The following is a 46,116-nucleotide window of genomic DNA, read 5'->3' on the forward strand; positions in this document are numbered from 1 at the left end:
TTTCGCCGACGCCGCCGAATGGCTGCCGCTCCTGCACCAGATGCATCATGCAGTCATTGACCGTCACGCCGCCGGCCACAGTTTCCCGCATCACCCTTCGGCGATTGGCGCTGTCCTTGCCGAACCAGTAGAGCGCGAGCGGGCGCTCGCCGCGGTTCACGTGTTCGATGGCGTCATCGACCGTGCCGTATTCGAGGATCGGCAGCACCGGCCCGAAGATCTCTTCGCGCATCAGGCGCAAGGTCTCGCTGGCGTTCCTGACGAGGACGGGCGCCATCTTGCGGTCGCTCACACCAAGCTTTTCATTTGCAGGGTTGACTTCGGTGACATCGGCGCCGCTTTCGCGTGCCTCGGCGATCATTTCGCTCAGGCGCTGGTGGTGCCGCTCGCTGATGATCGCCGTGTAGTCCGGGTTGTCGCGCAGGCGGGGATAGAGCCGCGCCATCGCGGCGGCGAGCTTCGCGGCGATCGCTTCACCTTGTCCTTGCGGGACCATCAGATAGTCCGGCGCGATGCAGGTCTGGCCCGCATTCAAAAGCTTGCCATAGGCGACGCTTGCGGCGGCCGCGTCGAGGTCGCAGGACGCATCGAAGATCACCGGCGACTTGCCGCCAAGCTCGAGCGTCACCGGCGTCAGGTTGGCGGCCGCGGCCAGCGCCACCTGGCGGCCGATGGCGGTCGAGCTGGTGAACAGGAGATGGTCGAAAGGCATCGACACGAATGTCTTGCCGACCTCGGCATCCCCGACCACCACGCTCATCTCCTCGGGAGCGAACTGCTCCTCGACCAGTCGGGCAAGCAGTTCCGAAAATTTCGGCGTCAGCTCCGACGGCTTGAGCAGCACGCGATTGCCGGCGGCTAAAGCGGCGGTCGCCGGCGCGATGGCCAGCTGGAACGGATAGTTCCAGGGCGAGACGATGCCGACGACGCCGAGCGGCTGCGGCAAAAGGCGGTTGCGCCCGGGCAGGAACGGCAGGCTGGTGGCGACGCCGCGCTCGCGCATCCAGCCCCGCAGATGCCGCATGGCGTGCCTGATGCCGGCGCGAACGACGAACAGTTCCGCAAGCCGCGTTTCCTGTGCCGCCCGGCCGGAAAAATCGCTATCGATCGCCGCGCAGATCTCGGCCTCGTGCTTTTCGGTCAGCGCCAGCAGGCGTCTCAGCCGGTCCTTGCGCACTTCGAGGCTCGGGAACGGCTCCTTCTCGAAGGCCCGGCATTGCGCTTCAAACCTGACCCCGAGGGAGTTCTGTCTGGTCTGCAGCATCACCACCTCCCGTTTACGTCGAGGTAAGCTACTCGCCCTGCATGGGTGAATCCAGCGCATCGCCGGTTCCGCGAGGTAAGTTTCAGCGCCAACTAAAACGTGCGCGCGGAGTTTGGAGCGGCTTAGGCCCGGCGGCGTGTTGCCTCCGTCCTCATGTGGGCGGCGAGGAACTCCTTGACCCGCCGGCCCGGCGCCGGGCCGCGCATCGGCTTGAAGCCGTCGTCGAGCTCGCCCGACAGGTCGAGCGTCGCCCGTTTGCCGACGGCGTCGTAATTCTCCTCCAGCCAGTCGCTGGCGGCACTTCGGCCGAGGTCGCGCAGGTAGGCGAGGAAGGCCCATTCGGCATTGACCTTGGACGAGGCCGACAGGTCCTTGAACGCCTCGTCGGCATCGATCCTATGCATGCGGATGTCGCGGTACTCGCCATGCGGCAGGCGGCCGGCCGCGATCAGCTCCTTGATAAAGGCGATAGCGCGGAATTCGCGCAAGAGTCCGGCATTGAAGGTGATCTCGTCGATGCGGTTCTGGATCTCGTTGGCGCTTTTCGGCGTGCCCTCGCGCACCACCGGATTGATCTGCACGAGCAGCACGTCCTCGGTCGCTGTGGTCTTGAAAAAGGGATAGAGCGCCGGGTTGCCGCCATAGCCGCCATCCCAATAGGGCACGCCCTTGATCTCAACGGCGCGGAACAATTGCGGCAGGCAGGCCGACGCCATCACCGTGTCGAGGTCGATCTCGCCATCCGAGAAGACGCGCAGCTGTCCGGTCTCGACATTGGTCGCCGAGATGAAGAGCTCCATCGACTTGCAGGCGCGCACGTTGCGGAAGTCGATTTGTTTCTCGACCACATCGCGCAGCGGGTTGAGGCCGAGCGGGTTGGCGACGTAAGGCGAGAAGACCCGCGACATGGTGTCGAAGAAGAGGTAGCCCGGCGTGTTCTCGATCGACCAGTTGCCCCAGACGACATCCCACGGCATGCGCTGCACCGGGCTGAAGCGCCCCTTCGAGGCGACGGCGCGCCAGAAATCGTCGAGCTTCCTGCGCGCGCCCTCGACGCCGCCGCGCACGAAGCCGTCAGCCAGCGCCACTGCGTTCATTGCGCCGGCGCTGGTGCCGGACACGGCAGCGATCTCCAGCCGCCCGTCCTCAAGCAGACGGTCGAGCACACCCCAGGAGAAGGCGCCATGCGAGCCGCCGCCCTGGAGCGCGACGTTGATCTTCTTCTTGTCCTCCGCCTTGCCGTTCTTCGCCATGGCGTTCCTTGTCTCGACGCTTTGGCCTGCCCTTGCGTCGCTTGGGCAGCCGCTGCCATCAGCTTATGTTGCAGTGCAGCATATAAGGACGAACCAAGGCAAGAACACGAACATGGTCGTATGATCACATGAAATTTCGGTCATAAAAAACCTCTCGTTCGCTCAGGAACGAGAGGTTTGGAACGAAACCCAGCCCGCGACGTCAGGCGACGAGATCGGGCACCGGCCCGACATAGCGCGACTGCGGCCGGATCAGGCGGCCGGTCGCCTGCTGCTCGCGGGCGTGCGCGATCCAGCCGGCGACGCGGCCGGCGGCAAAGACATTGGAGAACGCCTCTTTCGGGAAGCCGGCGGCCTCGAGCAGCAAGGCGGTGAAGAATTCGACATTGGTCTGGATCGAGCGCTGCGGCTTGGCGACCCGCAGCACTTCGAGCGCGGCCTGTTCCACCGTCTCGGCGAAGGCCAGCCGGCTGCCCGTCTTCCGGTTATTCATCTCTTTGCGGGCGCCGAGTTGGCGCACGACAGCCTTCAGCACGTCGGCGCGCGGATCGCGCACGCGGTAGATGCGATGGCCGAAGCCCATGATGCGCTCGCCGCGCGCGATCTCGTCGCGCAGCCAGGCGGCGGCGTCGCCGCTCGCCTCGATCGCATCGAGCATCTCGATCACCGGCCCCGGCGCGCCGCCATGCAGCGGGCCCTTGAGCGCGCCGAGCCCGGCCAGGATCGCCGAGGTCAAACCCGCCTGCGTCGACGCCACCACTCGTGTCGCGAAAGTCGAGGCGTTGAGCCCGTGGTCGCAGACCGTCACCAGATAGGTGTCGAGCGCCTTGGCAAGCGCCGGCGATGCGACGCCGCCAAGCATTCTCAGCATGTCGGCGGCATGGTCGGCGCGCGCGTCCGCAGGAAGAGGCTTCTCGCCGCGGGTAAGGCGCAGCAGGGCCGGCGTCAGCACCGCCGGCGCCGCGATCAGCCTCAGCGCATCGGCAAGTTCGTCGCCGTCCGGCAGCAGAGCCATGCCGGCGCGCATGGCGCTGTAGATATCGAGCGGCGCCAACTGGTCGAGCGCTGGCCGCAGCCGCTCGAAAACCTCGACGCGGGCATTGCCGATTGCCTTTTCCAGCTCTCTATCGCCGGGCAGCTCGTCGAAAAAGCCGTCGAACAACAGGCGGATCACCTGGCCGTAGCGCCAATGGCCGGTCAGCTCCGCCAGAGAATGGCCTCGGATGGTGAGATGTCCGCCGGCGCCGTCGACATCGGAAAGCACGGTGTCTGCAGCGACAATATCATCGAGCCCGTTTGCCATGATTGTCTCCTTGACCTTTCGAGCATCGCAATTAATGCTGCCCAATTGATGCATCAATCTTGATCAACAGAATCAATGTAAGGCAGCAACTGCATGTCCGAATGGCTGACCCGGGAGGAAGCGCTGGCGCGGCTCAACGTCCGGCCGCAAACGCTCTATGCCTATGTCAGCCGCGGCCGCATCGGCATGCGGCCGGACGGAGCCGACCCGCGCCGCAGCCAGTACCGCGCCGACGACATTGCAGCGCTCGCCACCCGCCGCGCACGCGGACGCAGCCCGCAGGCGATCGCGGAAAGCGCCATCGCCTGGGGCGAGCCGGCCATCACCACCGCCATCTCGACGGTTCTGCATGGCCGCCTCGTCTATCGCGGCAAGGACGCCGTGGCGCTTGCGGCGACCGCGACGCTGGAGGAAACCGCAAGCCTGCTTTGGACCTCCGACACCCCGGCATCCTTCGCTTCGCTGACCCTGTCGACCGTTCGGGAGAGCGGCACCCCAACAGCCTTTGCGCGACTCTCGGCGCTCGCGGCCGCGGGCTGGCCTACGCTCGGGCGCAGGCCGGCCATGCTGCAGCAGGACGGCGCCAGCGCCACGAGCGTCCTGGCGACATCCCTCGGCTCAAGCCCGGGGGCGGAGCCGGTGCACGAAAGGCTGGCGCGCGGCTGGTCGGTCGACGCCGCCGGCGCCGATCTCATCCGCAAGGCGCTGGTGCTGCTCGCCGATCACGAGCTCAACGCCTCGACCTTCGCCGCGCGCGTCGCCGCCTCCACCGGTGCGCCGATCGCGGCCTGCCTGCTAGCCGGCCTCGCCACGCTTTCCGGCCCGCGTCATGGCGGGGCGGGCGCGGCCGCCATCGCCCTTGTCGAGGACGCTGAGCGGCTAGGGCCGGACGAGGCGATCGCGCGCTGGCTCGCCCACGACCGGCCGCTGCCCGGCTTTGGTCACCAGCTCTATCCCGAAGGCGATCCGCGCGCGGAAACCCTGCTGCCTGATGTCGAAATCGACGACGGCCTGTTGCGGCTGCGCGACGCCGTCCTTGCCGCGACCGGTCTGCGTCCAAATGTCGATTTCGCGCTGGCCGCGCTGACGCGGAGCCTGCATCTGCCCGCCGACGCGCCGTTCCGCCTGTTCGCGCTCGGCCGCAGCGTCGGCTGGACGGCGCATGCCATCGAACAGGTCACCAGCAACAGGCCGATCAGGCCGCGCGCCCGCTACGACGGACCGCTTGGGCCTGAATGACGGCTCAGGGCAACCACTGGAGATAGAGCGGTTCACCGTTTCACGGAAACGCTGAACCGCTCTATCTCTTTGTTTTCACGCAATTCCGGACGGAAAACTGTTACACACTTTTCCTGGAATTGCTCTAGCGGAAGCCTGCATCAACGAAAAACGCCCGGCCGAAGCCGGGCGTCTCGATAGTGAAGCGGTGCCCAGGATCAGGCGATGGTCTTGCCGAAGGCGACGGCCGTGTCGCCCATGCGGTTCGAGAAGCCCCATTCATTGTCGTACCAGGACAGGACCGAAACCAGGTTGCCGTCCATGACCTTGGTCTGGTCGAGCGCCGCGATCGAGGAATGCGGATCGTGGTTGAAGTCGATCGACACGTTCGGGTGATGGGTGACCGAAAGCACGCCCTTCAGCTTGCCCTTGGAGGCGGCGATCAGCGCCTCGTTGATCTCCTGCGCGGTGGTCGAGCGCTTGGCGATGAACTTGAGGTCGACGACGGAGACATTCGGGGTCGGCACGCGGATCGAGATGCCGTCGAGCTTGCCCTTGAGGTCGGGCAGCACGAGGCCGATCGCCTTGGCGGCACCGGTCGAGGTCGGGATCTGCGACAAGGCCGCCGCGCGGGCGCGGTAGAGGTCCTTGTGCATGGTGTCCAGCGTCGGCTGGTCGCCGGTGTAGGAGTGGATCGTCGTCATCATGCCCTTCTCGATGCCGACGGTCTCGTGCAGCACGGCGGCAAGCGGCGCCAGGCAGTTGGTGGTGCAGGACGCGTTCGAGATGACGATGTGGTCCTTGCTCAGCTTGTCGTGGTTGATGCCGTAGACCACGGTGAGATCGGCGCCTTCGGACGGAGCAGAGACGATGACGCGCTTGGCGCCGGCGGTCAGATGCGCGGCGGCCTTGTCGCGGGCGGTGAAGATGCCGGTGCATTCGAGCGCGATGTCGACGCCGAGCTCCTTCCAGGGCAGCTGGGTCGGATCCTTGATGGCGGTGACCTTGAACTTCTCCGCGCCGACGGAGATCTGGTCGCCGTCGACCGTCACTTCATGCGGGAAGCGGCCATGCACGCTGTCATAGCGCAAGAGGTGCGCGTTGGTCTCGACCGGGCCGAGGTCGTTGACGGCGACGACCTCGATATCCTTGCGGCCGGACTCGTGGATCGCGCGCAGGATGTTGCGGCCGATGCGGCCAAATCCGTTGATGGCAACTCTGACGGTCATTTTTCTCTCCCTAGGGGGCTGGAAAGCGGATGGTCCCGCAGCTTCATAACGGCGGGCGGGCAAAGAATCCAGCCGCAGAAGCCCGAATTTAAATCGATTAGGTTGGTCCAGCCCGGCACAACCCATTGAATGGTTTCGCCGGACTGGGGCCTTCCTGCTTCTATATGTCGCTCAAAACCGCTGTGCGCTTTTGAGCGACATGCTTTGGCTCACTTGCTGTGCAGGCGTGCTTCCACTGCCTTTGCCGCCGCCTCGGCGGTGATGCCGAAATGCGGATAGAGCTGCTCGATCGAGCCGGAGGCGCCGAAGCCGGTCATGCCGATGAAGATGCCGTCGGTACCGATGATGTGGTCCCAGCCCTGGCGAACGCCGGCCTCGATGGCGACCTTCACCCCGGCATTGCCGATCGTCTTCCTGCGGTAGTCCTCGCTCTGCTGTTCGAACAGCTCGAAGCAGGGCACGGAAACGACGCGCGTCGGATGGCCGTGCTTTTCGAGCAGCTCGCGGGCGCCGAGGGCAACCTCCACCTCCGAGCCCGTCGCGAAGATCGTCACGGCGGCCTCGCCGTTTGCCGCGGCGAGCTCATAGGCGCCGGAAGCGCTGAGGTTCTGCTCGCTGAATTCGGTGCGAACGGTCGGCAGGTTCTGGCGGGTCAGCGCCAGCGTCGACGGCGTCTTTTCGGACTTCAGCGCCAGCTGCCAGCATTCCGCCGTCTCGACCGCATCGGCCGGGCGGAACACGTTGTGGTTCGGAATGGCGCGAAGAGCTGCGAGATGCTCGACCGGCTGGTGCGTCGGGCCATCCTCGCCGAGGCCGATCGAGTCATGCGTCATGACGAAGATCGAGCGGATGCCCATCAGCGAGGCAAGGCGCATCGACGGGCGGGCATAGTCCGAGAAGCAGAGGAAGGTGCCGCCATAGGCGATCAGGCCGCCATGCAGCGTCAACCCGTTGATCGCCGCCGCCATGCCGTGCTCGCGGATGCCGTAGTGGACATAGCGCTGGCCGTAATCGTCAGACGTGATGTTCTTGGTCTGGCTGGTCTTGGTGTTGTTGGAGCCGGTGAGGTCGGCCGAGCCGCCGATGGTTTCGGGAACCGCGCCGTTGATCACTTCCAGCGCCATTTCCGAGGACTTGCGGGTGGCGACCTTCGGCTTGTCGGCCGAGAGCTTCTTCTTGTACTCGCTGATCACGGCGTCGAAATTGCCCGGCAGCTTGCCTGCGAGGCGGCGCTCGAATTCGCCCTTCAGCGTGGCGTCGGCCTTGGCGAGCCGGCCTTCCCAATCGGCGCGCGCCTTGGCGCCGCTCGTGCCGACGGCCCGCCAGGCGTCGAGGATATCGCCCGGCACCTCAAAGGGCGGTGACTCCCAGTTGAAGAATTTGCGGGCGCCGGCGATTTCCTCGGCGCCGAGCGGCGAGCCATGCGCCTTGTTGGTGCCGGCCTTGGTCGGGGCGCCGAAGCCGATGGTCGTCTTGCAGGCGATCATCGTCGGCTTGTCGGAATGGCGCGCCGCCTCGATGGCGTAGGCGATCGCTTCAGGATCGGTGCCGTCGATGTGGCTGGCGTTCCAGCCGGAGGCCTGGAAGCGGGCGACCTGGTCGGTGTTGTCGGCGAGCGAGACCGGGCCGTCGATCGAGATGTTGTTGTTGTCCCAGAAGACGATCAGCTTGTTGAGCTTGAGATGGCCGGCAAGCGCGATGGCCTCCTGGGAGACGCCTTCCATCAGGCAGCCGTCGCCGGCCAGCACATAGGTGTAGTGGTTGACGAGGTCGTTGCCGAAGGCGGCGTTCATGATGCGCTCGCCGAGCGCGAAGCCGACAGAATTGGCAAGGCCCTGGCCGAGCGGGCCTGTGGTCGTCTCGATGCCGGCGGCATGGCCGTATTCGGGATGGCCGGCGGTCCTCGATCCGACCTGCCGGAAATTCTTGATCTGGTCGATCGTCATGTCCTCATAGCCGGTGAGGTAGAGGAGCGAGTAGAGCAGCATCGAGCCGTGGCCGGCCGACAGGATGAAGCGGTCGCGGTCAGCCCAGTGCGGGGCCTTGGCGTCGAATTTCAGGAAGCGGGTGAACAGCACGGTGGCGATGTCGGCGCAGCCCATGGGCAGGCCGGGGTGGCCCGAATTCGCCTTCTCGACGGCGTCCATGGAAAGGAAACGGATCGCATTGGCCATCCGGTCATGTTGTACACGCGAGGTCATGCTTCCTCCGGAAATTGGGGTTGGAGCCTTGGGAGAGCCCTTGGAAAGGACGCCGCGACACATAGCAGGCACGGCCTTTTAGTCAACAAATCGGTCGGCTTTTGCCAGGCTTGTGGTGGGGGCAGGCGCGTTACATTAGCGTTAGCGGGGGACAGTCGCGAGAGCTTTATTGACGCGCGCTTCACCCGGCGCCTAATCTTTCCAGGATAACGCGTTCTGAACGCGAGCGATTCGGTGATGGGCAGGGCATAGGACGAAGGCCATGACCGGGGAAACGACCCTCAAGGAAGTCATCGCCAGGCTCGGCAAAGCCATGGAAGGGCTGGAAAACGCCGTCGCGGCACGGCTCGAGCATGAGCGCGATTATTCCGAAGCCGAGGCCGAGGTGCAGCGCATGAACGCCGACCGCTCGCGGCTGGCGCAGGAGCTCGACAATTCCGAGGCCCGCGCCGAACGGCTGGAGGATGCCAACAAGGAAGTGTCGCGCCGGCTGGTGACCGCCATGGAAACCATCCGCGCGGTTCTCGACAGGTAAGCCAATGGCACAGGTGACGGTTTCCATCGACGGCAAGCAGTACCGCATGGCTTGCGACGAGGGTCAGGAGGAGCATCTGATCGACCTCGCCGAGCGCTTCGACCGCTATGTCATGCATCTGAAGGATTCCTTCGGCGAGATCGGCGACCAGCGGCTGACGGTGATGGCCGGCATCATGGTGATGGACGAGCTTTCGGAGCTCTCCAAGCGCGTCAAGGGCATGGAGAGCGAGGTTCTGACGCTGCGCAAGACGCGCGACGAGGCGCTGACCAAGGCCGACAAGAACGACAGCGTGCTGACGACGGCGCTCGCAGCGCTCGCGCAGCGCATGGAAGATCTGGCGGCGACGCTGGCAGTGAAGAAGGCTTAACGCGCCTCATTCAGCCTCCCAGCGCCCGCTACGGAAGTTCCTGCTGTCTTTTCCAGGAAAAGACGAAATTTTTCCGCTGCTTCCATCGCCCTGGCAGACACAAGCCTTTTGAACCGGACCGCCCAGCGGTATAGAAGGCTGAGCCAAGCCGGACGGGTTGGCCCGTCCCGGCGGGCATGTCACAGGGTAAGGGAGCACGTCATGAGCCTTCGTATCAACGATGTCGCGCCGGACTTCACGGCCGAGACCACGCAGGGAACGATCAATTTCCATCAGTGGATCGGTGACGGCTGGGCGGTGCTTTTCAGCCATCCGAAAGACTTCACACCGGTCTGCACGACCGAGCTCGGCACGATGGCCGGACTGGAAGGTGAGTTCAGGAAGCGCAACGTCAAGATCATCGGCATTTCGGTTGATCCGGTGTCGAGCCACGAGAAGTGGCATGCCGACATCAAGACCGCGACCGGCCAAACGGTGAACTATCCGCTGATCGGCGACAAGGACCTCAAGGTCGCCAAGCTTTACGAGATGCTGCCGGCGAGCGCCGGCGACACTTCGGAGGGCCGTACGCCGGCCGATAACCAGACCGTGCGTTCGGTCTACGTCATTGGTCCCGACAAGAAGATCAAGCTGGTGCTGACCTATCCGATGACCACAGGCCGCAACTTCGACGAGATCCTGCGCGTCATCGATTCCGTCCAGCTAACGGCCAAGCACCAGGTGGCGACGCCGGCGAACTGGAAGCAGGGCGAGGATGTGATCATCACCGCCGCCGTCTCCAATGAAGACGCGATCAAGCGCTTCGGAGCCTTCGAGACGGTGCTGCCGTATCTGCGCAAGACCAAGCAGCCGACGGCGTGAGGCGAATTGATATTCAGGTGATCTCGGCCTGCAAATGGCGGGTCCCTGCGCTTCCGGTGCTCACGTACCTTAAGTACGCTCCGCTCCGGTTCTCGGAACCCACCATTTTCGGCTCGGGCTAACCTGAATTTCAACACGCCTCAACACCGAAGGCTTGCAGACAACAAAAAGGCGGCGCCGGGGCGCCGCCTTTTTTGCTTCAATCTCAGGCTTGTTAAGCCGCCGGCTGCGCTTCGATGGTGCGCAGCGCCTGGCTCTGGCGCTTGGCGGCGGCCTTGACCGCGTCCTGCACCTTCTCGAAGGCGCGCACCTCGATCTGGCGCACGCGCTCGCGGCTGATGTCGAACTCGGCCGACAGCTCTTCCAGCGTCAGCGGCTCTTCGGCGAGACGGCGCGCCTCGAAGATGCGCCGCTCGCGGTCGTTGAGCACCGACAGGGCGCCCGACAGCATGGCGCGCCGGCTTTCCAGCTCGTCCTGCTCGATCAGCATCTCTTCCTGGCTTTCGTGGTCGTCGACCAGCCAGTCCTGCCATTCGCCGGACTCACCCTCGCTCGCCCTGATCGGGGCGTTGAGCGAGGCGTCGCCCGACAGGCGGCGGTTCATTGACACCACTTCGGCCTCGGAAACGTTGAGGCGCGTGGCGATCTCGGCGATCTGGTCGGGCTTCAGGTCGCCTTCGTCAAGCGCCTGGATTCTGCCCTTCACCTTGCGCAGGTTGAAGAACAGGCGCTTCTGGTTGGCGGTGGTGCCCATTTTGACCAGGCTCCACGAGCGCAGGATGTATTCCTGGATCGAGGCCTTGATCCACCACATGGCATATGTGGCGAGCCGGAAGCCGCGCTCGGGTTCGAATTTCTTGACAGCCTGCATGAGGCCGACATTGCCTTCCGAGATCACCTCGCCGATCGGCAGGCCGTAGCCGCGATAGCCCATGGCGATCTTGGCAACGAGCCGCAAATGGCTGGTGACGAGCTTGTGCGCGGCGGAAGTGTCCTGATGCTCGGCATAACGCTTGGCGAGCATGTACTCTTCCTGCGGCTGAAGCATCGGAAAGCGACGGATTTCTTCCAGGTAACGGGCGAGACCGCCTTCACCGGAAACGATACTGGGTAGTGACTGGGCCATGATTAGCGCCCCCTCTCTATTGGAGTGATGCCCCCGTAACGCGGCGGGCATGTGACGCGAATGCCAATCGGCTCATCCGCGGCAGCAGCTGTATATAGGAACAAAACCAGAAAGGACAGGCATTTGTTCAACACAAAACAGTGTGTCACGCTTAAGTGAACAACGCCAGTCAGGTTTTTTGATGGCTGGTTTGAAGCGTCTTGATGGCGGTTCAGAGCTTGCGGAAGCCGCCGACGAGTTCCTCCATATCCCTCGGGATCGGCGCCTCGAACCTCATCGTCAGATGGGTTGTCGGGTGTCGGAATTCAAGGAGCCAGGCGTGCAAGGCCTGCCGGGAAAACGCATTGACCGCGCTTTTCAGCGGTTCCGGCAGCCGGTTAGCCTTGGTGCGAAAGGCCTGGCCGTAATCCGGATCGCCGATCACGGGATGACCGATATGCGCCATATGGACCCTGATCTGATGGGTGCGGCCGGTTTCCAGCCGGCATTCGATCAGGCTTGCGGTGGCGAAGGCCTTCTGCCCTTCGCCGAAACGTTCGACCACGCTGAAATGGGTGACGGCGTGGCGGGCGTCGTCGCGGTCTTCGGGAACGACGGCGCGGCGGACGCGATCGGCGGCGCGGCCGAGCGCAGCGTCGACAGTGCCGGTCGGCCGCTGCGGGATGCCCCAGACCAGCGCCAGATAGGCGCGCTCGAGATCGCCGGTCAGGCCGTGGTCGGCAAAAGCCTCCGACAGCGCCTTGTGGGCGCGGTCGGTCTTGGCCACCACCATGACGCCGCTGGTCTCCTTGTCCAGCCGGTGCACGATGCCCGGCCGCCTGACGCCGCCGATGCCGGAGAGGCTGTCGCCACAGTGGTGGATCAGTGCGTTGACCAGCGTGCCCGTCCAGTTGCCGGCGCCGGGATGGACGACCAGTCCGGCCGGCTTGTTGATCACGATCAGCTCGTCGTCCTCATAGAGGATGTCGAGCGGAATTTCCTCGCCCCGAGGCTCGGCCGGCTCCGGCGCGGGCATCACCACCGAGACGCATTCGCCGGCCGCCATCTTGCGCTTGGCTTCCTCGACCGGCTTGCTGCCGATCGAGACCGCGCCCTGCTTGATCAGCGCCTGCACGCGGCTGCGTGAGATCGCCGGGCCGAGCTGGGCGGTGAGCCATTGGTCGAGGCGCTGGCCAGCGGCATCGGCGCCGGCTTCCAGCTCCACCGCTCCATTCAACTCATCGCCTGGCAATTCATCCTGTATCAAAATCGGGGCCCTATCAAAATTGCGGTGTCTTCGTTATGAGCGCTCATCGAAACCCATTGCGGATTGTTAGCCATGGCCCGGCCGGTCGCCGATGAAGATGAGGAAAAGCCGCTCGACCCAGCGGCCGAAAAGGTGCGCAGGAAGCTTATCCGCTTCATGATCGTCAATCTCGGCCTTCTGTTCCTCGCCCTTATGGTGGTGATCGGCGTCCTTGTCTACAAAGCCCGCAATGCGCCCGGCGCGAAGCCGGTACCGGTCTCCGATGTCCAAGTCCCGGCCGGGGCGCCGCTTGCCGGCGACATCGTGCTGCCGGTGGGCGCCAAGGTGGTCAGCCAGGCGCTGTCCGGCAACCGACTGTCGATCGACGCCGAGCTTGCCGACGGCAGCCGCGCCATCTTCGTTTACGACATTGCCGAGCGCCGCATGGTCGGCCAGTTTGCCATCCGCAACAAATGAGCGGTTCTGCCGAAAAGCGCAGCATTGCGACAGTAGCGCTCGTCGTCAGCAATTATGACGAGGCGATTGCCTGGTATGTCGAGCGGCTTGGCTTCGTGCTGACCGACGATGTCGATCTCGGCGGCGGCAAGCGCTGGGTGACGGTCACGCCACCAAACGGGCAGGGCGCGCGGCTGCTGTTGGCTCAAGCTTCGGGCGGGAGGCAGGCGAGCCGCATCGGCGACCAGACGGGCGGCCGGGTGTTTCTCTTCCTCGAGACCGACGACTTCGCCCGCGACCATCGGGCGATGCTTGGCAGGGGCGTGGAATTCCGCGAGGCGCCGCGGCAAGAGGCCTATGGCACGGTGGCAGTGTTTGCCGATCTCTACGGCAATCTGTGGGACCTGATCGAGCCGAAACGTCAGGCTTGACCAGGGCCGTCCAGCAAAGTCTGCGAACAGCCCGAAACCCCAGTTGCTTTTTCCCAGCCGTCATCTTATATCGCCGGTTCTTGAGCGCGCCCATCGTCTAGCGGTCAGGACACCGCCCTCTCACGGCGGTAACAGGGGTTCGATTCCCCTTGGGCGTACCAAGCTTTCCTCAGATTTGGCGCCAGGTCATTTACCAACCGGGGAAGCGGTTCGCATCCGGTTGAGGTCTTTCTTCATAGGACGCCCTCTCCAACAGCCGCGATAGGTGTTGGAGGTGCATCGATTGGGCATCTTCAAGCAACTGCAGAAAGTTGGAGGCCTTGCCTCGCGGCAACCGACGGCGCTTCAGTGCAGCGATGCGCGCTCGCTGGCGCTTGATGTGACGCTCGGCTTGTAGGACGTGCCGTTCCGCCATTTGGATGTCGTCGGCCAGTGCCATAACCGTAAACGGCGGGGCGGGCAGGGGGTTCCGCTGCCTGTGCCGGCCATCGAGCATGGCGCAACAAAGCCTTGCGCATTCTCCTTGCGACCGCCGATGGGTTGCCGGTGCGATGCCTTGGAAGTGTCGCCGCTTCTGGCGCAGCGCCTCGGATTGAATTAGCATCCGTTAATCAAAGTCCGGCCGCGATCCAGCAGGATGCGGAATGCGGAACCAGGGGAGCGAAGCCGTGCGGCGGTCGCCTGCCGAGCGCTATTTAACGGCGCCTGGCCATCTCGTCCGGCAGGCAGGCGCAGCGTGGCTGGGAGGAGCCAAATGCAAAAACTGCAGTCGCAGGGCGTTCATCACATCACGCTGGTCGGCGCCGATCGCCAAACCTCGATCGATTTCTGGGAGGGCGTGCTGGGCATGCCCTTCATCTTCGAGCAGCCCAATCTCGACAAGGCGAGCGAAAGCCATCTCTATTTCGACCCCGGCGACGGCCGGCTGATCACGGTCTTCACTGACGAGAGCCGGACCCCGGTCAAGCGGCGGACGCCGACCGATATCGGCTGCGTCCACCACATCGCCTTCTCGGTGTCGCGGGTGACCTTCCTGCAGGCAGTCGCGCGGCTCGACGAACGCGGCATCAAGCACAGCGGCGTCAAGGATCGCGGCTTCATGGATTCGATCTATTTCGAGGATCCGCTGGGGCTCTTGATCGAGCTTGCCTCCTACCGCTTCGAGCCGCCGGCCGGTTTCAGCCATGCCGACGTGCTGATGGCGGCGCACAAGATCCGCGTGGCCCGCGGCGACTACGCAATCGCCGAAGTCCACCTTGCAGACGCCATCCAGGTGCTGGTCGAGCGGTCGCGCCAAACATTGTCCGAGAACCGGGCGGCGAAGAATCCGTACTGAACAGGTCAGAGGGAGGACCAAGATGGCAAAGGCAGCCACAAAGGGAACGAAGAAGGCCTCGGCCAAGCCGGCCGGGAAGAAAGCTACCAAACCAGCGGCGAAAGCCGCAGCAAAGGCAACAACTGCAGCCAAGGTCTCGGCCAAGGCAGGCAAGCCGGCGCCTAAGACGACGGCAAAGGCCGCGCCTAAAACGACGGCAAAGGCCGCGTCCAAGGCCAAAGCGAAGTCGGCTAAGAAGCCTGCAGTCAAGCTCAGCATGCTGCGGCCGAGCGTCAACAACATGACGGTCCGTGTTTTCGCGCGAGCGGCCGGTCTCGATCATGCGGAGACCGACGCCTGGGGCCTCACGCGCACGCCGGAATTCCTGGCGCGCAATCCGGCGCATCTGACGCCGATGATCGAGGACAAGGGACTGCCGCGCGGCGTGCTTTGGGAAAGCTGCGCCATCATGCAGTATCTCGCCAACAAGCACGGGCTGGAGAAATTCTATCCGAAAGCGCCGGCCAAGCGGGCGATGGTCGACAGCGCCATGTTCTATCTGATCGGCACGCTCTATCCCTATGTGGCTAGAGCCACCTATCCGGCGCTCGGCTTTCCGCAATATGCCGGCGAGGTCGGCCACAGCGACGCCCAGCCCGACAAGAAATCGGAGGCGCAGAAGGCGGCCGCCGCCGCGATCGCCGAACCGCTGGAGGTCTTCCACAGCTTCTTCCGGGACGGCAAGCCGTTCATCGGCGGCAACAACCCGTCGATCGCCGACATCCGCCTTGCGGCGACGCTCGAGTTCCTGGCCGTCATCGACTACGCACTGCCCGGTTGGGCGCAGGACTACATGGCCGCGATCGAGAAGAAGCTCGGCAAGGCCTATGCGGAACCCGCGAGCGACGTGCGCGCCTACATCGCCCACGTGAAAGCGCAGGCCGGGGCATAGGATGACTGCGACGTTAGGGATTTGTTAACCAAAGCCCTGTCTAGTGTCTCAATCCTCGCTGCGACCACGGATGTACTGGCGCGATGGCGAGGCGAAGGAAAGGTCGGCCAGCGCCGGCCTTTTGCTTTTGTGGCGGCGGCCGTGCAGCCGCCGGCCTTTTGCTTTGTGGCGGCGGCCGTGCAGGCATCACGGCAACCTGATTTTGCAGATTTTACCGGTGTCAGTCCGGCTGAAATCCTATTGTCATCCTGCACGTTGATCGTACCATGCGAGCGGCGAAAGCGAGGAGGACCAGCGATGAGAGGCATGGCAAGATATTCGGCGATCGTCGGCGCGCTGCTGGCGCTGCCCTTTCCGGCGAATGCCGCGTCGCTCAACACCATGAATGAGGTCGGCATTGCCCTGCAGGCCTGCTGGACCCCGCCCGCCAATTCCGAAAATTCCTCGGTCACCTTGAGCTTCAGCTTCAAGCGCGACGGCACGCTGATCGGCCCGCCCAAGGCGACGGCCATCAAGGTCAGCGGCGACGACAAGGCGCGTCAGGCCTATGTCGATGCGGCGACCGCCGCCTTGCGCAACTGCCTGCCGCTCAGCTTTTCGCCGGCGCTTGCGCAAGGCATTCCGGGAAAGGTCTTCACGCTTCAGTTCAATTCGCCAAAAGGTACCGCCAAAGCAGTTCAGCAATAGAATCGCCGAACTGCTCAAATTCACCTTTGCGCGATTTCCAAGGGTTGCCTTAGCCGAAACGCATTACGTTGAACTGCGTCCGCGCCGGGCATTTGCGTGCTTTTTCAATTCCGGCATCTCGAAGACGTAGTCATTCCAGGCCGATTCCGGAATCTGTCCTGCCAGATAGCATTCCAGCAGCAGATTTTGCTCAGGAGTCAGCGCCCGCTCGTGATCCAGCCCGAGCGAATGGATCAGGTTCCTGGTCAGGCCAGAGACGGTGAAATGAACGGTCATCCTCAGTCTCCCTTGCGTTGCGCCGATAACGTCAAATGCCGGCCGAGGGTTTCATCAGCAGTTCGTGATCGGGGGCATCACGATGGCCACCGACCGATGGGAGCGCCAGCTACAAATGTCGACTTCAATTTCGCAAGCTTTGGCCAACAAGGGGTTGGCTGAAGCGGAGAACCCGATCGAAACGCGAGATTAGTCGCACACGACGCGATAGCGCCTGCCGGGTTCGCTGACATTGCGGCAGGCCAGCGCTTTCTCCGGGCGGGAAGCCGCCTCCGGCGGTTGGACATGCGCCTGCGGCGTTGCCGGCGCTGGCTTGCGGTATCTGCGCGGCACCGGTTTTGCCGGCTCGGGCGGCGCGGGAAAGACGCCGGCGGCCACCGGCGGCGCGCTCACCTGAGCCTGCTGCGGAGGCCTGTCCCAGACCCGCCTCACGTCGAGCTGCCGCGGAATGATCACCGTGCCGTCGTCGCTACGCGCGCAACCGCCGGCGGCAAGCAGCGCCGGGCAGAGAACGAAAGGCAGAATTCGACCGAACATCAGCAATACCCCCGCCGGTTTTATAGCCCGGCAGCGGTGGGTTCGCCAACGGACGGATTACCGCAGCAGGCATGGGACCAGCGTCTGACCATAGCGCGTCGCACTGAACGTTCTCAGGCGACGCGCTTTAACCGCTGCGCAGTTCTGGACGACACGCGTTCAACGGCAGCGGGTGTATCCGGTTCCGAATCGTTAAGGTTAGCGGATCGTTAATGCTTGTCGGGCACATTCCGCCGACGAACTTGCGAGGTTCGGCCTGGGGGTAGGAATGGCTGATACGGACGTGACGGCCGGTGCGGGCGACCCGCGAGATTTCGAAAGCACTGTTGAGCGCGGCGAGGCAGCGGTCGCCGGCGCCCAGGATCAGCATGCAGCCGCGACTTCTGAAGCGCTCGCCAACCTTCGCCTGATGGTCGATTCGATGCCGATCGGCGTCATCGTCCTCGACGCCGATCTTCGGGTGGAGATTATCAACCGCGCCTTCTACGATTTCTGGAAGATCGATCCGCGCCGCGCCGCGGCCGGTTGCGGCTTCCGCGAGCTGATGGAGGCGAGCCGCGACGCCGACCCTTATGGCGCCGACGAGGCGGTCTGGCAGCGCCATATCGCTCAGCGCGAGGCGGAGATCCAGGCAGGCGTCACCGGCCCCAGGCAGCTGCCGCGCAATGACGGCCGCACGCTGATCGCCTCGCTGGCCCCGCTTGCCGGGGGCAAGCGGCTGATCTCCTATGTCGACATCACCGACATGAAGCACCGCGAGACGGAGGCCGAGGACGCGCGCAAGAACCTCGCCACCGTGCTGGAGTCGCTGCCGGCCGGCGTCATCATTTACGATCGCGACGACAAATTCGTCTTCGCCAACCGCAAGCTGCAGGACACGCTGCCGGCGCTGAAGCCGGCCTGGCAGCCAGGCCGTATGTTTCGCGAGGCATTGGCGCTGGGCCATTCCGTGGGCTATTTCCGGTTGAGCGGCGACGCGGAAATCGACAGCCTGTACGGCGCCGACACCGAGCGCTGGCTCGACGCCATGCTCAGGCGCTACCGTCTGCCCAGTTCTTCATATGAGCGACTCAACCCGGATGGGCGCTGGTATCAAGTCTACGACATGCGCACCGACGACGGCACGTTCATCGGCGTGCGCGTCGACATTTCCGACATCAAGGCGCGCGAGAAGGCGCTGCGCGACTCGATGCGCCAGATCGACCTCTACCGGCATGTCATGGACGAATTGCCGGTTGCGGCCTTCATCAAGGCCGAGGACCTCACGATCGAATTCGTCAACAAGGCCTGGTGCGCGCTGACCGGCATCGCCAAGGAAGACGTCATCGGCAAGACGGACCGCCAGCTTTTCGGCGTCGAGGACGCCGAAAGCTACAGCCAGGACGACACCGAGGTCGTCGCGACCGGCAAGGGGCGCGAAATCGAGGAACCCGTCACCCATCGCGACGGCACGGTGCGGCAGCTGATGACGCGCAAGAGCCGCCTGGTCGCGACCGACGGATCGGTGCATCTGGTCGGATCCAGCACCGACATCACCGACGTCAAGGCGCGCGAACGGGCGCTCAAGGAAAGCATGCGCGAGAACGAGGTCTTCCGCAGCCTGATCGACAACGTGCCGGTGTCGATCTACGCCAAGCGGTCCGACCTGAGGCAATTCTACGTCAACAAGGGCTGGTGCGACCTCACCGGCTTCAGCAAGGAAGAGGCTATCGGCAAGACCGATGTCGAAATATTCGGCGCCGACGGCGAAGCCTTCGTGGCGGGCGATCTCGCGGTGCTGCGCACCGGCGAGACGCAGGAGATCGAGGAGAAGGTGACGCTGCCGGACGGCAGCGTGCGCCACCAGTTCGCGCGCAAGGGCGCGATGATCGCCTCCGACGGCTCGCTCTATCTGATCGGTTCGACCACGGACATTACTGAACTGAAGCAGCGCGAGGCCGAGCTCCGCGAGGCGCGCCAGCGCGCCGTGCTCGCCGACCGCGCCAAGTCGGAGTTCCTCGCCAATATGAGCCACGAGATCCGCACGCCGATGAACGGCGTGCTCGGCATGGCCGAGCTGCTCGCCAAGTCGGACCTCGACCCGAAGCAAAAGACGTTCACCGACATCATCGTCAAATCGGGCAACGCGCTGCTCACCATCATCAACGACATCCTCGACTTCTCCAAGATCGACGCCGGCCAGCTGGTGCTCGACCCGGCGCCCTTCAACCTCGCCGAGGCGATCGAGGATGTAGCGACGCTGGTTTCGACGCGCGCCAAGGAGAAGGACCTCGAGCTCATCGTGCGCGTGCAGCCGGGACTCGACGGGCAGTTTGTCGGCGATGTCGGCCGCCTCCGGCAGATCGTCACCAACCTGCTCGGCAACGCGGTGAAATTCACCGACGAGGGCCACGTGCTGGTCGACGTCATCGGCGAGCGCGTTCCGGCCGGCACCAGGCTCACCATCTCGATCACCGACACCGGCATCGGCATTCCCGAGGACAAGCTGAAGCTGGTGTTCGAGAAATTCAGCCAGGTCGACACGTCCTCGACAAGACGGCACGAAGGCACCGGGCTCGGCCTTGCCATCACCTCGCGGCTGGTCGAGCTGATGGGCGGCGAGATCGGCGTCGACAGCGCCGAGGGCAAGGGCTCGACCTTCTGGTTCACCGTCACGCTGCCGCGGGCCGAGCAGGCCGGCCAGCGCATCATGCCGGTCGACGTGACCGGCGCTCGCGTGCTGATCGTCGACGACAATGCCGTCAACCGCTCGATCCTCAGCGAGCAGATGGCGTCGTGGACCTTCGATTCCTGCGCGGCCGAAAGCGGCGCCGAGGGGCTGAAGGTGCTGATCGCAGCCGCCGCCTACGGCGTGCCGGTCGACTGCGTCGTGCTCGACTACCAGATGCCGGGCATGACCGGCGCCGAAATGGCGCGCATCGTGCGCAACACCGACGGCCTCGCGCACACGCCGATCATCATGCTGACCTCGGTCGACCAGTCGCTCGCCAGCGCCGCCTATCGCGATCTCGGCATCGATGCGCAACTGATCAAGCCGGCGCGCTCCTCCATCCTGCTGGAAACGCTGGTGGCCACCATCCAGCGCCACCGCCACAGCGCGGCGGCCGTTCATCCGCTCCTGGCCGGGCGCGACGGGGCGGGGCATGGCGCACCGCAGCAGGCGCCGGCGCTACAGGCAACGGCGTCGGAGCGCGTCCTGCTGCAGCCGCCGCCGGTTCGTGCCCGGCCGCGCCCGGCCGGCGCGGAGCCCGGGCTCGACATCCTCGTCGCCGAGGACAATGAGGTGAACCAGCTCGTGTTCACGCAGATCCTCGGCGAGACCGGCTATCATTTCGAGATCGTCGCCAACGGCCGCAAGGCGCTCGACGCCTTCGGCAAGCTCAATCCGCGCATGATCCTGATGGATGTGTCGATGCCAGAGATGAACGGCCTGGAGGCGACGGCCGCCATCCGCCGGCTCGAAGCGGAGACCGGTGCGCATGTGCCGATCGTCGGCGTGACCGCGCACGCGCTGAAAGGCGACCGCGAACGCTGCCTGGAAGCCGGCATGGACGACTACCTGCCCAAGCCGATCAGCCCGAAGGCGCTGCTCGAGAAGCTCGAAAGATGGCTCGGTTCGGACGCAAACGTCAAACGCAGCGCCGGCTAAGAGCATCTCCCCTCCGCCAGCCCGCTGGCGATCGTCTTCCATGGCGCTTCGGCAGGTCTGACGCAGGCGTATGGTGTGATCGCACCATACCAAAGCGAAGGCCAAGCCAGGACAATAGCCACTGTCGATTCCGCCCCTCGGTTACGGGCGGGAGCAGCGACCGCCGGCAAGGAACAGCGTCGACTCTACCCCAACGGACCTGTTTTCGGCGATGGCTAGGCCATGATCCGCTCTGGCAGCAACGCGCTCTCGTCCGGATTTTATTTCCCGGCGGCTGAGATTTAGGCCGCCGGGATAATCTTTGATTTAAAGTCAGACAAGTTACTGATTCCCGCGGCAAACTCCGGCTGCTCCGAAAAGGCGGCCGCAGGCCCCTCCAGACATCCCCGTCCAGACGTTACCGGGCTGACACGAAACTGTCATGCAACTGTAATAATCCACGGCTATTGCGCTCACTAGGCGCCGGCAGAAGGCGGTGCCAAGAGACCATATTCCGAACAGGAGCAGGCCACATGAGACATTTCATCCGCTCGGCGGCCGTTGCGATTGCAATGGCTACGGCGTCCACGCTCACCCTGTCCGCCGCTTGGGCTGCGGACATCTCCGGTGCGGGCGCCACCTTCCCCTATCCGATCTACGCAAAGTGGGCCGACGCCTACAAGAAGGAGACCGGCATCGGTCTCAACTACCAGTCGATCGGCTCCGGCGGCGGCATCAAGCAGATCAAGGCCAAGACCGTGACCTTCGGCGCTTCCGACGCGCCGCTCACAGGCGACGATCTCAAGTCGAGCGGCCTCGCGCAGTTCCCGATGGTGATGGGTGGCATCGTTCCGGTCGTCAATCTCGAAGGCATCAAGCCGGGCGAGCTGGTGCTTGACGGCCCGACGCTGGCCGACATCTTCCTAGGCAAGATCACCAACTGGAACGACAAGGCGATCAAGAAGCTCAACCCCAAGATCAAGCTGCCCGACCAGGCGATCGCGGTCGTCCATCGCTCGGACGGCTCCGGCACCACGTTCAACTTCAGCTACTATCTGGCCGACGTCAACGCTGACTGGAAGTCGAAGGTCGGCGTCGACAAGGCGCTCGAGTGGCCGGTGGGCATCGGCGCCAAGGGCAACGAAGGCGTCGCCAACAACGTCTCGCAGACCGGCGGCGCGATCGGCTATGTCGAATACGCCTATGCCAAGCAGAACAAGCTCACCTATGCCGACATGGTGAACAAGGACGGCAAGAAGGTCGAGCCGACCGCCAAGGCATTCTCGGCTGCCGCGGCCAACGCCGACTGGAGCTCGCAGCCGGGCTACGGCGTCATCCTGGCCAACCAGGCAGGTGCTGCATCCTGGCCGATGACCTCCGCCACCTGGATCCTCGTCTATCAGAAGCCCGACGATGCAGCCGCCACGGCCGAAGCGCTCAAGTTCTTCGCCTGGTCCTATGCCAAGGGCGACAAGATGGCTGCTGAACTCGACTACGTTCCGATGCCCGACAAGGTCGTGAAGAGCGTCGAGGAAATGTGGGGCAAGGACATCGTCGACAAGGACGGCAAGCCGATCTACTCCGGCATGTAATCCTTCCGGAATGAGGAGGGCGCCGCAGGGCGCCCTCCTGTCTCTCTTTCGAAATGCGAGGGGGCTAGATGAGTGCCGTTTCCGAAGCCGTGACTTCGTCCGCCATGCGGACCAGGGAAGCGACGGTGCGCCGCTTCGCCTTCACCGACATGGTCTTCCGGGCGGCCACGCGCGCTTCCGCCATCCTCGTGCTGGTTCTCCTGGGCGGCGTCGCCATCTCGCTGGTCGCCGGCTCGTGGGAGGCGCTGTCGAAGTTCGGCTTCTCGTTCCTGACGAGCGAGGCCTGGAACCCGGTCACGGAGAATTTCGGCGCGCTGGCGCCCATCTACGGCACCGTCGTCACCTCGGCTATCGCCATCATCATTGCCGTGCCGATCGGCATCGGCATCGCCGTTTTCCTGACCGAGCTCTGCCCGCGCCCGCTGAGGCGCCCGATCGGCATTGCGGTCGAGCTGCTCGCCGGCATTCCCTCGATCATCTACGGCATCTGGGGCCTGTTCGTCTTCGCGCCGTTCCTGCAGACGACGATCCAGCCCTTCATCATCAACATCTTCCACGGCATACCGGGCCTCTCCAGCCTGTTTGCCGGTCCGCCCTACGGCATCGGCCTGCTGACCTCGTCGCTGATCCTTGCCATCATGGTGCTGCCCTTCATCACCTCGATCACCAAGGACGTGTTCGACACGGTGCCGGCGGTGCTGAAGGAATCGGCCTACGGCATCGGCTGCACGACCTGGGAGGTGACCCGGCGCGTGGTCATCCCCTATACCCGCGTCGGCATCATGGGCGGCGTCATGCTCGGCCTCGGCCGCGCGCTCGGCGAGACGATGGCGGTCACCTTCGTCATCGGCAACGCGCATCGCATCAGCGCCTCGCTGTTTGCCCCGGGCACGACGATCTCGGCGACCATCGCCAACGAATTCACCGAGGCCGACGGCTCGATCTACACTTCCTCGCTGGTGGCGCTCGGCCTGATCCTGTTCATCATCACCTTCATCATCCTCGCGCTCGCACGCTACATGCTGTTGCGCATCGATAGCCGCACGGGAGCCTGACCGATGTCGACCGCCGCATCGCTCCACCAAAGCCGCAAGCGCAAGAATGCCGTGATGATGGCGCTGTGCGTCATCGCGGCGGGCATCGGTCTTGCGTGGCTGGCGCTGATCCTTGGCGCATTGATCTACAAGGGCCTCTCCGGCGTCTCCTTGTCGGTCTTCACCGAAATGACACCGCCGCCCGGCGACGCCGGTGGCCTGCTCAACGCCATCTACGGCAGCATCATCATGACTATCATCGGCATCCTCGTCGGCACGCCGATCGGCGTGCTCGCCGGAACCTACATGGCCGAATACGGGCGCTTCTCGCGCCTCACCACTGTGGTGCGCTTCATCAACGACATCCTGTTGTCGGCGCCCTCGATCATCGTTGGCCTGTTCGTCTATGAGCTTTTGGTGCGGCCGATGGGCCATTTCTCGGCGATCGCCGGCGCGGTGGCGCTCTCCATCCTGGTGATCCCCGTCGTGGTGCGCACCACCGAGGACATGCTCAACCTCGTGCCCAACGCGCTGCGCGAAGCCGGCACCGCCATCGGCGCGCCGCGCTGGGTGGTGATCCGCTCGGTCGCCTATCGCGCGGCACTTTCCGGCATCGTCACCGGCATCTTGCTGGCGATCGCCCGCATTTCCGGCGAGACGGCGCCGCTGCTCTTCACCGCGCTCAACAACCAGTTCTGGTCGAGCAATCTCAACGCGCCGATGGCCAGCCTGCCGGTGACCATCTTCCAGTTCGCCCTAAGCCCCTACGAGGAATGGCAGCAACTGGCCTGGACGGGCGCACTCATAATCACCCTGACGGTTCTCGGGCTGAGCATCTTCGCCCGCAGCCTCACCGGACGCAGAGAGGACAGATGAAACCGATGTTGTCCACCGATCTGAACGTAGCCGACACCGCCGTGGAGAAGGCCAAGATCGAAGTCAAGAACCTCAACTTCTACTATGGCCAGTCGAAGGCGCTGAAGGACATCAACCTGTCATTGCCCGAACGCAGCGTCACTGCCTTCATCGGGCCGTCGGGCTGCGGGAAGTCGACACTGCTGCGCGTGCTGAACCGCATCTACGAGCTCTATCCGAAGCAAAGCGCAGAGGGCCAGGTGCTGCTTGACGGCAAGAACATCCTCGACCGGTCGCAGGACCTCAACCTGCTCAGGAGCAAGATCGGCATGGTGTTCCAGAAGCCGACGCCGTTCCCGATGTCGATCTACGAGAACATCGCCTTCGGCGTCAGGCTGTATGAGAAGATCAGCAAGGCGGAGATGGACAACCGCGTCGAGTCGGCGCTGAAGCGCGCCGCGCTCTGGAACGAGGTCAAGGACAAGCTCAACGCCAGCGGCCAGAGCCTCTCCGGCGGCCAGCAGCAGCGGCTTTGCATCGCCCGCACCGTGGCGGTGAAGCCGGAAGTCATTCTGCTCGACGAGCCGGCTTCGGCGCTCGATCCGCTGTCGACCGCCAAGATCGAGGAGCTGATCGATGAGCTGCAGGCCGACTACACGATCGTGATCGTCACCCACAACATGCAGCAGGCGGCGCGCGTGTCGCGGCAGACGGCGTTCATGTATCTCGGCGAGCTGGTCGAGTTCGACCGCACCGAGAAGATCTTCACCTCGCCTCGCGAGAAGCGCACGCAGGACTATATCACCGGCCGCTTCGGCTGAGTTCATACGAGGACATTCATCATGGCCGAACATACCGTCGCTTCCTTCGACGAGGATTTGAGGCAGATCAGCCGGCTCATCCGCGACATGGGCGATCTTGCCGGCTCCATGGTCGGCGCGTCGACCAAGGCTCTGCTCAATTCCGACAACGCGCTGGCGCAGCGCGTGGTCTCCGACGATGCCATCATGGACGCCAGGCAGCGCGAGCTCGACGACCGCGCCATCACGCTGATCGCCAAGCGCCAGCCGATGGCCGACGACCTGCGCAACGTGGTCGGCGCGATCCGCATGGCCGGCGACCTCGAACGCATCGGCGATCTCGCCAAAAACATTGCCAAGCGCGTCGGCTCCGTCGGCGTCAGCACCGCGCCGCGCGACCTTTCGCACTCCATCGATTCGATGGCGCAGCTGGTGCTGATCCAGGTCCAGGGCGTGATCGAGGAGTACACGGCGGGCGACGCCACGGCGCTCGCCAAGCTCAGGAACGACGACGAGCGCGTCGACGTGAAATACACCTCCGTCTTCCGCGAGCTCCTGACCTACATGATGGAGGATCCGCGCAACATCACGGCTTGCACGCATCTCCTGTTCTGCGCCAAGAATCTGGAACGCATCGGCGATCATGTCACCAATATCGCCGAGAACGCCTATTACGTGCTGACCGGCACCCAATTGCCCGCGAATCGTCCGAAGCAGGACGAGACGGCGATGCCGGCGCCGGCGGCCTGACAACGAAGGTGACTGCCAAATGATCGCGCCACGCATCATGGTGGTGGAGGACGAGGAGCCGCTGGGGGTGCTGCTCCGCTACAACCTCGAATCCGAGGGCTATCAGGTCGAGGTGGTGACCCGTGGCGACGAAGCCGAGATCCGCCTGCAGGAGAACGTGCCCGACCTGTTGGTGCTCGACTGGATGGTGCCGGCGGTTTCCGGCATCGAGCTTTGCCGTCGCCTCAGGATGCGGCCCGAGACCGAGCGGCTGCCGATCATCATGCTGACGGCGCGCGGCGAGGAAAGCGACCGGGTGCGCGGCCTCTCGACGGGTGCCGACGACTATCTGGTCAAGCCGTTCTCGACGCCGGAATTCATGGCCAGGGTCAAGGCGCTGCTGCGCCGCGCCAAGCCGGAGGTGCTGTCCAGCGTGCTCAAGGTCGGCGACATCGTGCTCGACCGTGAATCGCACCGCGTCTACCGCAAGAAGAGCGAGATCAGGCTCGGCCCGACCGAGTTCCGGCTGCTCGAATTCATGATGCGGCATCCCGGCCGGGTGTTCTCACGCAGCCAGCTGCTCGACAATGTCTGGGGCGAGACGATCTATATCGACGAACGCACGGTGGACGTGCATGTCGGGCGTCTGCGCAAGGCGGTCAACAACGGCCGCATGCCCGATGTCATCCGCACCATTCGCGGGGCGGGCTACGCGATCAGGGAAGACTGATCAGGCGACGTTCTTCCCGGTTGCACCGGTCCTCGCATGGACGCCCGGCGCGAAGATCTCCTGGTCGACGAAGGTGAGCGCGCGCATGGCGCAGCCTTCGCGGATGAGCGGCAATTCGTTCGGCTCGGTGTCGAAGGAGATCGACTTCGAATGCTGGCCGCCTGCGGTCTGGGCGATGGCCTCGCGCAGCGCCGGCTCTATCAGGTCGAACGCCGCGGCGCTGACGCCGACCATGGCGACCGGTGCCGGGTCGATCAGCGCGAACAGGTTGCCAAGGCCGAAGCCGAGCGCCTCGCCGGCCTTGCGGTAGGCTTCGCGCTCCGGTCCGGCGCTCTCGCGCGCCTTGGCGGCAAGAGCCCGCATGTCGGCATCGCTGACGTCGACCGGCTCGGAGTTCTCGCTCATCCCTTTGGCATTGCGCCAGATGGCGTAGTTGCCGGCATAGGCCTCGACGCAGCCGCGGCGTCCGCAGCGGCAGAGCGCGCCGCCCGGACGGTGGATCATGTGCCCGAACTCGCCTCCGGAAGAATGCGTGCCGGTGAAGAGCTCGCCCTTCAGCACCAGACCCATACCGATGCCGTGCGAGAGCAGGATGGCGATGAAATTGTCGCGATAGCGGTCGGGATCGCGCCATTGCAGCGCCACCGCCATCATGTTGCAGTCGTTCTCCATGGTGGCCGGAATACCGAATTCCTTTTCCAGAATGTCGGCGAAGGGAATATCGGTCAGCGGCGTGATCGGCGACCACAGCATGGCGCGGGCATGAGAATCGGTGATGCCCTGGATGCCCATGGCGATGCGGGCGACGCTGCCGACATCGAGGTCGGGGTCCTCCAGCCGGCGCCGGACGATTGCTGTGCATTCGCCAATCAGCTCGTCGCGCGGCATGGTCAGCGTATCGAGGCGCCGCTGTTCCTCGGCGATAACCTGGCCGGCATAGTCGATGACGGCGACGGAGAGGAAATTGAGCGACAGCACCACCGTCACCACCGCCGCCGCCTCGGGATTGAGGGCGAGGCCAACCTGCGGCCGGCCGCGCTTCAGCGAGGCGGTCTCGCTCGGCTTGCTCTCGGTCAGGATGCCTTCCTGGATCAGGTCCGAGGAGATCGCCGAAATGGTCGAGTGGCTGAGCCCGGTGGTCGCGGCGATCTCCGTCCGCGACGGCTGGCCGGCCCGGCGCACGGCCGAGAGCACCATGGCGCGGTTGCGCCGGCGCAGGTCGTCGTGGCGGATCCCGACCGACATTTTCTTCCTCCCGGTCAGCGCGGCCTCTTGATATTGCATGGGCCGTCGGCGACGCGCCAGATCGGTCCCGTCCTCGATATGACGCCGGACCGCGCTGGATTTTGCCTGGTTCAATTCCGTGCCGAAAATCGCTGCGCGCTTCCTTCCCGGAATTCCGGGATAGTGGCAGAAGCCGGTGGGGCTGTCATTATTTATTGCGGATCTCGAAAAAAAGTTCGCGGTACCTCAAAAACCATCAAAATCGCAGTTGACAGCGCTTCGGCGTTGGACCAGTATTTTTTCGAGGCTCGAAAAAAAGCCTCTATGCCGGCCTTCGGGCCAGTCTGGGTCGCGCCGCAAGTGGCGCAGGGAGGAAATCATGAAGAGATTCGCAGCCGCCATTCTGGCGGGTGTCGCCATGTCGTTGACGCTGGTGTCGGTCGCAGAGGCGAAAGACAAGGTGATCGGCGTTTCGTGGTCGAATTTCCAGGAAGAGCGCTGGAAGACCGACGAAGCGGCGATGAAGAAAGCCATCGAGGCCGCCGGCGACAAGTACATCTCCGCCGATGCGCAGTCCAATCCGGGCAAGCAGCTGACCGACGTCGAAAGCCTGATCTCGCAGGGCGCCAATGCGCTGATCATCCTGGCGCAGGACGCCTCGGCGATCGGGCCGGCGGTGCAGAAGGCGCTCGACGAAGGCATTCCGGTGGTCGGCTACGACCGCCTGATCGAGAACAAGGACGTGTTCTACCTGACCTTCGACAACAAGGAAGTCGGCCGCATGCAGGCCCGCGAGGTGTTCAAGGCCAAGCCCGAAGGCAACTACGTCTTCATAAAGGGCTCGGGCGCCGATCCGAACGCCGATTTCCTGTTCTCGGGCTCGATGGAAGTGCTGAAGGAGGCCATCGACAGCGGCAAGGTCAAGAATGTCGGCGAGGCCTATACGGACGGCTGGCTGCCCGCCAACGCGCAGAAGAACATGGAGCAGTTCCTGACCGCCAACGACAACAAGGTCGACGCGGTCGTGGCGGCCAATGACGGCACCGCCGGCGGCGTCGTCGCGGCGCTGACGGCACAGGGGCTTGCCGGCACCGTTCCGGTCTCCGGCCAGGACGGCGACCACGCGGCGCTCAACCGCATCGCGCTCGGCACGCAGACCGTGTCGGTGTGGAAGGATGCGCGCGAGCTTGGCAAGAACGCCGCCGAGATCGCCTCGCAGCTCGCCGACGGCAAGAAGATGGCCGACATCGCTGGCGCCAAGGACTTCACGACGCCTGGCGGCAACACCGTCAAGTCGCTGTTCCTGACGCCGGTCGCGATCACCAAGGACAATCTCAACGTGGTCATCGACGCCGGCTGGATCAAGAAGGACGAAGTCTGCGCCGGTGTGGCCGCCGGAAGCGTCGCGGTCTGCAATTAAACCGGCCGGCCAAGGTTCCAACGCAGCGCCGCGGCCCAAAAAGCCGCGGCGTTCTTGAAGGCTTTCGGCTGCACTGAAGCCGGGAAGGGCCATTGGAGCAGTTCACCGTCCGATATGATCGCCGGACTGCTCCAGCCGTTTGTTTTCGACGCAATTCCAGACGCAAAACCGTGACGCACTTTTCCTGGAATTGCTTTAGCATCGTGGTCCGGCGATCCGCGACAGACGGCAAGCCGGTGGGAGGATATCATGACCGATACGACCTCTGATGCCGCCGCCAACCCGGCCGCGGATCGCGCGCGTGCATCCGAACTCAGCGCCGTCGGGCGCTTCCTCAAGGCGACGGAACTCGACACGCGCATGCTCGGCATGGTCGGCGCGCTGCTGATCATCTGGATCGGCCTGCATGTCATCTCGAGTCTGCGGCTCGGCGTCAATCCGCTCGATTTCGACAGCCGCACGTTCCTCACGCCGCGCAATCTTTGGAACCTGTCGGTGCAGACCTCGGCGGTGGCCATCATGGCCTCCGGCATGGTGCTGGTCATCGTCATGCGCAACATCGACCTCTCCGTCGGCTCGGCCGAGGGGCTGATCGGCATGATCATGGGCTTTGCCCAGGTGCATTTCCTGGTGCGGATGGTCGGGCTCGAGCTCGGCAATCCGTGGATCTGGGTGCTGGCGCTGGCCATCGGCCTGGCGCTGGGCCTGCTGATCGGTGCCTTCCAGGGCTTCGTCATCGCCTATCTCGATGTGCCGGCCTTCATCGTTACGCTGGGCGGGCTGCTGGTATGGCGTGGTGCTGCCTGGTGGGTCACCAGCGGCCAGACGGTGGCGCCGCTCGATGCCACCTACCAGCTCATGGGCGGCGGGCCCGCGGGCTCGATCGGTGCGAGATGGAGCTGGGTCGTCGGCGTCGTCGCCTGCCTTGCCGTGGTGTTTGCGCTGTTCAACGGCCGGGTGCAGCGCAAGCGGTTCCGCTTCCCGCTGCGGCCGATCTGGGCCGAGACGTTGCTCGGCGCGGTCGCCTGCGCGGTCATCATGGGCGCGGTGTGGCTGGCCAATTCCTATCCCTGGCCCGTTGGCATCGTGAACCGCTATGCCGCCGCCAACAACATCACTGTCCCCGAAGGCGGCCTGTTCATCGCCCACGGCATCGCCATTCCGGTGCTGATGGCGGTCGCGGTCGGCCTGATCATGACTTTCATCACCAAGCGCACCCGCTTCGGCCGCTATGTCTTTGCCATCGGCGGCAATCCGGAAGCGGCCAACCTTGCCGGCATCAACACGCGCTGGATCACCATGAAGGTGTTCATGATCATGGGCGTGCTGGCGACGATCGCGGCCGCCATCTCGTCGGCACGGCAAAATTCATCGACCAACGCGCTGGGCACACTGGACGAGCTCCTGGTCATCGCCGCGGCGGTGATCGGCGGCACCTCGCTCGCCGGCGGCTCCGGGACCGTGCTCGGCGCCATGCTGGGCGCGCTTCTGATGCAGTCGCTGCAGTCCGGCATGGTGCTGCTCGGCGTCGACTCGCCGCTGCAAAGCATCGTCGTCGGCGCCGTGCTGGTCATCGCCGTCTGGCTCGACACCATCTACCGCAAGCGGGTTTGAGGGAGGGTATTATGGCAGAGAACGCTTCCGCGGGTGCTCCGCTGGTCAACATGCGCAACATCTCGATCGCCTTCGGCGGCATCCGCGCCGTCGATGATGCGTCCATCGATCTCTTCCCCGGCGAAGTGGTGGCGCTGCTCGGCCACAACGGCGCCGGCAAGTCAACGCTCATCAAGATCCTGTCCGGCGCCTACAAGCGCGATGCCGGGCATATCTTCGTCAACGGCGAGGAAGCATCGATCTCCAACCCGCGCGACGCCAAGAAATACGGCATCGAGACGATCTACCAGACCTTGGCGCTGGCCGACAATGTCGACGCCGCCGCCAACCTCTTCCTCGGCCGCGAGCTGATGACCGCCTGGGGCACGCTCGACGACGTCGCCATGGAGGCAGAGGCGCGCAAGGTGATGGGCCGGCTCAATCCGCGCTTCCAGCGCTTCAAGGATCCGGTGATCAAGCTGTCGGGCGGGCAAAGGCAGTCGGTGGCGATCGCCCGCGCGATCCTGTTCAACGCCCGTATACTGATCATGGACGAGCCGACGGCGGCGCTCGGTCCGCAGGAGACGGCCCAGGTCGGCGAACTGGTGCGGCAGCTCAAGGCTGACGGCATCGGCATCTTCCTGATCAGCCACGACATCCACGACGTGTTCGAGCTGGCCGACCGTGTCTGCGTGATGAAGAACGGCCAGGTCGTCGGCACGGCCCGCACCGGCGACGTCACCCAGGACGAGGTGCTCGGCATGATCATATTAGGCAAGTGCCCGCCGGGCGCCATTCCGGGTCCAGGGGCTTTGAAGATGGCAGCTTGAAGTTACAGTTAGCCGGCTAATTATTGCTGATCGACGTGCCGGCCACCCCGACGGCCTGGCGTCGCCTTGTATTCGTCCGGGGACTTGCCCATAAAGGTGATCATCCATCCATGGGCCGCACCCTGCATTGAAAAAGCTCTTTCCGATCGTCGCTTTCATCGCCGTCGCGCTGATCAGCCTGACGATGGCGGGGTTTGCCTATTTCGCGACCCAGGAGGCGGCACGCATAAAGTTCGAGGGGACGGCCGACGATGCGCTCAACCGCATCGAGAGCCGTATCGACCTGCATCTGTCGCTGTTGCGCTCGACACGGGCGCTGTTCGATGCCCGCAACGGCGATATAACGCGCGGCGAGTTCAAAGCCTTCTTCACTGCGCTAGACATCAATGACAATTTCGCTGGCCTGCGCGGCATCGGCTTCCTGCGGCTGGCCAAGACCGGCGACGAGGCCGCTGTCGAGCGCGACATCCTGCACGATCACGGTTCGCCGCATCCGATATACCCTGCCACCACGGAGCAGCAGTGGCGCACGCCCATCGTGCTTTTCGAGCCGCTCGATACAGCCAATCAATCGATCATCGGCTACGACATGTTCAGCGAGCCGGCACGGCGGGCGGCGATCGAGAAGGCGATGGCGGACGACCAGCAGCATGCCAGCGGCCTTGTCCAACTCGGCCAAGGACAAGGGCTGGAGCAGACCTTCCCAGGATTCCTGGTCTTCGTGCGGCTGAACGTGGAAACGGCCCCGGACGTCATCAACGCGAGCCGCTCCTCGACCGCAGGCTTTCTCTACGCCGCCTTCCGCGCGCGCGATCTGTTCCAGGTGGCGCTCAGCAAGGCGCCGCTGCTGCCGGTCAATGTCGAGATCTATGACGGCAAGCCGAATGCCGACAATCTCCTGTTCCGTTCGGAAGCCCCGCCGGCCGAATCCCTGGGGGCGAAGCTTGTGGCGCGCCGGGATATCGTCCTGGCCGGTCGGCCCTGGACCATCCTGTTTCGACCGACGAGCGCCTTTTCGCTGCCGTCCTCGCGCGCCATTCCGGTGATGCTCGGGCTGTTCGGCCTGCTGCTTGCCGGGGCGATCGCCTTGGTGGCGCGCTACCAGGAGCGTGCCTATGAGGCGAAGTCGCTGCTGCACGAGGCGACGGAGAAAAGCCTGCTGGAGAAGGACCTGATCCTGCAGGAGATGAAGCACCGCATCAAGAATTCGATGACAAGGGTGCTGGCGATCGCCCGGCAGACCGCCTCCCACGCCACCGACGTGAAGGAGTTCTCGGCATCGTTCTCGGCGCGGCTGCAAGCGATGGCGGCTTCACAGGACATGCTCACACGCTCGCGCTGGCAGAAGGCCGACCTTGGCGATTTGCTGCGCATCGAGCTCGGGCAGGTGTTCGGCAAGGAGCTTCCTGACGGCATATTGTCGGGGCCGGAGGTGCTGCTCGACGAGACGACGACGCAGGCGCTTGGCCTGACCTTCCACGAGCTTGCCACCAATGCGCTGAAATATGGCGAAGCCGGCGTTGGCGCATTGAAAGTCGGCTGGAAGGTGGAAGGACGCGTCGGCGAACGGACGCTGGTGCTCAACTGGCGCGAGACAGGGCACAAAGAACTGGAGGCGCCGGCAAAGACCGGCTTCGGCACCAAGCTGATCGATCTCAACGTCACGCGCGAATTGCGCGGCACGATCAGCCGCGATTTTCAGGCCGACGGCCTGAAGGTGGAAATAAGGATTCCGCTGACGGCGTGAACAGGCCCTCTCGCCAAGGCGCCGTTCAAGCACAAGAAATGGAGGCCGGCAGGGCCGGCCTCCCATATCGACATTTCCGCTAAAGCGAGATGACTTTATCTTCGAAACGTCATCCCGCTATATCTTATTGTTTGAGCCTGATCCCGAAAGCCGCTGCACACTTTTCGGGATCATGCTCTAGCGCGGGATCAGTTGCAGCGGGCGGTGTAGATCCGGCCGCGATGATCGCGATACTGGCAATAACCGTTGCGCAGGTTGCGGACCAAGAGGCCGGACCCGGCGCCGACAGCCGCGCCGATCAGCGCGCCCTTGCCGCCGCCGACCAAGCCGCCGACACCGGCGCCGATCAGACCGCCGCCCACGACATCCTGCTCGGTCGTGGTGCAGCCGCTGACAGCGACCACGGCAACCATGGCAATGATCATCTTCCGCATAGAATTGCTCCTCACTTTTGTCCTCACTTTCGGCAGTGCCGCCGCCCTTTAGCACGAAAAAATGGGCTTTGCCTGCATGATCTTACTGTTGATGAAGATAGTCTTTTTCGGGGCGCGCGCCGTTGGACACATTTGCTGCCCAAAGTTTCTTGCCGCAGACATGGCGTGCTATACCAAGAGCCGTTGGCGACTGTGCGGGCGCCCTTGAATCGAGCTTGAACCGGGACAGTGCCGAATCAGCTCAACTGCCACGCGGCCGTCAGCGCCAGGGCTGCCAGTAGCGCGATGGCGCCGAGGCGAAGCGATGGATGGATAGGGCGGAGCGGGGGCGGCGTCTCGGCGTCCTGGAAGCCGCTCATCGAGACGCGCGCGGCCTGTTCCAGCCTGTTCATGTCGGCAATCATCATTCAGTCCTCCCAAATCGCGCGGCGGAGCGGCTGAGGCTCTCCGGCGCACAGCTCAGTCGGGACCATAGAATCGAACTTTATGGTGAACAGCCGGTTAAGGACGTTCGCGTGCGAAAAGCTTGCGGCCCCGATGCGTGGTGGTCATTCCGTCTCGAAGTTGCCGCGCGGGATGGTCAGGCGATATTCGAGGCAGTCCCCGTCGATTGTGAGCGCGGCGGAGCCGTTCAGCGACGTCGGCACGACGCGTTCGAGAGCGACGCTGCCGAAGCGCTTCTTGTTGCGCCGGCCGGGGCCGACCCTTTCAGTCCATATCAGCAAAAGGGCGGGCGAAGTCTCGCTGTCGGTTGCCATCCTGGCGCTCACCTCGATATGACCGTCAGGCTGCGACAGGGCGCCGTAACTTACCGAATTCACGGCCAGCTCATGCATTGCCAGCCCGATATGCAGGGCGGCGTTCGGGTTGAGGTAAGGGTTCTCGCCATCGAAGCGCAAGCTGCGGCCCGGGTCGGCGCTGTAGCGACCGACCTGACCGGAAACGAGCTCTCGAAGCGCTGCTCCCCGCCAGTTGGAGGATGTCACCAGATCCTGGGACGAGGCCAGCGACTGAATGCGGCCGCGAAAGCGCGTCAGGAAGTCGCCAAGCGTCTCCGAGTAGCGCCCGGTCTGGGTGGCTATGCTCTGGATGATGGCCAGAAGGTTCCTGGAGCGATGGCTGACCTCGCGCAACAGGGTCTTCAGCGTCTGTTCGCGGCGTTTCTGTTCCGTCGTCTCGACCATGGTGGTGACGACGCCCTGGACCTCACCGGAATCGCTGTGGTCGGCGTCGACCCAGACCTGGAACCAGCGCACGCCGTCACTGGCGGGAATGCCGAGCTCAAGGCGGTCCGCGTTGCCGGTTTCAATCACCTTGCGTTTGGCCGTGCTTAAGCGTTCGGCCTGTGCGGGGGAGAGCAAATCCTTGCCGTCGGCCGTCTCGGATGCCCAGGGGGCGCGCATGTTGCGGGCCCAGACGGTCTTCATTTCACGATCCTGATAGAGGACCGAAATTCCGGCATTGTGAAGCGCGTGTAACAAAGCGCGTCCAAGCTGCATCCCGCTTTCCGCAGGATGCATCGCGATCACCTCGTCGCTGCGCTTGTCCGCATCGCCCTTCCCTGAGGCCTTGGAACGCATCCAACACTTCCCGCGGCTCTATGACAGATTGCTGCTCCAGCCTCGACATGCCGAGGCTGCACGCAGCCTCAAAACGGTCCGCCGGACGACGTCCTTTGGGGGGACACCGCCCGGCGGTGGCTGGAAACCGTTTGAGGGGTGCGGCTTCCAGTGTTCGGCGCTCCCCGCGTCAGGCTCTTCTGAAGAGCCCGGCGATGAGCGAAATCACGAGGAAGGCGAGGAAGATGAAGAACAATATCTGCGCGATACCAGCGGATGTGCCGGCAATGCCGCCGAACCCAAGCGCGCCGGCGATGATCGCAACCACAAGAAAAACGAGCGCCCAGTACAGCATGATATGTCTCCTTCCAATGACCTGACAAACGTGGCTGGATGCCGTTTGTTCCACCATTTGCGGAAAAAGACGATCCCCCCGGAAGCGCTTTTAAGCATCAGACTCCGCACAGCTTTCATGCGAGGCGTTCGCCTCGCATGAAAGCCCGATCGTCGGGCCTTGATGCGGTCAGGCCGCGGCCTTCGCCTGCCGGTCGAAGAAGAGCGCCTGGCTGATCAGAGCCTTGACCATGTCGGGATTGAACGGCTTGGTCACCAGAAACGCCGGTTCGGGACGCTCGCCGGTCAGCAGACGCTCGGGGAAGGCGGTGATGAAGATCACCGGCACCGGGGTCGAGGACAGGATCTCGTTCACGGCCTCGATGCCAGAGCTGCCGTCGGCAAGCTGAATGTCGGCCAGCACCATTTTCGGACGCGTCTTGCCGAACACGGCCACCGCCTCGGCGTGCGTGCGCGCGGTGCCGACAACGCGGTGCCCGAGGCTTTCGACCATCTCCTCGATGTCCATGGCAATCAGCGGCTCGTCCTCTATGATCAGCACATCGGTCGCGACCTGGCGGGAAATCTCGCTGCTTGCCTGGGCAAGCAATTCGGAGAACTCCTGCTCGTCGGCATCGAGGATTTCCGCCGCCTCGTCTTCGCTGAAACCTTCCACGGCAACGAGCAGGAAGGCTTGCCGCGGCCGCGGCGCGATCGCGTTCAGATTGGCGGCCGCCCGCTGCTCCCAGGCGGTCTGCGCATGCTCCTGCGGCACGCGAATGGCAATCGAAGTGAAGAGCCTGGCAAAGACCTTGTACAGCGCGATGCGGTCGCTTGATGCCTTGGGGAAGACCTCGGTGTCGGCGATGATGGCCTCCAGCATGGCAGCGACCAGAGCATCACCACTTTCCTGCGATCCAGAAACGGCGCGCGAGAAACGGCGAAGGAACGGCAGGTGAGGAGCGATGGTTGCGGACAAACTCATATTTGACGTCTCCCTCAGATGACGTTGTAGCATTTCACAGGCCAGATGGGTCGCAAACCCCAACTGGACCAACGTCGGCCTTCTGAAAAAGTTCCGCCGGGCATGGAACTAAATTAGGAAACGGGCGTTTGGCGGGTTCGGGATGGGCGACCAGACGAGGGTCCGCTTGCGTTGTGTTACGCGGTTCTAGAGCGGTTCGGGTGCTGGAATTAGGGCGAATATGAAGGAAATGTCAAAGAATTCAACGACTGGTGCCGCCGGCGGGCGCCGGAATGGCGGCAATCCGCTTGGACCAAACTCCGAAATCGCCCGCAAACTCAAACAATATTACGACGAGCTGGTCTCCGACCAGGTGCCAGATCGATTCGCTCAGTTGCTTAGCCAGCTGGAAGAGGCCGAGCCTGCCGAGAAAAAGGATTGAGGCATGGCGGCGGTCTCCCAGAGCTTCAAGACCGAGCTGCTCGGTGCGATACCGAGCCTGCGCGCCTTTGCGGTGTCGCTGACGCAGAATGCCGACAAGGCGGACGACCTTGTGCAGGAAACCTTGGTCAAGGCGTGGGACAAACATGAGAGCTTCCAGCCGGGCACCAATCTCAAGGCCTGGCTGTTCACCATCCTGCGCAACGAATTCTATTCGCAGATGCGCAAGCGCGGCCGCGAGGTGCAGGACAGCGACGGCATCATGACCGCCAGGCTCGCCGTTCATCCGGCCCAGCATGGCCAGCTCGACCTCAAGGATTTTCGCGGCGCGCTGGAACAGCTGCCGGAGGATCAGCGCGAAGCCATCATCCTGATCGGCGCTTCCGGCTTCTCTTACGAAGAGGCGGCCGAGATTTGCGGCTGCGCGGTCGGCACCATCAAGAGCCGCGTCAGCCGCGCGCGCGCCAGGTTGCAGGATATCCTCAAGATATCCGGCGAGGACGAATACGGCCCCGATGCGATCTCGGCGCAGGTGACCGGTTCGAACGCCGCCTGACCTGCCTCCGCTTGCGGCGAACGGTCTGTTCAGGCGGACGCGCCGCGGCCGCAGGCTGCAGCCAAGGCTGCGACAAGGTCGTCGCCCGAAAAGGGTTTGCTGACCAGCCTTATCTCCGGAAAAGAGCCCCTGATGTCATCCGAGTCCGGATAGCCGGTGGCAAAGACGAACGGAACGCCCGTGCTGCGCAGCCGCGCGGCAAAATCGAGCGTCGAAACGCCGTCCAGCATCAGGTCGACGACGGCGGCGTCGAACCGTGACGGCAGCTCCCTTTCGTCGACCTCGGTCAATTCTCGGGCGATCGCGACATCGGCGGCACCATGGTCGCGGCACAGCTGTTCGACATCCATTGCGATCAGGAATTCGTCCTCCAGGACCAGGATACGCAATCCGTCTAGCAATGGTGGCACGTGTCGGCGACTCCTATGATTGCCGGAGTCATGCGCGGTATTTGGCTCCATGTCATTTAAAAAAGACATGAACGGTTATGCATCGCCGTGATCGGCGGAACTTCGATCCGGCTGGAGCGTTTCCAGCTACCCGCCGGGGGCAGGGATTTCGAAGAGGGGTCGAGATGTCCGGCCAGAGCGAGCGTTCTGTTCCCAGTCGCCGATATCCTTGCAAGAAGCGCCGGCTGCGGCCGTGGCCGGCCTTTCGCGTTCGAAAGCCAGGAAGGCATGGAGAGCTCGCCCGCCGGGAAGGCTTGGGCAAGGAACGGAGGGTCCCGATCTGAGGGAATTTGACTGCTGTCAATGTGGCCGCGCTTTGGTCTTGTTAAGGAGCGGTCCAGGTTCGGAACCCTTGGCGCGGATCGAGCGTTGAAATGTAGAAAACACAAGGAGTTAAGCAATGGCGACCACTGCCGGCAGAACCGCAACGGATGCTCCCTCCAATTCCGATCTCGAAGCCGATATCCGGCAGCTGCGGGCCGATATCGAGGAACTCACCCGGCAATTGGCCAAGACCGGGGAGCATGGTTACGGTACGGCGCGCCGCGCCGCCGCGGAAGGGGTCGAACAGCTGCGGACGCAAGGCGAGGCAGCGTTCGAAAGCGTGCGCGGCAGTGCCCAGGATATCGAGGCGCAGCTGATTGCCAGCGTCCGCGAAAAGCCTGTGACGTCGCTGGCTATCGCCGCGGGCATCGGCTTTTTGTTCGCTCTGCTCTCACGCCGCTAGCCCTCAGATGGGGACACTGGGCTCGCTGATTTCGGCCCTTGCCTCCGGCGAGGCGATGGCAGCTGTGCGACGGGCGCGAACGACGGCGATCCTCTATGGGATTGCCGGCATTCTTGCGTTGTGCGGCGTCGGCTTCCTTGTCGGCGCCGCTTACATTTGGTTTGCCGCACGCTACGGGCCGCTGGCGACGTCCCTGGGTTTTGGCGCGGGGTTCCTGGTGCTGGCGGCGCTTCTCCTGCTCATCGATCGCCTGACGACGGGCATGCGTGCGCGGCGCCGGGCGCGTCGGCGCAAGGCCGACATGACCGCGGTTGGCGTTGCCGCGGCGCTCGCGCTGCTGCCGGCGCTTGCCAGGAGCAAGGGCGGCCTGGGCGCCGTCGCCGCGCCCGTGCTTGCGCTCGTCGCCTACGCCATCTACCGCGAGAACGTGAAGCCCGGGCCTCAAGACTCTGATCCCGGCAAAACGCCGTAGGCAAGCCGTTCCGCATCCTTAACCAAGCGGCTGATGTCGGCCGGGCAATTTGGCTGCCTTTCTGCCCACCAATCCCAGGCTCCGCGGCAAGCGGCGGCCCGATCCGTGCCGGATCTCGCCGTCGGCAACGGAACCTTCGCAAAAGGGGCCCGTTACCCGACCATGCCGTGACCGACGCCGCCACGCAACACGGAGGCGAATGATGGCCAAGATCGTTCCTGAAGACAAAGCCCGCCAGGGCCGCTGGGGTTGGCACGCGCTGCGGATCCTCATCGCCGGGCTCCTGCTGGCCTTCATCGCTTGGGGCGCGGTCGAGATCTATGGCGAGGTGATCAAGGGCCCGACGACCGGGCAGAGCGTGCCACAGGCGCCGGCGACCGGGCAAAAACCCGCGCAGGGCGGCTGACCGCCTTATTACGCCGCCTTTGCGTGCGCAGTGCTTGCTGGAACCAGCACGTTCAACGCGCCGGGATGAATCTCGACCACCGTCTCGCGTTCCAGCTTGAATAATTCGCCATCCATGACCGCGCTGAACTTCTTTACAGGCGAATGGATCTTGAGGACGGCCTTGTCGGCCTGGTGGATTTCGACATGTTCGCTGTCGCGCCAGCGGCCGCGCAGCATGACGAGGAACAGTTTCGCCAGGTCGCGGCGCCTGCGCGCAACGCTGACATAGATGCCGAGCACGCCCCCAACCGGATTGTCTGCGTAAGGCAGATGGCCCTCGCCGAACAGATTGTTGCTGATGCTGATGCCTGTCGCGCGGGTGATGATCTCGGCCTCGCCGACGGTCAGGGTCACCTTGAGGGTATGCGGGTTCTTGATCGTTGCCCATGCGGCGCGAACGGAAGCCCGCATCTTTCCCAGCCGCGAGCCGAAATCCATCTTCTCCCGAAGCTGCACCATCCTGGCATGCATGCCGATCGAAAACTGATGCACGAAGGGCTGGCCGTTGGCGCTTGCGATGTCGACAGCCGTCACCTCGCTTCCGGCGAAGGATTTCAGTGCCGCATCCAGCGTCTGCGGGATGCCGAGGCCGCGCGCGAAGAGATTCATCGTGCCGGCCGGCAGTATGGCCAAGGCCTTTTTCTTGTTCATGAGAAGCGATGCCGCCGTCGAAACCGTGCCGTCGCCGCCTCCAGCGATCACGACATCGATGTTCGGCTTCGCTGCGGCCCTTTTCAATGCCGCGGCGATTTCGCGGCCGGCAACAATGTCGATCTGAACCGAATGACCTTGTGTTTCCAGCGTCTCGCGCAGACGGTCGGCAAATGCCGAAATATCGGTCGTCCGCAGCGTGCCGCCATCCTGGTTCAGCACCGCAGCAAACCGCATGCGCGCTCCGTGTTCCTTGCAATTACTCAGCCGATTTCCCTGGTCGAACGTGACCCGTCAGCCGCTGGCTGAAACGGAAAGGACCGCGGAAAGGTTCCGTGAATGGGTCAGGGGTTTGGCATGAGCGCAGGCTCGCCTTGTGGGAACAACGCCCCGCTCACGACGTTGTGAGGTTGAGGGATAATGCCGCATTTGGCCGCTTGGGGCGGTTGCGGCATTGGAAATCAGGCAGGAGGAACGATCATGATCCGCACTCTTTTTGCGACGACCGCGCTTGCAACGCTGCTTGCAACCGGTGCTTTTGCACAAACGGCGGTGCAGTCACCCGCACAGCCACCTGCCGCCGAGAACCCGGCCCCCGTGATCCGAGCGGAAGGCTCCCTCATGTCCAACATCGTCGGCGAATCCGTCTATAACGGCACCGGCGACGATGCCCAGAATATCGGCAAGATCGACGATATCGTCTTCGATGCCAGCGGCAAGGCAAAGTCCGCGATCATCGGTGTTGGCGGCTTTCTCGGTGTCGGAACGAAGGACGTGGCCTTCGATTACAGCAAGATGGAATGGGCCGAGAAGAACGGCGACCGCTGGCTGGTGGCCAAAACGACCAAGGACGAGCTGAATGCCCTGCCGGCATTCGATCGCAAGCCTTATGATCCGGCTCCGGCCCAGTCGGCTGACGCCACGCAGCCTTCAACCAGCACGGGCGGAGCCCAGAAGCCGGTGGATCTCAATGCCAAGCCGGCTGAACCGGTCAAGAAGGCGGAAGGCAATCTCGCCACGAACATCATGGGCGAGTCGGTCTATAACAGCACGGCCGACGATGCCCAGAAGATCGGCGACGTGAAGGACATCGTGCTTGCCAAGGACGGCAAGGCCGAGTCGCTTGTCATCGGCGTTGGCGGTTTCCTCGGCATCGGCACGAAGAACGTCACCTTCGACTTCGCTAAGGCAAAATGGGCGGAGAAGAATGGGGATCGTTGGCTGGTCGCCGAGACCACCAAGGAGGAGCTGCAAGCTCAGCCGGATTTCAATCGCAAGGCATATGATCCGGCGCCGGCGCCAGCCAGCGCGGCCGCGAACAATGCTCCGGCCACCACCACTCCGACCGTGGCATCCGCCGACACGACCGCCGACAAGGGAAGCAAGCCGGCTAAGCCTGCGCAGACCACGGCCGAAAACAAGCCGGCGGATACGGGCACGTCCGCTACCGACACGACCAAGACGGCCTCGATCGACAAGTCGACGCTGACCGAGATCCCGATGGGCACTATCCGAGGTGACGAGCTGAAAGGTGCGACCGTCTATGGTGCCAACGACGCCAAGATCGGCACGATCGGCGATGTCGTGCTGACGCCGGACAAGAAGCCGGATGCGGTCATCGTCGACGTTGGCGGCTTCCTCGGCATCGGCGCCAAGGAAGTGGCGGTCGGCATGGACAAGCTCAAATTCATGGCCGACAAGAACGGCAAGAAATATCTCTACACCAACTTCACCAAGGAGCAGCTGCAGGCGCAGGCGGCCTATGACAAGAGCACCTATGCCGCCAACCGCGACAAGCAGAGGATGATGTTGAAGTAGGCAGTAGGCAGTAGGCAGTAGGCAGCAGGGGTACGCTCTCAACAGCTTCCCCTGTTGCCTATTCCCTGTTCCCTACCGCCCAACCCACATGTCCAACCACGCCATCGTCCGTGAGCTCCGCCAGCGCCAGGGACTGGTCCAAATGCCTGGCGCGCCAGGCTAGCATCTTCTCGGCGAATTCCAGGCGCGCGGGCAGGTAGGCGGGGTCGTTCGCGACGTTGGTCAGCTCGCTGGGATCCTTCGTGAGGTCGAACAGCAGCGGCGGCAGGCCGCCGCCGAAATGGACATATTTGAAGCCGCTCGTGCGGATGACGGCCAGGTTGCAATCGCGCGCGCCGATGTCGAAGTAACGTTCTGCTTCGCCGTCGGCGACCGAGCGGAAATCGAATTCCCAATGCGCCTCGTCGCGCCAGTCCGCCGGCTCCTCGCCGTCGAGCCACTGCGCCAGCGACCTCCCGTCGAGGTGCGGTTCGGGTGCTGCGCCGATCAGGTCGAGCAGGGTCGGAAAGACGTCCACGGCCTCGGTGAAGCGGTCGACCGTTGCGCCGGCTGCCGCGCCGCGGCGCGGATCGCGGACGATCAGCGGAACGTGGTAGCTGGCGTCGAAATAGCCGCCTTTGCCAAGCATGAAATGGTCGCCCATCATCTCGGCATGGTCGGAGGTGAGCACGATCACGGTGTCATCCCAGACACCGGCCGCCTTCAGCGCCTGCCAGATGCGGCCGAGCTGCGCGTCGACTTCCGAGATCATGCCGTAATAGATCGCGCGGATGCGGCGGAAGTTTCCGTCGCCCCAATCCGGTACCTTGCCCTCGATGCCAGGAACGAACTTCGTCCGCTCCTGCCGCTCGAGATCGTAGGCGAGATAGGGGTGGCTTTCCGCCTCGGCCTGCCAGCTCGCGGCGCGCCGGAAGGCTGGGCCGTCGGCCGGGTCATACATGGTGTTGTAGGGCTCCGGCACGATGAAGGGCGGGTGCGGGCTGATGAAGGAGATATGCGCGAACCAGGGCGCGCCCTGCTCCTGCTCGCCAAGCCAGCGGATGAATTCGCCGGCCAGGAACGCCGTCGGCGTCCGATCTTTCGAATAGACCGGCGGCGCATTGGTCACATCGACCTTGCCTTGCCCGCTCGCAGGACGATGGATGTCCGGCACGCCGGCGCTGGTGTCGATGCCTTGCATGCTGAGCCAGGATAGCCACTGTCTCTGGTGCTCGGGCAGGAACTGGCGCACGGTGAAGCCGGGCAGCACGCCTTCGTAGCTCCTCAGCCGCAGATCGCCGGCCGAGAGCCGGCGCGGATCCGGTGCGACATCGGTGTAGCCGAACAGCGTCGGGTCATAACCCGCGGCGCGCGCCGACAGCGCGACGTTGCCATGACGGGCATCGAGCGGCGTGCCATTGCGGCAGACGCGGTTGTTCATCTGGTAGAGGCCGGTATAGAGGCAGGCGCGCGCTGGCGAGCAGGGTGCGGCGCCGCCATAATGGCGCCGGAACAGCACGCCCTCGGCGGCGAGCGCATCGGCGTTCGGTGTTTTCACCACCGGATGGCCGGCAGCCGACAGGCAATCGCCGCGCCACTGGTCGCAGGTGATGAGGAGAACATTCGGGCGGCTCACTCGGTTGTCCAAAAGTCTTCTCCTCAGGCAGGCTGCCCGCTCATGGAGCCGAAATTTGCGAGCGTTGCAAGCTGCGGCAGTTCATGGAGCGTGAACGGATACGAGATGGTCGTTCATTTTTATGATACAGTCCATTCTGTGTTTGGCCGCTTTGCGCGGCCGGAGGGCATCCTCATATTGGCGTGGACAGCGGCGAGGGCCGCAACAAGGATAGGGAGCGCAATCATGCTCAATCAGATCAAGGGCCTGCATCACGTCACCTCGATGGCGAGCGATGCGCGCCGCAACAATGAATTCTTCACCAGGAAGCTCGGCTTGCGCCGGGTCAAGAAGACGGTCAATTTCGACGCGCCCGACGTCTATCACCTCTACTACGCCGACGAATTCGGTACGCCGGGCTCGGTGATGACCTATTTCCCGTTTCCCGATATCGGCAAGGGCCGGCATGGGGTCGGCGAGGTCGGCACCACGGTCTTCTCGGTGCCCGAGGGCACGCTTGCCTATTGGGAAAAGCGCTTCGCCGACGAAGGCGTGAGCGGCGTTGCCCGTGACGAAAGCTTCGGCGAGAAGCGGCTGACCTTCACCGGTCCCGACGGCGACAGTTTTGCCCTGGTCGAGGACAAGGCCGACACCCGCGCGCCCTGGGTGAAGGGCGGCGTTCCTGGCGATGAAGCGATCCGCGGCTTCCACTCGGTCGCGCTCAGGCTGAAGGACGGCGGCGCCACCGAGGAGCTGTTGAAGTTCATGGGCTATGAGGAGATCGACAAGTCCGGCAACGTCCGCCGGCTGGCGATCCAGAACGGCAACGGCGCCGATATCGTCGACATCGAATCGCTGCCCACTGCCGGCTTCGCCAATCTCGGCGCCGGCTCGGTGCACCACGTCGCCTTCGCGGTCGAGGATCGCGCCAGGCAGCTCGAGGTGCGCAAGGCGCTGGTCGACACGGGCTACGGCGTGACCCCGGTCATCGATCGCGATTACTTCTGGGCGATTTATTTCCGCACGCCGGGCGGCGTGCTGTTCGAGGTATCGACCAACGAGCCGGGCTTCGACCGCGACGAGGATACCGCGCATCTGGGTGAAGCGCTGAAGCTGCCGACGCAGCACCAGCATCTCAGGCCCTATCTCGAACAGCACCTGCAGAAGCTGGAAGACTAAGGCCATGCGCAAGGACGCTTACATCCACAAAGTGCTGCCCGGTTCGCCGGGCAGCCCGCTGCTCTTCGTCTTCCACGGCACCGGAGCCGACGAGAACCAGCTTCTGTCCTTCGGCCGTGAGCTTCTGCCTTCGGCGACGATCGTGTCGCCGCGCGGCGACGTGTCGGAGCAGGGCGCTGCCCGCTTCTTCCGCCGCACCGGCGAAGGCGTCTACGACATGGACGACCTTGCGCGGGCGACGGCCAAGATGGCCGGCTTCGTCAAGGCGCATGTCGAGGCGGAAAAACCCTCGGCGGTGTTCGGGCTCGGCTATTCCAACGGCGCCAACATCCTTGCCTCGGTGGTGTTCGCGGAGCCGAGCCTATTCAATGCTACGGCGCTGATGCATCCGCTGATCCCGTTCGAGCCTCATGTGCAGGGCAATCTCGCCGGCCGCCATATCCTGATCACGGCCGGCAGGCGCGATCCGATCTGCCCGCCGAACCTGACAACGCGGCTGGAAACCTATTTGCGCGCCGACGGGGCCGATGTCACAGTGGAATGGCACGACGGCGGGCACGAGGTGCGGCCGAATGAAATCGAAGCGGCGCGGCGGCTCTTCGCCCTCGCGCCTTCCGCCGAAGGAGGCAAGAAGAATGGCTGACCAACTGCCCGAGATCGAGCTGGAAGACCGCGGGTCGAAGGGACGCTACGTGCTGCGCGGTCCCGGCGGCGCCGAGGCCGAAATGACCTTCACCAAGATCGGCGAGCACCAGCTCATCATCGATCACACCGAGGTGCCGGACGTCTTTCGCGGCCAAGGCGCCGGGCTTCGCCTCGTCACCCGCGCGGTCGAGGATGCGCGCGCGGCGGGCAAGAAGATCATTCCGCTCTGCCCCTTCGCCAACGCCCAGTTCCGCCGCCATCCGGAATGGGCCGACGTGCTGAAGCACTAGCGCCGTCTTCCCCTTCTCCCCTTGTGGGCTAGCGTGCGCACACATTTGCGTCTGTGGGATGTCAAGCGGAAGGTGGGGCTGCGAAAGGGGCTTGAAGGGCTGGAATCACGTGTGATTCTGTAGCGGCCATTGTTGA

General features: G+C 64.0%; 47 protein-coding genes and 1 tRNA gene (1 of these 48 running past the window's edge). 30 read left to right on the plus strand and 18 right to left on the minus strand.

The genetic code is table 11. The features are described 5' to 3' along the window. From RFN28_RS12775 to RFN28_RS12785, 3 genes are all read right to left on the minus strand, one after another. On the minus strand, window positions 1–1,264 hold the 5' portion of the coding sequence (locus RFN28_RS12775) for a coniferyl aldehyde dehydrogenase (RefSeq protein WP_320287689.1). The gene continues 158 nt to the left of window position 1, outside the view; the window shows 1,264 of its 1,422 coding nt (coding positions 1–1,264); its start codon is at window positions 1,262–1,264; its stop codon lies off the left edge, out of view. 122 nt (window positions 1,265–1,386) lie between these two features. Beyond that, complete coding sequence (locus tag RFN28_RS12780; protein ID WP_320287690.1) at window positions 1,387–2,517, minus strand: patatin-like phospholipase family protein; 1,131 nt, start codon at window positions 2,515–2,517, stop codon at window positions 1,387–1,389. A gap of 202 nt (window positions 2,518–2,719) precedes the next feature. Beyond that, on the minus strand, window positions 2,720–3,820 hold the full coding sequence (locus tag RFN28_RS12785) for a citrate synthase/methylcitrate synthase (protein WP_320287691.1): 1,101 nt from the start codon (window positions 3,818–3,820) through the stop codon (window positions 2,720–2,722). A gap of 93 nt (window positions 3,821–3,913) precedes the next feature. On the opposite strand from RFN28_RS12785, the gene RFN28_RS12790 reads away from it, so the two are divergent. Continuing rightward, on the plus strand, window positions 3,914–5,059 hold the full coding sequence (locus RFN28_RS12790; RefSeq protein WP_320287692.1) for a citrate/2-methylcitrate synthase: 1,146 nt from the start codon (window positions 3,914–3,916) through the stop codon (window positions 5,057–5,059). 197 nt (window positions 5,060–5,256) lie between these two features. On the opposite strand, the gene gap is transcribed toward RFN28_RS12790, so the two are convergent. Next, window positions 5,257–6,267 (minus strand): type I glyceraldehyde-3-phosphate dehydrogenase, encoded by a 1,011-nt coding sequence (gene gap / locus RFN28_RS12795; RefSeq protein WP_320287693.1) that lies wholly within the window; start codon window positions 6,265–6,267, stop codon window positions 5,257–5,259. A gap of 209 nt (window positions 6,268–6,476) precedes the next feature. Further along, on the minus strand, window positions 6,477–8,468 hold the full coding sequence (gene tkt / locus RFN28_RS12800; protein WP_320287694.1) for a transketolase: 1,992 nt from the start codon (window positions 8,466–8,468) through the stop codon (window positions 6,477–6,479). 262 nt (window positions 8,469–8,730) lie between these two features. Here tkt and RFN28_RS12805 point away from each other — a divergent pair, with 262 nt between their 5' ends. The 3 genes from RFN28_RS12805 to RFN28_RS12815 all read left to right on the plus strand — a co-directional run bounded on the left by RFN28_RS12805 (window position 8,731) and on the right by RFN28_RS12815 (window position 10,234). Continuing rightward, a complete protein-coding gene (locus RFN28_RS12805; protein ID WP_040973690.1) occupies window positions 8,731–9,003 on the plus strand; it encodes a DUF4164 domain-containing protein in 273 nt (90 codons plus the stop codon). Window positions 9,004–9,007: 4 nt separating this feature from the next. Then, window positions 9,008–9,373, plus strand: a complete 366-nt coding sequence (locus tag RFN28_RS12810; protein ID WP_320287695.1) for a cell division protein ZapA — start codon at window positions 9,008–9,010, stop codon at window positions 9,371–9,373. Window positions 9,374–9,574: 201 nt separating this feature from the next. Then, complete coding sequence (locus RFN28_RS12815; RefSeq protein WP_320287696.1) at window positions 9,575–10,234, plus strand: peroxiredoxin; 660 nt, start codon at window positions 9,575–9,577, stop codon at window positions 10,232–10,234. Window positions 10,235–10,448: 214 nt separating this feature from the next. Here RFN28_RS12815 and rpoH read toward each other — a convergent pair whose 3' ends face one another. Continuing rightward, complete coding sequence (gene rpoH, locus RFN28_RS12820) at window positions 10,449–11,360, minus strand: RNA polymerase sigma factor RpoH (RefSeq protein ID WP_040973687.1); 912 nt, start codon at window positions 11,358–11,360, stop codon at window positions 10,449–10,451. A 211-nt stretch (window positions 11,361–11,571) separates the two neighbouring features. Next, complete coding sequence (locus RFN28_RS12825) at window positions 11,572–12,576, minus strand: RluA family pseudouridine synthase (protein ID WP_320287697.1); 1,005 nt, start codon at window positions 12,574–12,576, stop codon at window positions 11,572–11,574. Between the two features lie 102 nt (window positions 12,577–12,678). On the opposite strand from RFN28_RS12825, the gene RFN28_RS12830 reads away from it, so the two are divergent. The 6 genes from RFN28_RS12830 to tolA all read left to right on the plus strand — a co-directional run bounded on the left by RFN28_RS12830 (window position 12,679) and on the right by tolA (window position 16,426). Next, window positions 12,679–13,062 carry a fimbrial protein gene (locus RFN28_RS12830; RefSeq protein ID WP_320287698.1) on the plus strand — a complete coding sequence of 128 codons (384 nt, stop codon included), beginning with the start codon at window positions 12,679–12,681 and terminating at the stop codon, window positions 13,060–13,062. Next, window positions 13,059–13,472 carry a VOC family protein gene (locus tag RFN28_RS12835; RefSeq protein WP_320287699.1) on the plus strand — a complete coding sequence of 138 codons (414 nt, stop codon included), beginning with the start codon at window positions 13,059–13,061 and terminating at the stop codon, window positions 13,470–13,472. The genes RFN28_RS12830 and RFN28_RS12835 overlap by 4 nt, the downstream gene beginning before the upstream one ends. 86 nt (window positions 13,473–13,558) lie before the next feature. After that, window positions 13,559–13,633, plus strand: a tRNA-Glu gene (locus RFN28_RS12840). Window positions 13,634–14,226: 593 nt separating this feature from the next. Beyond that, window positions 14,227–14,808 carry a VOC family protein gene (locus RFN28_RS12845; protein ID WP_320287700.1) on the plus strand — a complete coding sequence of 194 codons (582 nt, stop codon included), beginning with the start codon at window positions 14,227–14,229 and terminating at the stop codon, window positions 14,806–14,808. Between the two features lie 22 nt (window positions 14,809–14,830). Next, window positions 14,831–15,739 (plus strand): glutathione S-transferase family protein, encoded by a 909-nt coding sequence (locus RFN28_RS12850; protein ID WP_320287701.1) that lies wholly within the window; start codon window positions 14,831–14,833, stop codon window positions 15,737–15,739. Between the two features lie 306 nt (window positions 15,740–16,045). Next, window positions 16,046–16,426 (plus strand): cell envelope integrity protein TolA, encoded by a 381-nt coding sequence (gene tolA, locus RFN28_RS12855; RefSeq protein ID WP_430677912.1) that lies wholly within the window; start codon window positions 16,046–16,048, stop codon window positions 16,424–16,426. Window positions 16,427–16,489: 63 nt separating this feature from the next. On the opposite strand, the gene RFN28_RS12860 is transcribed toward tolA, so the two are convergent. After that, on the minus strand, window positions 16,490–16,702 hold the full coding sequence (locus tag RFN28_RS12860) for a hypothetical protein (RefSeq protein WP_320287703.1): 213 nt from the start codon (window positions 16,700–16,702) through the stop codon (window positions 16,490–16,492). Window positions 16,703–16,891: 189 nt separating this feature from the next. Further along, window positions 16,892–17,239 (minus strand): hypothetical protein, encoded by a 348-nt coding sequence (locus RFN28_RS12865; RefSeq protein WP_320287704.1) that lies wholly within the window; start codon window positions 17,237–17,239, stop codon window positions 16,892–16,894. 268 nt (window positions 17,240–17,507) lie between these two features. Here RFN28_RS12865 and RFN28_RS12870 point away from each other — a divergent pair, with 268 nt between their 5' ends. From RFN28_RS12870 to phoB, 7 genes are all read left to right on the plus strand, one after another. Continuing rightward, window positions 17,508–20,888 (plus strand): response regulator, encoded by a 3,381-nt coding sequence (locus tag RFN28_RS12870; protein WP_320287705.1) that lies wholly within the window; start codon window positions 17,508–17,510, stop codon window positions 20,886–20,888. 512 nt (window positions 20,889–21,400) lie between these two features. Further along, window positions 21,401–22,459 (plus strand): phosphate ABC transporter substrate-binding protein PstS, encoded by a 1,059-nt coding sequence (gene pstS / locus RFN28_RS12875; RefSeq protein ID WP_320287706.1) that lies wholly within the window; start codon window positions 21,401–21,403, stop codon window positions 22,457–22,459. Between the two features lie 68 nt (window positions 22,460–22,527). Then, the gene (gene pstC, locus RFN28_RS12880) at window positions 22,528–23,514 is read left to right on the plus strand and encodes a phosphate ABC transporter permease subunit PstC (RefSeq protein WP_320287707.1); all 987 of its coding nucleotides are present in this window, start codon (window positions 22,528–22,530) and stop codon (window positions 23,512–23,514) included. Window positions 23,515–23,517: 3 nt separating this feature from the next. Further along, window positions 23,518–24,369, plus strand: a complete 852-nt coding sequence (pstA, locus tag RFN28_RS12885; RefSeq protein WP_320287708.1) for a phosphate ABC transporter permease PstA — start codon at window positions 23,518–23,520, stop codon at window positions 24,367–24,369. Beyond that, window positions 24,366–25,169 carry a phosphate ABC transporter ATP-binding protein PstB gene (pstB, locus tag RFN28_RS12890; protein ID WP_320287709.1) on the plus strand — a complete coding sequence of 268 codons (804 nt, stop codon included), beginning with the start codon at window positions 24,366–24,368 and terminating at the stop codon, window positions 25,167–25,169. The genes pstA and pstB overlap by 4 nt, the downstream gene beginning before the upstream one ends. A 21-nt stretch (window positions 25,170–25,190) precedes the next feature. Next, window positions 25,191–25,898, plus strand: coding sequence for a phosphate signaling complex protein PhoU (phoU, locus tag RFN28_RS12895; RefSeq protein WP_320287710.1), 708 nt, complete (start codon window positions 25,191–25,193; stop codon window positions 25,896–25,898). Window positions 25,899–25,917: 19 nt separating this feature from the next. Then, window positions 25,918–26,607, plus strand: a complete 690-nt coding sequence (gene phoB / locus RFN28_RS12900; protein ID WP_010911896.1) for a phosphate regulon transcriptional regulator PhoB — start codon at window positions 25,918–25,920, stop codon at window positions 26,605–26,607. Here the strand turns inward: phoB and RFN28_RS12905 are convergent, their stop codons facing one another. Next, on the minus strand, window positions 26,608–27,852 hold the full coding sequence (locus tag RFN28_RS12905) for an ROK family transcriptional regulator (protein WP_320287711.1): 1,245 nt from the start codon (window positions 27,850–27,852) through the stop codon (window positions 26,608–26,610). It lies immediately after the preceding gene. Window positions 27,853–28,210: 358 nt separating this feature from the next. Here RFN28_RS12905 and xylF point away from each other — a divergent pair, with 358 nt between their 5' ends. The 4 genes from xylF (at window position 28,211) to RFN28_RS12925 (ending at window position 33,421) form a co-directional block, all read left to right on the plus strand. After that, on the plus strand, window positions 28,211–29,251 hold the full coding sequence (gene xylF, locus RFN28_RS12910; RefSeq protein ID WP_320287712.1) for a D-xylose ABC transporter substrate-binding protein: 1,041 nt from the start codon (window positions 28,211–28,213) through the stop codon (window positions 29,249–29,251). A 249-nt stretch (window positions 29,252–29,500) separates the two neighbouring features. Continuing rightward, on the plus strand, window positions 29,501–30,865 hold the full coding sequence (locus RFN28_RS12915; RefSeq protein ID WP_320287713.1) for a sugar ABC transporter permease: 1,365 nt from the start codon (window positions 29,501–29,503) through the stop codon (window positions 30,863–30,865). An 11-nt stretch (window positions 30,866–30,876) separates the two neighbouring features. Further along, window positions 30,877–31,674, plus strand: coding sequence for an ATP-binding cassette domain-containing protein (locus tag RFN28_RS12920; protein WP_320287714.1), 798 nt, complete (start codon window positions 30,877–30,879; stop codon window positions 31,672–31,674). 127 nt (window positions 31,675–31,801) lie between these two features. Then, the gene (locus RFN28_RS12925; RefSeq protein WP_320287715.1) at window positions 31,802–33,421 is read left to right on the plus strand and encodes a CHASE domain-containing protein; all 1,620 of its coding nucleotides are present in this window, start codon (window positions 31,802–31,804) and stop codon (window positions 33,419–33,421) included. Window positions 33,422–33,609: 188 nt separating this feature from the next. Here the strand turns inward: RFN28_RS12925 and RFN28_RS12930 are convergent, their stop codons facing one another. From RFN28_RS12930 to RFN28_RS12950, 5 genes are all read right to left on the minus strand, one after another. Next, window positions 33,610–33,855, minus strand: a complete 246-nt coding sequence (locus tag RFN28_RS12930; RefSeq protein ID WP_027166589.1) for a YMGG-like glycine zipper-containing protein — start codon at window positions 33,853–33,855, stop codon at window positions 33,610–33,612. Between the two features lie 236 nt (window positions 33,856–34,091). Beyond that, the gene (locus RFN28_RS12935; protein WP_320287716.1) at window positions 34,092–34,262 is read right to left on the minus strand and encodes a hypothetical protein; all 171 of its coding nucleotides are present in this window, start codon (window positions 34,260–34,262) and stop codon (window positions 34,092–34,094) included. A gap of 141 nt (window positions 34,263–34,403) precedes the next feature. Further along, on the minus strand, window positions 34,404–35,435 hold the full coding sequence (locus RFN28_RS12940; RefSeq protein WP_320287717.1) for a sensor histidine kinase: 1,032 nt from the start codon (window positions 35,433–35,435) through the stop codon (window positions 34,404–34,406). A gap of 169 nt (window positions 35,436–35,604) precedes the next feature. Beyond that, on the minus strand, window positions 35,605–35,769 hold the full coding sequence (locus RFN28_RS12945) for a DUF1328 domain-containing protein (RefSeq protein ID WP_018429836.1): 165 nt from the start codon (window positions 35,767–35,769) through the stop codon (window positions 35,605–35,607). Window positions 35,770–35,937: 168 nt separating this feature from the next. Continuing rightward, a complete protein-coding gene (locus tag RFN28_RS12950) occupies window positions 35,938–36,732 on the minus strand; it encodes a response regulator (RefSeq protein ID WP_067002122.1) in 795 nt (264 codons plus the stop codon). A gap of 220 nt (window positions 36,733–36,952) precedes the next feature. Here RFN28_RS12950 and RFN28_RS12955 point away from each other — a divergent pair, with 220 nt between their 5' ends. Next, window positions 36,953–37,153, plus strand: a complete 201-nt coding sequence (locus RFN28_RS12955; RefSeq protein ID WP_320287718.1) for a NepR family anti-sigma factor — start codon at window positions 36,953–36,955, stop codon at window positions 37,151–37,153. Window positions 37,154–37,156: 3 nt separating this feature from the next. Further along, window positions 37,157–37,708, plus strand: coding sequence for an RNA polymerase sigma factor (locus RFN28_RS12960; RefSeq protein WP_040973662.1), 552 nt, complete (start codon window positions 37,157–37,159; stop codon window positions 37,706–37,708). Between the two features lie 29 nt (window positions 37,709–37,737). Here the strand turns inward: RFN28_RS12960 and RFN28_RS12965 are convergent, their stop codons facing one another. Next, window positions 37,738–38,118 (minus strand): response regulator, encoded by a 381-nt coding sequence (locus RFN28_RS12965; RefSeq protein ID WP_320287719.1) that lies wholly within the window; start codon window positions 38,116–38,118, stop codon window positions 37,738–37,740. 439 nt (window positions 38,119–38,557) lie between these two features. On the opposite strand from RFN28_RS12965, the gene RFN28_RS12970 reads away from it, so the two are divergent. The 3 genes from RFN28_RS12970 (at window position 38,558) to RFN28_RS12980 (ending at window position 39,762) form a co-directional block, all read left to right on the plus strand. Next, window positions 38,558–38,884 carry an ElaB/YgaM/YqjD family protein gene (locus RFN28_RS12970; protein ID WP_320287720.1) on the plus strand — a complete coding sequence of 109 codons (327 nt, stop codon included), beginning with the start codon at window positions 38,558–38,560 and terminating at the stop codon, window positions 38,882–38,884. A gap of 7 nt (window positions 38,885–38,891) precedes the next feature. Further along, the gene (locus RFN28_RS12975; RefSeq protein WP_320287721.1) at window positions 38,892–39,356 is read left to right on the plus strand and encodes a hypothetical protein; all 465 of its coding nucleotides are present in this window, start codon (window positions 38,892–38,894) and stop codon (window positions 39,354–39,356) included. 202 nt (window positions 39,357–39,558) lie between these two features. Next, on the plus strand, window positions 39,559–39,762 hold the full coding sequence (locus RFN28_RS12980; RefSeq protein ID WP_320287722.1) for a hypothetical protein: 204 nt from the start codon (window positions 39,559–39,561) through the stop codon (window positions 39,760–39,762). 8 nt (window positions 39,763–39,770) lie between these two features. Here the strand turns inward: RFN28_RS12980 and RFN28_RS12985 are convergent, their stop codons facing one another. Beyond that, a complete protein-coding gene (locus RFN28_RS12985) occupies window positions 39,771–40,691 on the minus strand; it encodes a diacylglycerol/lipid kinase family protein (protein WP_320287723.1) in 921 nt (306 codons plus the stop codon). A gap of 243 nt (window positions 40,692–40,934) precedes the next feature. Here RFN28_RS12985 and RFN28_RS12990 point away from each other — a divergent pair, with 243 nt between their 5' ends. Continuing rightward, window positions 40,935–42,272, plus strand: coding sequence for a PRC-barrel domain-containing protein (locus RFN28_RS12990; protein WP_320287724.1), 1,338 nt, complete (start codon window positions 40,935–40,937; stop codon window positions 42,270–42,272). A gap of 58 nt (window positions 42,273–42,330) precedes the next feature. On the opposite strand, the gene RFN28_RS12995 is transcribed toward RFN28_RS12990, so the two are convergent. Beyond that, window positions 42,331–43,899: an alkaline phosphatase family protein gene (locus tag RFN28_RS12995; RefSeq protein ID WP_430677936.1), complete on the minus strand. Its 1,569-nt coding sequence runs from the start codon at window positions 43,897–43,899 to the stop codon at window positions 42,331–42,333. Window positions 43,900–44,112: 213 nt separating this feature from the next. On the opposite strand from RFN28_RS12995, the gene RFN28_RS13000 reads away from it, so the two are divergent. Genes RFN28_RS13000 through RFN28_RS13010 form a run of 3 tightly spaced genes read left to right on the plus strand, consistent with a single transcriptional unit; the run spans window position 44,113 to window position 45,980 of the window. Continuing rightward, the gene (locus RFN28_RS13000; protein ID WP_320287726.1) at window positions 44,113–45,045 is read left to right on the plus strand and encodes a VOC family protein; all 933 of its coding nucleotides are present in this window, start codon (window positions 44,113–44,115) and stop codon (window positions 45,043–45,045) included. 4 nt (window positions 45,046–45,049) lie between these two features. Further along, window positions 45,050–45,688 (plus strand): alpha/beta hydrolase, encoded by a 639-nt coding sequence (locus RFN28_RS13005; RefSeq protein WP_320287727.1) that lies wholly within the window; start codon window positions 45,050–45,052, stop codon window positions 45,686–45,688. Further along, window positions 45,681–45,980 carry a GNAT family N-acetyltransferase gene (locus RFN28_RS13010; protein ID WP_128258873.1) on the plus strand — a complete coding sequence of 100 codons (300 nt, stop codon included), beginning with the start codon at window positions 45,681–45,683 and terminating at the stop codon, window positions 45,978–45,980. Before RFN28_RS13005 ends, RFN28_RS13010 begins: the two co-directional genes overlap by 8 nt. Window positions 45,981–46,116 lie beyond the last annotated feature (136 nt).

Origin of the sequence: Mesorhizobium album, from assembly GCF_033977205.1 — a bacterium.
Classification (GTDB): domain Bacteria; phylum Pseudomonadota; class Alphaproteobacteria; order Rhizobiales; family Rhizobiaceae; genus Mesorhizobium; species Mesorhizobium album.

Coding starts and splice junctions, on each gene's coding strand:
- RFN28_RS12780 (WP_320287690.1), bottom strand. CDS start 2,517: ATGGCGAAGAACGGCAAGGCGGAGGACAAGAAGAAGATCAACGTCGCG.
- RFN28_RS12785 (WP_320287691.1), bottom strand. CDS start 3,820: ATGGCAAACGGGCTCGATGATATTGTCGCTGCAGACACCGTGCTTTCC.
- RFN28_RS12790 (WP_320287692.1), top strand. CDS start 3,914: ATGTCCGAATGGCTGACCCGGGAGGAAGCGCTGGCGCGGCTCAACGTC.
- gap (WP_320287693.1), bottom strand. CDS start 6,267: ATGACCGTCAGAGTTGCCATCAACGGATTTGGCCGCATCGGCCGCAAC.
- tkt (WP_320287694.1), bottom strand. CDS start 8,468: ATGACCTCGCGTGTACAACATGACCGGATGGCCAATGCGATCCGTTTC.
- RFN28_RS12805 (WP_040973690.1), top strand. CDS start 8,731: ATGACCGGGGAAACGACCCTCAAGGAAGTCATCGCCAGGCTCGGCAAA.
- RFN28_RS12810 (WP_320287695.1), top strand. CDS start 9,008: ATGGCACAGGTGACGGTTTCCATCGACGGCAAGCAGTACCGCATGGCT.
- RFN28_RS12815 (WP_320287696.1), top strand. CDS start 9,575: ATGAGCCTTCGTATCAACGATGTCGCGCCGGACTTCACGGCCGAGACC.
- rpoH (WP_040973687.1), bottom strand. CDS start 11,360: ATGGCCCAGTCACTACCCAGTATCGTTTCCGGTGAAGGCGGTCTCGCC.
- RFN28_RS12830 (WP_320287698.1), top strand. CDS start 12,679: ATGGCCCGGCCGGTCGCCGATGAAGATGAGGAAAAGCCGCTCGACCCA.
- RFN28_RS12835 (WP_320287699.1), top strand. CDS start 13,059: ATGAGCGGTTCTGCCGAAAAGCGCAGCATTGCGACAGTAGCGCTCGTC.
- RFN28_RS12845 (WP_320287700.1), top strand. CDS start 14,227: ATGCAAAAACTGCAGTCGCAGGGCGTTCATCACATCACGCTGGTCGGC.
- RFN28_RS12850 (WP_320287701.1), top strand. CDS start 14,831: ATGGCAAAGGCAGCCACAAAGGGAACGAAGAAGGCCTCGGCCAAGCCG.
- tolA (WP_430677912.1), top strand. CDS start 16,046: ATGGCAAGATATTCGGCGATCGTCGGCGCGCTGCTGGCGCTGCCCTTT.
- RFN28_RS12860 (WP_320287703.1), bottom strand. CDS start 16,702: ATGACCGTTCATTTCACCGTCTCTGGCCTGACCAGGAACCTGATCCAT.
- RFN28_RS12865 (WP_320287704.1), bottom strand. CDS start 17,239: ATGTTCGGTCGAATTCTGCCTTTCGTTCTCTGCCCGGCGCTGCTTGCC.
- RFN28_RS12870 (WP_320287705.1), top strand. CDS start 17,508: ATGGCTGATACGGACGTGACGGCCGGTGCGGGCGACCCGCGAGATTTC.
- pstS (WP_320287706.1), top strand. CDS start 21,401: ATGAGACATTTCATCCGCTCGGCGGCCGTTGCGATTGCAATGGCTACG.
- pstC (WP_320287707.1), top strand. CDS start 22,528: ATGAGTGCCGTTTCCGAAGCCGTGACTTCGTCCGCCATGCGGACCAGG.
- pstA (WP_320287708.1), top strand. CDS start 23,518: ATGTCGACCGCCGCATCGCTCCACCAAAGCCGCAAGCGCAAGAATGCC.
- pstB (WP_320287709.1), top strand. CDS start 24,366: ATGAAACCGATGTTGTCCACCGATCTGAACGTAGCCGACACCGCCGTG.
- phoU (WP_320287710.1), top strand. CDS start 25,191: ATGGCCGAACATACCGTCGCTTCCTTCGACGAGGATTTGAGGCAGATC.
- phoB (WP_010911896.1), top strand. CDS start 25,918: ATGATCGCGCCACGCATCATGGTGGTGGAGGACGAGGAGCCGCTGGGG.
- RFN28_RS12905 (WP_320287711.1), bottom strand. CDS start 27,852: ATGTCGGTCGGGATCCGCCACGACGACCTGCGCCGGCGCAACCGCGCC.
- xylF (WP_320287712.1), top strand. CDS start 28,211: ATGAAGAGATTCGCAGCCGCCATTCTGGCGGGTGTCGCCATGTCGTTG.
- RFN28_RS12915 (WP_320287713.1), top strand. CDS start 29,501: ATGACCGATACGACCTCTGATGCCGCCGCCAACCCGGCCGCGGATCGC.
- RFN28_RS12920 (WP_320287714.1), top strand. CDS start 30,877: ATGGCAGAGAACGCTTCCGCGGGTGCTCCGCTGGTCAACATGCGCAAC.
- RFN28_RS12930 (WP_027166589.1), bottom strand. CDS start 33,855: ATGCGGAAGATGATCATTGCCATGGTTGCCGTGGTCGCTGTCAGCGGC.
- RFN28_RS12935 (WP_320287716.1), bottom strand. CDS start 34,262: ATGATGATTGCCGACATGAACAGGCTGGAACAGGCCGCGCGCGTCTCG.
- RFN28_RS12940 (WP_320287717.1), bottom strand. CDS start 35,435: ATGCGTTCCAAGGCCTCAGGGAAGGGCGATGCGGACAAGCGCAGCGAC.
- RFN28_RS12945 (WP_018429836.1), bottom strand. CDS start 35,769: ATGCTGTACTGGGCGCTCGTTTTTCTTGTGGTTGCGATCATCGCCGGC.
- RFN28_RS12950 (WP_067002122.1), bottom strand. CDS start 36,732: ATGAGTTTGTCCGCAACCATCGCTCCTCACCTGCCGTTCCTTCGCCGT.
- RFN28_RS12955 (WP_320287718.1), top strand. CDS start 36,953: ATGAAGGAAATGTCAAAGAATTCAACGACTGGTGCCGCCGGCGGGCGC.
- RFN28_RS12960 (WP_040973662.1), top strand. CDS start 37,157: ATGGCGGCGGTCTCCCAGAGCTTCAAGACCGAGCTGCTCGGTGCGATA.
- RFN28_RS12970 (WP_320287720.1), top strand. CDS start 38,558: ATGGCGACCACTGCCGGCAGAACCGCAACGGATGCTCCCTCCAATTCC.
- RFN28_RS12975 (WP_320287721.1), top strand. CDS start 38,892: ATGGGGACACTGGGCTCGCTGATTTCGGCCCTTGCCTCCGGCGAGGCG.
- RFN28_RS12980 (WP_320287722.1), top strand. CDS start 39,559: ATGGCCAAGATCGTTCCTGAAGACAAAGCCCGCCAGGGCCGCTGGGGT.
- RFN28_RS12985 (WP_320287723.1), bottom strand. CDS start 40,691: ATGCGGTTTGCTGCGGTGCTGAACCAGGATGGCGGCACGCTGCGGACG.
- RFN28_RS12990 (WP_320287724.1), top strand. CDS start 40,935: ATGATCCGCACTCTTTTTGCGACGACCGCGCTTGCAACGCTGCTTGCA.
- RFN28_RS13000 (WP_320287726.1), top strand. CDS start 44,113: ATGCTCAATCAGATCAAGGGCCTGCATCACGTCACCTCGATGGCGAGC.
- RFN28_RS13005 (WP_320287727.1), top strand. CDS start 45,050: ATGCGCAAGGACGCTTACATCCACAAAGTGCTGCCCGGTTCGCCGGGC.
- RFN28_RS13010 (WP_128258873.1), top strand. CDS start 45,681: ATGGCTGACCAACTGCCCGAGATCGAGCTGGAAGACCGCGGGTCGAAG.